This window comes from Vibrio sp. 811, assembly GCF_033339195.1.
In genome coordinates this window covers 56,745-108,435 of record NZ_JAWOUB010000016.1, presented here as the reverse complement: position 1 = coordinate 108,435, position 51,691 = coordinate 56,745, and the positions used below count along the sequence as shown (strand labels likewise).

The window sequence follows — 51,691 nt, the reverse complement described above, 5'->3', positions numbered from 1 at the left end:
TCAGCGAGGTGGCATTATAGAGATTGCGATCACATTGGCAAGCCCTTTTTCTCGTTTTTTTTGATTTTTTTATCGTTCGGATAAATTTGCATCAAAAGCGGTCAAAAGAGCACGTTATTTCTACAGTTCTCTAAATTTATCTGCGAAAAGAGCCACTTTTTCCCAATTGGTGTACTCCACCTCTTTGGTCGTATCGGTTTCGCCACCCGTCATCGACATAATGAACCTAATCATAGTTCTGTCGAACCAGCTATAACGTGGGTAATAAAGTGCACCAGCAAAAACACCGATTAGCGTTGGTTTCCAAGGCGACTTAATTAGGAACTTGCGAATGTAGGCACTACCTTCAGGTGTATCCTTTCCTTGGTCCTCTTTACGAGCGGTTAGGTTTACGCAGAAAAATGCCACTTTATTTTGCTCCAATTGATTGAGGTTTCGCTCAATAAACTGGTATAGCTTTTTATTAAGATGGCCATAGCGAATAGAGGCGCCTATCAATACTCTGTCGTATTGGCTGAAGTCAATCGTCTCGACATTATGTAAATCCACCAGCTCACAATCGAAATCTGGAAGTTGTTCATCTATATAGTGGAGAATTTTTTTAGTCTGCCCTTCGCGGGAAGAGTATAGAAATAATGCTTTTGCCACGATTTCCCCTTAGCTACGCCAAAACGTCGGCGTAAGTAGAATAAGTAAGGTAAAGATTTCCAAACGACCAAACAGCATAGAAACTATTAATACCCATTTTGCTTTGTCGTTAACATCACCAAAGTGAAGCGCCACTTCTCCCAAGCCAGGACCGAGGTTGTTCAGAGTCGCAGCCACCGCCGAGAACGCACTGAGCTCATCCATTCCTGTTGCAATCAACCCCAACATACAAACCACAAATACCAATGCGTATGCGGAGAAGAAACCCCAAACCGCATCGACAACACGTTGCGGTAGGGCACTGCCACCTACTTTGATGGTGTAAACCGCGCGTGGATGGACTAAACGTTTTAGTTCACGCGCACCTTGTAAGGTAAGAAGCAGGATACGGATCACTTTCATGCCGCCGCCTGTTGAACCAGCACAACCACCTATAAAGGAAGAGAACAATAACAGCACAGGTAAGAAGAGCGGCCAATCCGCAAAACCTGTTGTCGTAAAGCCCGCTGTTGTGGATATTGATACGGTTTGGAACAGAGCCTGATCGAAAGCATCGTATGTCGATGTGTAAGAGTGATGTTTCAGTAATAATAGAAAGCAAATGATAAATAGCAGCACTTGAATAAACAAGAAGGCGCGAAACTCAGGATCTTTCCAGTAATACTTGGGATGTACGCCACCTGATGCAAATGCAGCAAAGTGCAGTGTGTAATTACATGCAGATATAAGCAGAAAAACCACCGTAATCAGGTTAATCGCGTAACTATCAAAGTATCCGATGCTGGCATCGTGGGTAGAGAAGCCACCAATGGCAATGGTGGAAAAGCTGTGACTGATGGCATCAAATGGCGTCATACCAGCTAACCAAAAAGCCGAAGCACAGGCGATAGTCAGGCTCAAATAGATGTACCAAAGCGCCTTAGCAGTTTCTGCTATGCGCGGCGTCACTTTAGTATCCTTGACTGGACCTGGGATCTCGGCGCGGTAAAGCTGCATACCACCGATGCCAAGTACTGGCAAAATCGCCACCGCTAATACGATGATTCCCATACCGCCGAACCACTGCAGTAACTGTCGATAGAATAGAATCGCTTTAGGTAACTCATCCAAACCAACAATAACGGTCGCCCCGGTCGTCGTGAGAGCAGAAAACGATTCAAAAAACGCATCTGTCACTGAGACGTTCGGATTGTCAGCAATGAGAAAGGGGATCGAGCCTGCACTGCCAAGTACTGTCCAGAATAAGACGACAATAAGAAAGCCATCTCGAGCTTTAAGCTCGTGCTTATACCTGCGGTTTGGGTACCAACAAACGGCCCCACAAAACAGCAGAACAAAAAATGTCGTGACAAAAGGCACACCAGCACCATCTCGATAGATCAGCGCAACGAGTGCTGGCGCAAGCATAGTGACACTAAAGAGTGCGAGCAGTAGCCCGACGATTCGAATAATTGAACGAAATTGCATGGATAAATTGACTAGCGAAGCTGTCCCTGTTGCTTCCTGTTTTTCATTATTGTCCGTCTAGCGGAGTGACAATTGCCTTTGCCCCGCTTTTATTGATGATTGCTTGGGTAAACGCGCTCACTTCTCGAAGCTCAATTTCCACCACTAATACGACCTGATCGCTGTATTCAGCCTCGACTTCTATCGCACCAAATTGCGGCATGATTGATTGTGCGATAGGCATAAACCCATAGTCTAACGTTAGTCTGAGCTTTGTGGTTATTTTTTTCTCAATAGTTTGAAGCAGCTTGAGCGCTTGTTGAACCCCACCCCCATACGCTTTAACCAAGCCGCCTGTACCTAACTTGATTCCACCAGAGTATCGCGTGACCACAGCCGCGATCTCCCCCACCCCAGATCCAGACAGCTGCGCCAGGATTGGTTTGCCTGCTGTTCCGGACGGCTCCCCATCATCACTAAAGCCCCATTTCATTGAATCTTCCGGGCGACCAGCAACAAAGCCCCAACAGTTATGTCTAGCATCAGCGTGTTTAGCTTTGATTTGATCAACAAATGCTTTTGCAGCTTCGATACTTGGCGTGTGCGCTAAATAAGTAATGAATACGCTCTTTTTAATTTCTTCTTCAAATTGAGCGGGCTCTGCTGGAATCAGATAAGGCTTGTCATTCATAGGATTATGGATTCAGGTCTATTTGCCTGAAGTCTATCACGAGTGTGATTTACCCGTCGCATAAGATCTGCCACAGCGCACAATGTTAAACACTTGTTTAAAAAATGTATTGAAATTAAACAATCCACGATCCAAACTAACTTTACTGGTCAAACCAGAACAAAAATAAAACGACTTCCTCGATACCTATTTGCCGAGGTACACGGCGTCGTTGAAATAGGTATACAGACAATCCACGATTGTATGTCATGGAGATAGACAATGATTTACCAAGCCGAAACCCTACAGGTAAAGGAAATACAAGATGGTATTGCAGAGCTAAGCTTCTGCTCTCCAAAATCCGTCAACAAACTCGACCTAGCGACATTAGAATCGCTAGATAAAGCTCTTGATGCGCTCATTGCCCATCAAGGCCTCAAGGGGTTGTTGCTCACTTCAGATAAAGACGCATTCATTGTAGGCGCAGACATTACCGAGTTTTTAGGTCTGTTTGCTAAAACGGATGCCGAGCTCGACCAATGGCTGCAATTTGCTAATAGCATCTTTAACAAATTAGAAGACTTACCCGTTCCGACCATCTCAGTGATCAAAGGCCACGCTCTTGGTGGCGGTTGTGAATGTGTGCTAGCAACAGACATGCGTATTGGTGACAAAACCACCAGCATCGGCCTACCAGAAACGAAACTGGGAATCATGCCGGGCTTTGGTGGTTGTGTACGCTTACCTCGCGTTATTGGCGCAGACAGCGCAATGGAAATCATCACCCAAGGTAAAGCATGCCGAGCTGATGAAGCATTGAAAATTGGCTTACTCGATGCAGTTGTAGAGACTGATGCTTTATACGAATCAGCACTACAAACTCTTAACTCTGCAATTAACGAGAAACTTGACTGGCAAGCACGCCGAGCACAGAAAACATCTCCGCTAACGCTGAGTAAGCTTGAATCAATGATGAGCTTCACCATGGCGAAGGGTCTGGTGGCACAAAAAGCAGGCCCTCACTACCCTGCCCCAATGACAGCCGTTATCACGATTGAAGAAGGTGCTCGCTTTGCACGTAATGAAGCGTTAGACATTGAACGTAAGCACTTCGTGAAATTGGCTAAATCGGAAGAAGCAAAATCACTCGTTGGCCTATTCCTTAATGATCAATACATCAAAGGCATTGCGAAAAAAGCAGCGAAGTCAGCAAGTAAAGACACGCAACGTGCAGCCGTATTAGGTGCAGGTATCATGGGTGGCGGCATTGCTTACCAATCAGCGCTAAAAGGTGTGCCAGTCTTGATGAAAGACATCGCACAAGCGTCGCTCGACCTAGGCATGACTGAAGCATCTAAGCTGCTGAATAAACGCTTATCTCGCGGTCGCATTGATGGCTTTAAGATGGCGGGTATTTTAGCGTCAATCACACCGAGCTTACATTACGCAGGTATTGAAAACTCTGATGTGATTGTTGAAGCTGTCGTTGAAAACCCGAAAGTAAAAGCAGCAGTTTTAAGTGAAGTTGAATCCCATGTCGGTGACGACACCGTTATCACCTCAAACACCTCGACGATTCCTATCAACCTATTGGCAAAATCACTAAAACGCCCAGAAAACTTCTGTGGTATGCACTTCTTCAACCCAGTGCATCGTATGCCTCTTGTTGAGATCATCCGTGGTGAGCACACCTCTGATGAAACCATCAATCGTGTTGTGGCGTATGCTGCGAAAATGGGCAAATCACCAATTGTCGTTAATGACTGCCCAGGGTTCTTCGTTAACCGCGTATTGTTCCCATACTTTGGCGGCTTCAGCATGCTACTTCGTGATGGTGCTGACTTTACGAAAATCGACAAAGTCATGGAGCGTAAGTTTGGCTGGCCGATGGGACCGGCGTACTTGCTTGACGTAGTCGGCATTGATACCGCGCACCACGCACAAGCTGTGGTGGCTGACGGTTTCCCTGAGCGTATGGGTAAACAAGGTCGTGATGCGATTGATGCACTGTTCGAAGCAGACAAATATGGTCAGAAAAATGGTAATGGCTTCTACAGCTACACCATAGATAAAAAAGGTAAGCCGAAGAAAACCTTCTCCGAAGCGATCTTACCGGTACTTGCTGACGTTTGTGCCGATAAGCAGGACTTTGACGATCAGACCATCATTCAACGTATGATGATTCCAATGATTAACGAAGTGGTGCTGTGCCTACAAGAAGGCATCATCGCGACTCCGCAGGAAGCAGATATGGCATTGGTTTATGGTCTTGGTTTCCCTCCATTCCGCGGTGGCGTATTCCGCTATCTAGACAGCGTGGGTATTGCTGAATACGTTGAAATGGCAAAACAACACGCCGAGCTAGGTGCGATGTACCAAGTACCGCAAATGCTGATTGATATGGCGGCGAAAGGTGAAAGCTTTTACGGTGCACAACAGCAAGGTTCTATCTAAGGAGGGATTCTAAAATGACTAATCAAACAAGAAATGTTGTCGTAGTCGATTGTCTACGTACTCCAATGGGTCGCTCTAAAGGTGGTGCTTTCCGTCATACACGAGCAGAAGATCTATCTGCGCGCCTAATGAAAGGCATTCTTGCGCGTAACCCACAAGTGAACCCAAGCGAGATTGAAGACATCTACTGGGGCTGTGTACAGCAAACACTAGAGCAAGGCTTTAACGTTGCACGTAATGCGGCGCTGCTTGCTGGTCTGCCGATTGAAATTGGCGCCGTGACGGTGAACCGCTTGTGTGGCTCATCAATGCAAGCGCTTCACGATGGTACACGTGCCATCATGACTGGCGATGCTGAAATCTGCCTAATTGGTGGTGTTGAGCACATGGGGCATGTGCCAATGAACCACGGTGTAGACTTTCACCCAGGTATGTCAAAGAACGTAGCAAAAGCTGCGGGCATGATGGGCTTAACGGCTGAAATGCTGGGTAAATTACATGGCATTAGCCGTGAGCAACAAGACGAGTTTGCCGCTCGCTCTCACGCTCGTGCGCACGCAGCAACCGTAGAGGGTCGTTTTAAAAACGAAATTCTACCAATTGAAGGCCACGCAGCAGACGGCACACTGTTCACTCTGGATTACGACGAAGTGATTCGCCCTGAAACATCCGTTGAAGGTCTATCTCAACTTCGCCCAGTGTTCGACCCTGCAAACGGTACAGTAACAGCCGGTACATCATCGGCTCTGTCCGATGGTGCATCAGCGATGTTGATCATGAGCGAAGAGAAAGCCAATGAGCTTGGCTTGAATATTCGTGCACGTATTAAAGGCATGGCCATTGCGGGCTGCGATCCTTCTATTATGGGTTACGGTCCTGTACCTGCGACGAAAAAAGCGCTCAAGCGTGCCGGTCTTTCAATTGAAGACATGGATGTGGTTGAGCTAAACGAAGCATTTGCCGCGCAGTCTCTGCCGTGTGCTAAAGACTTAGGCCTGCTTGATGTTATGGATGAGAAGGTCAACCTTAACGGTGGTGCGATAGCATTGGGTCATCCACTAGGCTGTTCTGGTTCACGTATCTCAACAACGTTAATCAACCTAATGGAAGCGAAAGACGCGAAATACGGTCTGGCCACCATGTGTATCGGTTTGGGTCAGGGCATTGCGACAGTATTTGAACGACCATAACAGTTCAAGACGTTGTTGTAGTGATCGAGCCAACAATCATAAGCAAATGAACTAGTACTAAAATTTTTAGTATTACACTTAAGGGCGACAATTGATGTCGCCCTTTGTTTTACATCAAACATGCATGAAGAGCATACATTAAATGCTCAAGTTTCATTTTATTCATAGACAAAGAAGACATACACTTAGACCAGTTGATATCTTGCTGCATGTGACCCAGAGTCATGCTACCGCACAATCGGAGAACCTTATGTTTAATGCTCTAGTTCTAAATCAAGAAGACAAACGTACTATCGCTAACATCGAGCAAATCGATGAAACACAACTGCCTGAAGGCGACGTTCTGATTGACGTTGATTACTCATCGTTAAACTACAAAGACGGTCTTGCGATCACAGGTAAAGGTAAAATCATCCGTAACTTCCCGATGGTGCCAGGTATTGACCTAGCAGGTACGGTAGTAAGCTCAGAAGACGGCCGCTACCAAGCTGGTGACAAAGTTGTTCTTACTGGTTGGGGTGTAGGTGAAAACCATTGGGGCGGTATGTCTCAGCGTGCTCGTCTAAAAGCGGATTGGCTAGTACCACTACCAAAAGGTCTAGACAGCAAGAAAGCAATGATGGTTGGTACTGCTGGTTTCACAGGCATGCTATGTGTTCAAGCACTGCTTGATGCAGGCATCAAACCTGAAAATGGTGAAATCCTTGTAACTGGCGCAAGTGGCGGTGTAGGCTCAGTCGCAGTAACGCTTCTAGCACAGCTTGGCTACAAAGTTGCTGCAGTGACAGGTCGTGTAGAGAAAAATGGCCCGCTACTTGAAAAACTAGGTGCTAGCCGCATCATCGACCGTACTGAATTTGAAGAACCAGCACGTCCGCTTGAAAAACAAGTATGGGCAGGTGCGGTTGATACTGTAGGCAGCAAAGTACTAGCAAAAGTATTGGCGCAAATGGATTACAACAGTGCAGTTGCAGCTTGTGGTCTTGCAGGTGGTTTTGATCTACCAACCACAGTGATGCCGTTCATCCTACGTAATGTTCGCCTACAAGGTGTGGACTCAGTAATGTGCCCAACAGAGAAACGTATCGCTGCATGGGAAAAGCTGGTAGAGCTACTACCAGACAGCTACTTCGAGCAAGCGTGTACTGAAGTTGCTCTTGCTGAAGCACCGAAATATGCAGAAGACATCACCAACGGTCAAGTAACGGGTCGTGTGGTTATCAAGCTATAAACACTGACTCAGTGTAAACAGACGAAGAGCCGGCATTGCTGGCTCTTTTTTGTTAGCAGTTCAGTCCCATATCTTCGATACGTTTAGCTATCAGACGACTACACTCTTCACGCACAATCGTTCTTAACCATTCTTGAGCGGGAGAATGCTCGCAACGCGCATGCCAAATCATCGAGTATTCAAACGGCGTGAATTGGAATGGTAACGGTTTCACCACCAAGTCATAACGCTCGGCAACCAGATACGCCAAATCCGCTGGCACTGTGATGATAATTGGCAAGGTATCCATGATCGCCAATGCGGCTTCTAAATGGTACGCCCGCAGGACCATTTTACGCTTAGGTTTCTCCATCAAAGCTTGTTCGATCAGTGCCTTAACACCATCACTGATGGCGATCATGGCATGTGGATGACTCAGATAATCATCCAAGCTCATTTCTTTATTCGCTAATGGATGCTGTTTTGAAAGCATACACAGCACCCCCACTCGCCCCAACACTTCACTGCGTAGAGGCTCCACCGGGCCTGTCGGGCGACAAATCGCTAAGTCTGCACCTTCATAAGTGAGCTGATCTGATAAACGGTCGTGTTGCAGTGGTAAGAAGTTGAAAGACACGTTTGGCGCTTCTTGGTAAATTCTCGGCAAAGCGAACGGTAAGATCGTTTGCATGGCATAGTCGGTGGTCACGATGTTGAAAGTCTGTACGCATTGCAATGGGTCAAACTCAACCGGAGATAACAACTGACGTAAAGACTCTAATGGTTCGCCCAATGAGCGATCGATCTCTAACGCTTTCTGAGTTGGGATCAAATGCTGTCCCTGACGAGTAAACAGCGGGTCTCCCAATAAGTCGCGTAGACGACCAAGCACACGACTCATTGCCGATTGACTCAAGTTCAGACGTGTTGCCGCCTTACTGACACTGTTTTCTTCTATCAGTACTCGCAACGCAACCAGTAAATTTAAATCTCGGCGATAGATGTCTTCCAGTTCCACGAATTAGCCACTTATTTTGTATGTGTTTGGGTAAATTGTACTCTTTAGGCAAAAAAAATCCCGCCTTTCAGCGGGGAAGCCCAAGAAAAATGGGGATAGTGTCGGAATGAAGTGTCGGTAAAAAATAGGTGAGCGTTATTAAAAGCATTCTGATCCAAGCAAGAAGCGCTAATTTTCTTGCTCAGATGCGCCAGACCATCTGCGCATCTCGATCCAAATCCCAATAATAGTGGCAACCATGCCTACAAGAGGCGTCAAAGAGGTGTCAGCTGGCGTCCTGAGTACCAATGCACAAAACGAGATAAAACACAGCACTGAGTAAATCGTAAGTCTGTCTAACGCTGTTAACATTGCCTCTCCCTTGCCAGTTGTTACCAAATTGTTAATTTAAGGTAAAACAAAAAATTCGGTTTGCCAAGTGGTTATTGAATATTTTTTCAACGAAAGTAAAATTCAACGCTCAGTTAGTTACGAGAATCACACTATGAGCTTTAATCCTGAACTGGCAAACAAGACATTAGAGGCGGAAGGACTGCGCTGCCCAGAGCCAGTGATGATGGTCAGGAAGACAATTCGCAACATGCAGGATGGTGAGATTTTGCTGGTCAAAGCAGACGATCCATCCACGACTCGAGACATTCCGAGTTTCTGCCGCTTTATGGACCACCAATTAGTTGCGGCACAAACGGAGCAAGTTCCGTATCAGTACCTGATCAAGAAAGGATTGGAATAATCTGGTCGAACTAAAAACGGCAGCCAATATTGGCTGCCGTTTGTTTATTCGTCGTATTCGAGTGTGCGAACTTCTGATTGGAGCTTGTTAAGTTGTTTCTTCATTGCCCGCATCTCTTCATGCATAGGAATGATGTGAGCGACACGAATCCACGCTTCTACTGTCAATCCAGTAAGAACGAACGATCCTGCTACAATCGGTAACCACATATCAGTCAGCACCATCGCTAGTAAACACAGCGCTAAACCAAAAGTGAATAAATAACTCTGACTCTTCGGGGACATCCCCATGTAACGTGTAAGCATAAACTTGCCCTCTCGCTATCATTCACACCATTAAACTACCATGACAAGTATGACACTTATATGTCATCCGTCACGCAACGGAACGATTTAGAGTCAGAGTTTGAACTCGCGCAGCACACCACTAATGATTGATAACTCACATCATTTCACGTGCAAAAAATCAGAACAGTACAGCCCCTATTGCCAGAGCAATAAACAAAAATGCGGTGATTTTACGGATCAGCCCTAAAGGCATCTTGTCGGCCGACAATTTACCAATCAGGACCACAGGAACATTCGCCAGCAGCATACCGATTGTGGTACCGATAATCACCAAACTTAACGCATCCGCGTATTGCGCCCCTAAGATGGAAGTGGCGATCTGAGTTTTATCGCCTATCTCCGCAACGAAGAACGCGATAAAGCTGGCAATAAATGGGCCTCGATTAGAAATCTGTTCGTCATCATCCAGTTTGTCCGGGATCAGAACCCAAGCCGCCATCGCGACAAAACTGACCACCAGCACCCACTTTAAAATCTCAGGTGATAGATAGTCTGCGACAACCACACCTAACCATGCAGCCAAAGCGTGGTTGGCGATAGTTGCCAAAAAGATTGCTGCAATAATTGGGATTGGTTTTCGGTAACGACTTGCGAGTAATAGAGATAGCAATTGGGTCTTATCGCCAATTTCTGCTAACGCTACAGTAGTAATTGAAATAGCTAAAACGCTCACGACATGCTCATTGGGGCAGGGATTATTATTTTTAACCGAAGACAAACCTCACGCCCCTACCCCGGTTCGTGATGATTTGTCTAAGGTCTTGCTAAACTTGAAAGGCTTCAAGTCTCGAACGCCATGGTGATTTTGCACCAATTATGTTGACGGACGAACCAGATGAAACAGAAACTTCATCAGGTAAGCTACTCCCCAAAGACAGGCGCAATTCTAGCCACCTTTGTTGCGCTTCTCAAGAGCCAAAGCAGGCAAAAACTCCCTTTTAGGAAAAATACAGCAGATAACGCGGTAAAAATTCATTAAAGGAGAAAATCGCCCACGAATTAATCAAGATTAGCTCTACTCCCATGCTCAATATCTGGTTATACTAGATTGTTAATTTATTCAACCGTAATTACTCTTTATCGCCGTTGTTAGAGTTGAAAAACTCGGCATAGATGACGAATTAACGAGTAACAAGAGAATCGCGCGAACCTGACTTATGCAAAAATACGATATCAAAACCTTCCAGGGAATGATCCTCGCGCTGCAGGATTATTGGGCTCAAAATGGTTGTACCATTGTTCAACCGCTAGATATGGAAGTGGGTGCGGGTACCTCTCACCCAATGACCTGTCTACGAGCGCTTGGCCCAGAGCCAATGTCGACAGCTTACGTACAACCTTCACGTCGTCCTACTGATGGCCGTTACGGTGAAAACCCTAACCGTCTTCAGCACTACTACCAATTCCAAGTAGCGCTAAAACCATCGCCTGACAATATTCAAGAGTTGTACCTTGGCTCCCTTGAAGTTCTTGGTATTGACCCTCTTGTACACGACATCCGTTTCGTAGAAGACAACTGGGAAAACCCAACACTAGGCGCATGGGGTCTGGGCTGGGAAGTTTGGCTAAACGGCATGGAAGTGACCCAGTTTACTTACTTCCAGCAAGTTGGTGGTCTTGAGTGTAAGCCAGTAACTGGTGAAATCACTTACGGTATCGAACGTCTAGCAATGTACATCCAAGAAGTAGACTCTGTTTACGACCTAGTTTGGAACATCGCACCAGACGGCAGCAAAGTGACTTACGGTGATATCTTCCACCAAAACGAAGTAGAGCAATCAACTTACAACTTCGAGCACGCAGACGTTGAATTCCTATTTGGTTTCTTCGAACAGTGTGAAAAAGAGTGTAAAGAACTACTTGAGCTTGAAAAGCCACTGCCACTGCCTGCTTACGAACGCATTCTAAAAGCTGGCCACGCATTCAACCTACTAGATGCGCGTAAAGCGATCTCAGTAACTGAACGCCAACGTTACATCCTACGCATCCGCAACCTGACGAAAGCAGTTGCAGAAGCATACTACGCATCGCGTGAAGCTCTTGGCTTCCCAATGTGTAAGAAAGAACAAGCGTAAGGGGTAGAGTAACATGGCAAAAGAATTTCTAATCGAGCTAGGTACAGAAGAGCTACCACCAACGCAACTTCGCACACTAGCTGAAGCATTCGCAGCAAACTTCGAAGCAGAACTAAAAGGCGCTGAGCTTGCTCACGAAGGCGTGAAATGGTTCGCGGCACCTCGTCGTCTTGCACTTAAAGTCGCAGCACTAGCAGACAGCCAGTCTGACAAAGTTGTTGAAAAACGTGGTCCTGCGGTTTCTGCAGCGTTTGACGCGGAAGGCAACCCAACAAAAGCGGCTCAAGGCTGGGCACGCGGTTGTGGCATCACGGTTGACCAAGCAGAGCGCATGGTTACAAACAAAGGCGAATGGCTACTGTTCAAACAAGAAGTGAAAGGTCAGCCAACGTCTGAGATCGTCGTTGAACTTGCAGCGAAAGCACTAGCAAACCTACCTATCGCAAAACCAATGCGCTGGGGTAACAAAACAACTCAGTTCATCCGTCCAGTTAAGACGCTAACCATGCTAATGGGCAGCGACCTAATCGAAGGCGAGATCCTTGGTGTTGCTTCTGACCGCACTATCCGTGGTCACCGCTTCATGGGTGAGCAAGAGTTTACTATCGATTCTGCTGAGCAATACCCTGCGATCCTAGAAGAGCGCGGTAAAGTAATGGCAGATTACGAGGCGCGTAAAGCAATCATCCTAGCTGACGCACAAAAAGCGGCAGCAGCGGTTGGCGGTATCGCTGACCTAGAAGATGACTTAGTAGAAGAAGTAACGTCTCTGGTTGAATGGCCAGTAGTACTAACAGCGAAGTTTGAAGAAGAGTTCCTAAAAGTGCCTTCTGAAGCGTTGGTTTACACCATGAAGGGTGACCAGAAGTACTTCCCTGTTTACGATGAAAACAAGAAGCTACTACCTAACTTCATCTTCGTATCGAACATCGAATCAAAAGAGCCTCGTTACGTAATCGAAGGTAACGAGAAAGTGGTTCGTCCTCGTCTTGCTGACGCAGAATTCTTCTTCAACACAGACCGTAAGCGTCCGCTTATCGACCGTCTGCCTGAACTAGAGCAAGCGATCTTCCAAAAGCAACTGGGTACGATCAAAGACAAAACAGACCGCATCACAGAGCTTGCTGGCTACATTGCTGAGCAAATCGGTGCTGACGTTGAGAAATCAAAGCGTGCAGGTCTACTAGCAAAATGTGACCTAATGACCTCAATGGTATTCGAATTCACGGATACTCAAGGTGTTATGGGTATGCACTATGCTCGCCACGACGGTGAAGCAGAAGAAGTTGCAGTAGCACTGAACGAGCAATACATGCCTCGTTTCGCAGGTGATGAACTGCCATCTAACGGTGTTTCAACTGCAGTTGCAATGGCAGACAAGCTAGACACTATCGTAGGTATCTTCGGTATTGGTCAAGCGCCTAAAGGCAGCGATCCATTCGCACTACGCCGCGCATCTCTAGGTGTACTACGTATCATCGTTGAATACGGCTACAACCTAGATCTTGTTGACCTAGTAGCGAAAGCGAAGTCACTGTTCGGCGACCGCCTAACCAACGACAACGTTGAACAAGACGTTATCGAGTTTATGCTTGGTCGTTTCCGTGCTTGGTACCAAGACGAAGGCTTCAGTGTAGACATCATTCAAGCAGTTCTAGCTCGTCGTCCGACGAAACCAGCAGACTTCGACCAACGAGTTAAAGCGGTTTCTCACTTCCGTGAACTAGAAGCAGCAGAGTCTCTAGCAGCAGCGAACAAACGTGTAGGTAATATCCTAGCGAAATTCGACGGCGAACTAGCAGCAGACATCGACCTAGCACTTCTACAAGAAGACGCAGAGAAAGCACTAGCAGAAAGCGTTGAAGTAATGACGGAAGCGCTAGAGCCAGCATTTGCTACAGGTAACTACCAAGAAGCCCTAAGCAAGCTAGCTGACCTACGTGAACCAGTTGATGCATTCTTTGATAACGTAATGGTAATGGCAGACGACGAAGCACTTAAGAAGAACCGTCTGACACTACTGAACAACCTGCGTAACCTGTTCCTACAGATCGCAGACATTTCTTTGCTTCAAAAGTAATTCATTACTCTTCGAAGTGATTAAGAAATAAGTAAAAGGGAAGCAGATGCTTCCCTTTTTTGTTGCCTTCAAACCGATGAAGGTGACGCTTATTATTCATTTTGTGAACAAGACTAAAATTTGTAGGGTGAGACGCGTTTAACTTGTTGGTGTAGAGCTCGGATTGTAGAGGCACAGTTTTGCTATAACTGGACTGTTTATTCGGGGGAAGGACACAATGAAAAAAACAATTCTCGCACTCTCTATCGGTCTACTGAGCGCCTGCAGCCAGATACCAGAAAATGCCATCGTATTAAACGTTGGTGATGACACTGCTGTTTTTGAGGAAAACTCACAAGGCTTACTTGTCGCTGAGCAAAAACTCGAAAAAGGCAGTTATACCTTTACCATTGCTGACAGCAAGCAAAGCTGTGGCAGTAGCTTTGCCCTAGCAGAAGAAGATCGCATCAAATTCAATCGTCCATTAAAAATGGATAATTGCGCCACTGATGCACAAATGCCGCTGCGCATCTTCAAAGCCAATACCTATCAATTTACGCTCAATCCAACCACCAACGAACTGACGGTAAAAATTAAACCAAAACAAAGTCAGGACATCACCTACTCTTGCCCTGTCGCAACTGACGCGCCAAAAACCATCAACGTTGCTCAAACCTTTAATGATGGCACTGTCGTTCGTGATGCCTTAACCGGACAAGAAGCCACAGTCACCAATGGCACCGTCACCATGCAACCGGGTCCTATGAGCCAAGGTCTATTGCTGCTAGAAGAAGTTGAACAGCAAGCCGATAAACCTTTCAGCTGGGATAACGCGACGGTGTACTTCGTCATGACCGACCGCTTCTACAATGGCAACCCAGACAACGACAACAGCTACGGTCGCAGCAAAGATGGAAAATACGAGATTGGCACCTTCCACGGTGGTGACTTGGCGGGTCTGACGAAAAAACTCGATTACATCGAATCACTTGGTGTGAATGCTATCTGGATAACCTCACCACTGGAACAAATCCACGGCTGGGTTGGCGGCGGCGATAAAGGCGACTTTAAGCACTACGGCTACCACGGCTACTACCATCAAGACTGGACCAAGCTTGATGCCAACATGGGTACCGAAGATGAACTCAGAACCTTCGTCGATACCGCCCACAAGAAAGGTATCCGCGTGATTTGGGATGTAGTCATGAACCACACAGGTTATGCGACATTAGCAGACATGCAGGAATTCGGCTTTGGTCAGCTTTACCTTGATGACCAAGAAGCCAAAGAAGTCCTCGGTGAAAAATGGACCGACTGGCAGCCAAAATCAGGACAAAGCTGGCACAGCTTCAACGACTACATCAAATACGGTGATAGCGAAGCGTGGGATAAATGGTGGGGCAAAGACTGGATTCGCACCGACATTGGCGACTACGATGCTCCGGGCTACAACGACATCACCATGTCTTTGAACTACCTACCGGATCTAAAAACCGAATCGACTCAGAAAACCGGATTACCAAACTTCTTCCGCAATAAAGACACCAATGCGCAAGATGAGCTGCAAACCCCACGTGAACACCTGATTACCTGGTTATCCGATTGGGTGCGCGACTACGGCATTGATGGCTTCCGTGTCGACACCGCTAAACACGTTGAAATGGAAGCGTGGGCAGAGTTGAAAGCCAGCACCACCCAAGCGCTTGCTCAATGGAAACAAAACAACCCGGACAAAGCCTTGGATGACCTACCTTTCTGGATGACAGGTGAAGTATGGGCACACAGCGTGGTGAAAAGCCCGTATTTCGATAACGGCTTCGACTCCATCATCAACTTCGAGTTCCAATCTGATGTAGCACCAAAAGCGCTGAAGTGTTTCGCTCAACTTGATAATGATTACCGCCGTTATGCAGAACGCATCAATACCGATCCTGAGTTCAACGTGTTGAGCTACCTGTCTTCACACGATACACAACTGTTTTGGTCAGCTCGCAGCCGCAGCTTTGATGACCAAGCACGTGCGGCAAATGCTCTGATGCTGGCTCCGGGTGCAGTACAGATCTATTACGGTGATGAGATAGCTCGTGATTTTGGCATTACTGGTTCAGACGCCCACCAAGGCACACGCTCAGATATGCCATGGGATAAGATTCATGGCGAGCGTGAAGATCTGCTGCAACATTGGCAAAAATTGGGTGAATTCCGTAAACGCCACCCAGCGGTTGCTCAAGGTAAGCACATCACTCGCAATCAAGAAGGTTACTACGCGTTCGAACGCCAATACCAAGACGACAAGGTACTGATTGTTTACACCGGTGAGTAAATCACACTCTCTCCACCAGCAAGGGAAGCATAAGCTTCCCTTTTTTATTGTTCTTTTTGCCATTTAGTCTCGTCCCTCTGGTCTGATGACGCACTTTTTTCTTTTTCGGCTTAATTCACACTTTGCGTTAATTACACATTGAGGTAAGGTCAAGGATTACTCGATAAGCCGATAAAACATCGGCATAAACATACACAAAGCAATCACAATGAATTAGGTATAAGTCAGCATGCAGTTCTCAAAGTTTGGTGAAAAATTTAATCAGTATTCAGGTATTACGCAGTTAATGGACGATTTGAATGATGGTCTGCGCACACCAGGTGCCATCATGCTCGGTGGAGGTAATCCTGCCGCCATTCCTGCCATGCTCGATTACTTTCACCAAGCCAGTGAGGAAATGCTCGCCAGTGGGGAGCTCGTCGCCGCCCTCGCCAACTACGATGGCCCGCAGGGTAAAGACGCGTTCGTCAAAGCGCTAGCTCAGTTATTCCGTGAAACTTACGGCTGGGATATTTCCGAAAAAAACATCAGCCTAACTAACGGTAGCCAAAGTGGCTTTTTCTACTTGTTCAACTTGTTGGCAGGTAAACAGCCAGACGGTTCGCACAAGAAAGTGCTACTGCCTATCGCGCCTGAATACATCGGTTATGGTGATGCTGGCATTGATGAAGATATCTTTATCTCTTACCACCCAGAAATCGAGCTGTTAGATAACGGCCTGTTTAAATACCACGTCGATTTTGAGCAACTCGCCGTCGACGACTCTGTTGCGGCAATCTGCGCGTCTCGCCCAACTAACCCAACGGGTAATGTACTGACAGATGAAGAAGTACGTAAGCTGGACAAGCTAGCACGTGAGAACAACATCCCACTGATCATCGATAACGCCTACGGTCTACCTTTCCCGAACATCATCTTTGAAGATGTCGAACCGTTCTGGAATGAAAACACCATCCTATGCATGAGCCTATCTAAGCTTGGTTTACCGGGCGTGCGTTGTGGCATTGTGATTGCGAGTGAAGAAATCACTCAAGCGTTAACCAATATGAACGGCATCATCAGCCTAGCGCCGGGCAGTGTTGGTCCAGCGCTGGCAAACCATATAATTGGCAAAGGTGATCTGCTTAAACTGAGTTCAGAGGTGATTAAGCCGTTCTACAAGCAAAAATCACAACGTGCGGTTGAACTGCTCCAACAAGCAATTACCGATGAGCGATTCCGCATCCACAAGCCGGAAGGCGCTATCTTCTTGTGGTTATGGTTTGATGAACTGCCAATCACAACAATGGAACTGTACCAACGCTTGAAAGCGCGTGGCGTATTGATTGTCCCTGGTGAATATTTCTTTATTGGTCAGCAAGACGAGTGGGATCACGCGCACCAATGCCTGCGTATGAACTACGTTCAAGATGATGAGATGATGCAAAAAGGCATTGCGATTATCGCTGAAGAAGTGGAAAAGGCTTACCGCGAAGGTAAATAGACGGATTGAACTCAGCCGTTCTTCTCTTTGAAATTACGGCTTTGAAATAGCGGATTTGAAAACCCCCAAACTAAAAAGAGCGCCCATATGGCGCTCTTTCTCATTCTATAACCGGGTGGTTAACTGATTAGTTGTTCTCAATCAGGTTGTTGACACCGATAGCAATCTTACGTGGTTGCATGGCTTCAGGGATTTCACGAACTAAATCGATATGAAGCAGACCGTTTTCCATTGATGCACCCACGACTTTTACGTAATCCGCTAGCTGGAATTTACGTTCAAAATCACGTTCTGCAATACCTTGGTAAACGTAGTTTTTACCTTCTTCTGCTTTACGTTCGCCCTTCACAATCAACATGTTTTCGTTTTGAGTCAGATCGAGCTGTTCTTCAGCAAAGCCAGCAACGGCCATAGTAATACGGTAGTTGTGCTCGTCTTTTTGCTCAATGTTGTATGGAGGGTAACCGCCAGAAGTATTTTTCGCTGTATTCGCTTCCATCAGGTTTAGCAGACGATCAAAGCCAATTGCATTACGGTATAGTGGTGAGAAATCTACATTACGCATAAATCTATCCTCTTAATTAAGCAATAGTCTTAGTTCAGATGAGTTTCATCCTACTGGCGTGTTTATGCAAAAACCAACGCCGAACTAAGAGATTCTTATCATTCCACTGGCCTTGGTTTAGCTCGGAGACATGATATTGAATCTAAAGGTTTAAGTTGTGTGCTAAAACGCCATATCCTCTTCTGAGCGATCTCGTTTTAGCGATTTAAGAGGGCTGGTCTTCTAGTCTCTAGCAAGCCAGTCACCCTCTTCACAACTAGATATAAGGTCGTCAAAAATGACTTTCAAGGGAAAAAATAAAAAATTTTTAAAGCATCCACTATCCCCTTGAACAGCTTAGTTTCTCATCACTTCGCGATCAGTGATAAACAGCCCGCCGTTCTGGAGGGCTCAATCTACACTTTACTTGCGGGAGGATTTACGCGCTTTTACAACGCCCTTTTCTGCCGCCTTTTCCTGCTTTAGTTTGCGCTTTTCTTTTAGACTCAACTGCGGTTGTTTCTTTTCTTTCTTACTCATGACTTCACCTCTATTTATTGGCACAACAGACAACCACACAGCATTTTCTGAGCTGGTGGTTGCGATTGATGAACAATTTCAGTAATCACAAAGCAGCGTCGCTGATTAAAAATTTCCACTTCGAGCGCATCATTTTTAGCTCGACCTAATAGTCGAGACCCCAAATAAGAATCGACCGCGAGCATACCTGTCATGGGTTGCCCCTTGCGCGAGCTGACCAATGTCATGCGATATTGATAGGCGCGTTCAACATCCACTAAGCGAACCGTGTCCCCAACCGCAATACGAGTTCGGTTACGGCAATGGGCTTGTTGCTCGCAGGTTTCAAATAGCGATAACAACCTTAGTGGTGATTGATAGGTTAAAAAGCGACTGGTTAACCACCAAGTTCGCAGCGCCAAGCAGTACGCTGAGAACCAGCGTTCAAACATGATTATTTCCTTCTTAATGCCTTGTCTTACAAATAAATTCAGTGCATTGAACCGGAAGTGCATCACTTCCGGCTTAGTTCAGGAAAGTCATCACCATTTTCTTAGTCTCCTTATTCATCAGCTCTTCAGCACTATAGCGAGCAGAAAAAAGAAAGCAAAAACGCTCAAGCGAACAAAATGGCGAGAAAAAAAGAAAACAGAAATAAAATGGCAGGCTTGATCGGGTTGTTGGCAGTTAGTACCAGAAAAACATCCGCTTTAGCAGAAAGTGGCGATTTTAGCTGGTGGTAAAACAAAAAAAGCAGCGATTTCTCGCTGCTTTTTACTATCACGAACAGTGTCGTTATACGTCTAGGTTCGCTACTTTCAGTGCGTTCTCTTCGATGAAGTTACGACGAGGTTCTACTTGGTCACCCATTAGCGTAGTGAACAGTTGATCTGCGCCTACCGCATCTTCAATCGTTACCTGCATCATACGACGAGTTTCTGGGTCCATGGTGGTTTCCCAAAGTTGGTCTGGGTTCATCTCACCTAGACCTTTGTAGCGCTGACGGCTTAAGCCACGCATTGACTCTTTCACTAACCAGTCAAGCGCTTCTGCAAAGTTTGCCACTGGCATAGTACGCTCACCACGTTTGATGTACGCGCCTTCTTCCAGAAGTCCATCAAGTGCTTCTGATAGATCAGCCAACTTGCCGTACTCTTTCGAGTTTAGGAAGTCGATGCTAATTGCATGTTCGTGCGTCACGCCGTGAGTACGAACCACAATCTTAGGCAAGTTTAAGCCTAGCTCTTCGTGCTGCTCAACTTCGTAGCTGTACTGGCTTGCACCCACTTCTTTCGCATTCAGCTGTTCAATAAGCTGCTTCGTCCACGCTTCCACAACTGATGCGTCATGGCATTGCTCTGGCGTTAGGCGAGGAGTGTAAATCAACTCGTTTACCAAAGCACTTGGGTAACGACGGCTCATACGTTCCGCCAGTTTAATACCCGCATTGTACTGTTGAACAAGCTTCTCTAGTGCTTCACCAGCCAATGCTGGTGCTTCTGCGTTTACGTGTAGCGATGCATTGTCCAGAGCCAATGATACTTGGTATTGGTTCATCGCTTCTTCATCTTTGATGTACTGCTCTTGTTTGCCTTTTTTCACTTTGTATAGTGGTGGCTGAGCGATGTACACATAGCCACGCTCGATAAGCTCTGGCATTTGACGGTAGAAGAAGGTCAACAGTAGCGTACGGATGTGCGAACCATCGACATCGGCATCGGTCATGATGATGATGTTGTGGTAACGAAGCTTGTCCGGGTTGTACTCGTCACGACCGATACCACAACCTAGTGCGGTGATCAGTGTTGCTACTTCTTGAGAAGATAGCATCTTGTCGAAACGTGCTTTTTCTACGTTAAGAATCTTACCTTTTAGCGGTAGGATTGCTTGGTTCTTACGGTTACGGCCTTGTTTTGCGGAGCCGCCTGCCGAATCACCCTCCACTATGTATAGTTCAGAGAGTGCCGGATCTTTTTCCTGACAGTCTGCAAGTTTACCTGGAAGGCCAGCTAGGTCTAGTGCACCTTTACGGCGCGTCATTTCACGAGCTTTACGCGCTGCTTCACGAGCACGTGCTGCATCGATGATTTTCGAACAAACCATCTTCGCTTCTGTCGGGTTCTCAATCAAGAACTCAGACAGTTTTTCACCCATTGCAGACTCAACAGCTGATTTCACTTCAGAAGAAACCAGTTTGTCTTTTGTTTGGCTTGAGAACTTAGGATCAGGCACTTTCACCGAAACAACCGCAGTTAGACCTTCACGCGCATCGTCGCCTGAAGTCGCTGTTTTCGCTTTCTTCGAGAAACCTTCTTTATCCATAAAGCTGTTCAATGTACGTGTTAGCGCAGCACGGAAACCAGCAAGGTGAGTACCACCATCACGCTGTGGGATATTGTTGGTAAAGCAGAAGATGTTCTCTTGGAAACCATCGTTCCATTGCATCGCCACTTCAACTGAAATGCCGTCTTCACGCTCAGAGTTAAAGTGGAAGATTTTTTCGATGATTGGCGTTTTGTTGGTGTTTAGGTGATCAACGAACGCTTGAATACCACCTTCATACATGAAGTGATCATGTTTGTCCGCTTCACGTTCATCAACCAATTTGATCGACACACCAGAGTTCAGGAATGACAGTTCACGCAGGCGTTTCGCCAGAATGTCATAGTGGAACTCAGTGTTAGAGAACGTTTCGGCACTTGGCCAGAAACGAATTTGTGTACCGGTTTTATCCGTATCACCCACAACGGCTAGTGGCGCTTGAGGCTCACCATGGCGGTAGGTTTGCGTATGGATATGGCCACCACGATGAATCGTTAGCTCAACTTTCTCTGATAGTGCGTTTACTACTGAAACACCTACCCCGTGAAGACCACCCGATACTTTGTATGAGTTATCGTCGAACTTACCACCCGCGTGAAGAACCGTCATGATTACTTCTGCTGCAGAGACATTTTCCTCTGAGTGGATTTCTGTTGGAATGCCACGACCATCATCGCTAACGGAAACCGAGTTATCCTCATGAATTGTCACAACGATGTCTTTACAGTGACCTGCCAACGCTTCATCAATTGAGTTATCCACCACCTCGAAAACCATGTGGTGAAGGCCGGTGCCGTCGTCCGTATCGCCGATGTACATTCCTGGACGCTTACGTACCGCATCCAGACCCTTCAGTACCTTAATACTCGATGAATCGTAATTTTCAGACATGAGTTTCTCTCTTCTAGTTTGACTCTATCCTGCCATGTTCCACATGAAACAATTTACCGTTATCGTCCAACATATCGGCGATTTGGCTTTCAGTGATAGAGCTTACAAATACTTGTGCGCCCGTCTCTTTTAAGCAGTCAGCAAGACGCTTGCGACGTTGGCTATCTAATTCCGACGCGAAGTCATCAATTAGGTAAATGCATTGTTTACCGGCCATCTCTGTCAGGTGTTGCCCTTGCGCTACACGCAATGCACACACCATGAGTTTTAATTGACCGCGTGACAGAACATCTTCAACGGGCGTTCCGTTCACTTTAATGCGCAAATCAGCTTTGTTTGGGCCACTAAAGGTGTATCCCAATGCCTGATCACGCTCAAAATTCTTTTCTAGTATCTCGTGGTATGGAGTGTCTTTATCCCAGCCACGATAATACTTCAATTGGATCTCAAATTCTGGCAAAAATGTCTGACAGATAGTTTCTGCGACAGTTTTCATCTGCTCGATGTAACTTGCTCGCCATTGGCTGATGTTTTCAGCCAATCCTGCCATTTCCTGATCCCAATAACTGAGCTCACGATAACTATTGGCGGTTTTCAACAACGCGTTGCGCTGCTTGTTCAGGCGCTTGAACCTTCCCCATGCTTGATAAAAAGCGGGCTCGGTATGAAACACGCCCCAATCAATAAACGCACGACGATGTTTAGGGCCATCTGTCAGTAAATCAAACCCTTCTGGGTGTATCAACTGCAGAGGCAGAACTTGTGCCAACTGCGCTAATTTTTGTCCAGATTGACCGCCTATTTTAACCTCTGTTGAACCATCACGCTGCTTATTAATGCCGATCGGTAGCTCAAATTGATCCGAGTTCAAAAAACGACCATGAACAAACAATTCATCACAGTCATTTTGAATCACTCGGCCAGTCAATGAACTTTTGAACGACCGACCATGTCCTAACAAATACACGGCTTCTAAGACACTGGTTTTGCCACTGCCATTAGGACCAATAAGAAAGTTAAAGCCTGCTGATAATTTAATATCACAGGCTTTAATATTGCGAAATTGCTGAATAATAAGGCGAGAAAGAGGCATTCGTTCGCTTACAGACGAATTGGCATCACCACATACATGGCACTGTCGTCATCGGCATTTTCAATCAAAGCACTGGCATTAGCATCCGACATCGACACGCGTACATTTTCACAACGTAAAGTGTTCAGCACATCAAGAACGTAACTGACGTTAAAGCCAATTTCGATGGCATCACCTTCAAAGCTGACATCGAGCATTTCTTCTGCTTCTTCTTGCTCTGGGTTGTTAGCGGTAATGCGCATTTCCGTATCCGCCAGATTAACGCGCACACCACGGAATTTTTCATTGGATAGAATCGCAGCACGTGAGAAGGCTTGGCGCAACTCGTCACAACTTGCTATCAGTGTCTTATTGGTGCTCTGAGGCAATACACGGCGGTAGTCAGGGAAACGACCATCAACCAACTTAGAGGTAAAAGTAAAGTTATTCACCTCAGCACGAACATTGGAGCTACCGATCTGAAGTACTACAGGCTGCTCTGGCGCATCCATCAACTTTACTAATTCTTGCACACCTTTGCGTGGCACGATGATTTGCTTCTGCGCAAAGTCTGCACCTAGCTGAGTTTGCGATACCGCCATACGGTGGCCGTCCGTCGCCACGCTGCGTAACGTGGTGCCGTCAATTTCAAACAACATGCCGTTGAGGTAGTAACGAACGTCTTGATTCGCCATCGAGAACTGAGTTTTGTCGATCAGCGTACGTAGATCGGCTTGGCTCAGTGATACTTCCACTTCGCTTTGCCAGTCTTCAATATTAGGGAAATCGTTCGCAGGAAGCGTTGCCAATGAGAAACGGCTGCGACCAGAGCGAACTTGTACGCGATCACCTTCTAATACAAATGTGATGATCGCATCGTCCGGTAAACCACGGCAGATATCGAGAAACTTACGCGAAGGAACGGTAATGCTGCCCGCTTCAAAATCACCTTCTAGCGTCACTTTGCTTACTAACTCTACTTCAAGATCGGTTGCCGTCATCGACAATACGTTCTCTTCTACTTTAAGAAGTAGGTTACCCAGGATTGGCAGAGTTGGTCGGCCACCTAAAGCGCCCGAAACCTGCTGTAGCGGTTTGATTAAATGACTACGTTCAATGGTAAATTTCATGCTTGGCTCTTTACGCTGTCAGCTCAATAAATGATTTGCTTAGAATACCGTTATTCTAACCGATTACGAAGACAGGGTGCGAATCAAGTTAGAGTAATCTTCTTTAATGTCGTGGCTCTCTTCACGCAGCTGCTCAATCTTGCGACAAGCATGAAGTACGGTCGTATGATCTCGGCCCCCAAACGCATCGCCAATTTCAGGCAAGCTATGGTTGGTTAGTTCTTTTGCTAACGCCATAGCCAGCTGACGAGGACGCGCTACAGAACGAGAACGACGCTTAGACAGCAAGTCCGCTACTTTAATCTTGTAGTATTCCGCCACGGTCTTTTGAATGTTATCGATCGTCACCAGCTTCTCTTGTAGAGCAAGCAGATCGCGCAGCGCTTCACGAACAAAATCAATCGTAATTGGACGGCCAGTAAAGTTCGCGTTCGCAATAACACGGTTCAGTGCACCTTCTAGCTCACGAACGTTCGAACGCAGACGCTTGGCAATGAAGAATGCCACTTCATCAGCAAGGTGGATTTGGTGATCTTCAGCTTTTTTCATCAAGATCGCCACACGCGTTTCAAGCTCAGGCGGCTCGATCGCAACAGTAAGACCCCAACCAAAGCGAGATTTAAGACGATCTTCAACGCCATTAATTTCTTTAGGATAACGGTCAGACGTTAGAATGATCTGCTGATTACCTTCCAATAGTGCGTTGAAGGTATGGAAGAATTCTTCTTGTGAACGTTCTTTATTAGCAAAGAATTGGATGTCATCGATAAGGAGCGCATCCACGCTGCGGTAGTAGCGTTTGAATTCTTCAATCGCATTGTTTTGCAGCGCTTTCACCATGTCTTGCACAAAACGTTCTGAGTGCATGTAGACCACTTTTGCGTTCGGGTTGTTATCCACAATCGCGTTACCCACCGCATGCAATAAGTGGGTTTTACCCAAACCCGTGCCGCCGTATAGGAATAGTGGGTTGTAAGCTGCACCTGGGTTATCCGATACCTGACGCGCCGCAGCCAAACCCAGTTGGTTCGACTTACCTTCAACAAAGTTATCGAACTTGTGTTTTGGGTTCATGTTTGAGCGGTGATTGATAGCCGCAATCGCTTGAGCGTCGTCATCCCAGGTTTTGTGTACTGGCTTACGCGCCTGTAATTGCGCAGGTGCAGATGACTCGGCAGCCACATCTGCAGGCGTACGTGTCGGCGCTGGTTTTGGTGCAGAGACAGGTCGGCTCCCCACTTCAAAACGTAAGTTAGGAATATCGCCACCGCAGTATTCCTGCAGTAAGCGAGTAATATTGTTCAGATACTTATCACGCACCCAGTCCAACACAAAGCGGTTTGGCGCGAATAGAGTGAGAGTATTGTCATTGAGCTCCGCTTGTAGCGGACGAACCCACATGCTGAATTCTGTAGCTGGTAGCTCTTCTTGAAGCTGCTGCAAACATTGCAGCCAAAGCGAAGATGACACGGTGCCCCCACTGAGTAATTGAATTATCGGAAAAGACTGGCAATTTTACCTGTTGATAACCAAGATCGCCAGCGATTGCTCGACGATCCAGTGAATAAGATCCAAGTTATTCACAATTATTTCTGCAAACTTGATGAGATCAACACACCTTGCCCCAAATTTGCCCACATAACGATCCACAATTGGGCAAAATTCACAAGATCGAGCGATTGGTGATAAGTCTGTGTATTATTTTATTCCCAATGCTGATTTTGTCGATCATTTCGCTAGGTTCAGTTCGCATTTTCGTCACATTTAACATTCTTCTTCTATTATCTAATAACTCACAGGTCTAGGTTATTGCTCTTGGTTATTTATTTAATTGAGCTAACTAACAGTAGTATTTCCAACCATAAAATTATGGAGATGTATTATGAAAAACTGGATTAAGGTTGCCGTTGCAGCCATTGCACTGTCGGCAGCAACCGTACAAGCCGCTACTGAAGTCAAAGTTGGTATGTCAGGTCGCTACTTCCCGTTTACTTTTGTAAAGCAAGACAAGCTACAAGGCTTTGAAGTCGACATGTGGGATGAAATCGGTAAACGTAACGATTACAAAATCGAATACGTAACAGCCAACTTCTCTGGTTTATTTGGTCTTTTAGAAACCGGTCGTATCGATACGATCTCCAACCAAATCACCATGACTGATGAGCGTAAAGCTAAATACCTATTTGCTGACCCTTACGTTGTAGATGGCGCACAAATTACCGTGCGTAAAGGCAACGACAGCATCAAAGGTGTTGACGATCTTGCGGGCAAAACCGTTGCGGTCAACCTAGGCTCTAACTTTGAGCAACTACTGCGTCAATACGACAAAGACGGCAAGATCAACATTAAAACGTACGACACAGGTATCGAACATGACGTGGCGCTCGGTCGTGCAGACGCGTTTGTAATGGATCGTCTTTCTGCGTTAGAGCTGATTAAGAAAACTGGCCTTCCTCTGGAATTGGCAGGTGAACCGTTTGAGACCATTCAAAACGCATGGCCTTTCGTTGACAACGAGAAAGGTCGTAAGCTGCAAGAAGAAGTAAACAAAGCACTGGCTGAGATGCGCGCAGATGGTACAGTAGAGAAAATTTCCGTGAAGTGGTTTGGCGCTGACATCACGAAATAAGAACTCTTTGTACTTTAGGCCGCAAAGTGGTATCACTCTCGGACTAAAATAAACTTACGTAAAGGTGGAACTTGTTTTCCACCTTTTCTTTTCTCTAGCCTTTAGGTAAGCCGTATGGGATTTGACTTTAATTACATGTTGGAACTGTTGCCGATATTGCTGAAATATCTTGGCACAACCATGGAAATGGCGACATGGGGATTGGTGTTTTCGCTGATTTTATCCGTCATTTTAGCCAATATTCGCGTATTTAAACTGCCAGTTCTGGATCAATTAAGCCAACTGTACATCAGCTTCTTCCGTGGCACCCCACTGTTGGTTCAGCTTTTCCTGCTTTACTACGGCTTACCGCAAATTTTTCCATTGATGGTCGGTATCGACGCCTTTTCAGCAGCGGTTATCGGTTTAACGCTGCACTTTGCCGCTTATATGGCGGAAAGTATTCGTGCCGCCATTATTGGTATTGATCGCAGCCAAATGGAAGCGAGCTTATCGGTCGGTATGACGACATCCCAAGCAATGCGCCGAGTGATTTTACCTCAAGCAACGCGTGTCGCACTGCCTTCATTGATGAACTATTTCATCGATATGATCAAGTCAACGTCTCTCGCTTTCACGCTTGGTGTGGCCGAAATCATGGCGAAAGCACAGATGGAAGCCTCATCAAGTTTCCGTTTCTTTGAAGCTTTCCTTGCGGTTGCTCTTATTTACTGGGGAGTGGTGGTGATTCTGACTCGCGTACAAATCTGGGCAGAAGCAAAACTGAATAAGGCGTACGTACGATGATTAAGTTAGAAAATATTCACAAACGTTTTGGTGAGACTGAAGTGCTGAAAGGCATCGACCTCGATATTAAGCAAGGTGAGATCATCGTGATTATCGGCTCAAGTGGCACGGGTAAATCAACCTTGCTGCGTACGGTGAACTTTCTAGAACAAGCAGATGAAGGTCGTATCACGATAGATGACATCTCCGTTGATACTCAAAAACACACTAAAGCCGAAGTATTAGCGCTGCGTCGTCGAACTGGCTTTGTGTTCCAAAACTATGCCCTGTTTGCCCACATGAATGCGCGCCAGAACATTGCCGAAGGTCTAGTGACCGTTCGAGGCTGGAAAAAAGCCGATGCTCTCAAACGAGCGCAACAAATTCTGGATGACATCGGCCTTGGGGATAAAGGCGATAGTTATCCAGCGGCATTATCTGGCGGCCAACAACAACGCGTGGGTATCGGCCGAGCGATGGCGCTGCAACCAGAACTGCTGTTGTTTGACGAACCAACTTCTGCGCTGGATCCTGAATGGGTCGGTGAAGTTCTCTCATTAATGAAGAAGTTAGCTAATCAGCATCAAACCATGCTGGTGGTGACGCACGAGATGCAATTCGCGAAAGAAGTAGCTGATAGAGTGATCTTCATGGCGGAAGGCAATATCGTTGAGCAAGGTTCTCCACAGGATATCTTCGATAATCCACAAGATCCTCGTTTGAAAAAATTCCTTAACCAAGTAGGAATAGAGTAACGATCAAGCATCAGGATCGATTGATCCTTGAGATTTTACTCACACTACGTATAATCGCCCGGCCGGAATTTCGTACTCATTGAGTCATTGACACATTATGTGAGTGTGATTACAATTCCGCCTCTTTGTTGAGAGGCGTCGGTTGTCCTTCTCTATATAAAGAGCTTCTTTATATAAGAAAGCAAATACCCACGCCGGGTTTAACAAGAACCTAAAACTACTGATCAGTAAAGGTAATTATCATGAAACGCACTTTTCAACCTACAGTTCTAAAGCGCAAGCGTACTCACGGCTTCCGTGCTCGCATGGCAACTAAGAACGGTCGTAAAGTTATCAACGCACGTCGTGCAAAAGGCCGTGCGCGCCTATCAAAATAATCGCTAGTTTATTTTGAACACGTACGCGTTTAATCGGGAGTTACGTTTGTTAACTCCCGAGCATTATCAAAACGTCTTCCAGCAAGCTCATCGAGCTGGCTCGCCTCATTTCACCATCATTGCTCGCAATAACAAACTTTCTCACCCACGATTAGGTTTAGCGGTTCCCAAAAAGCAAATCAAAACGGCTGTCGGTCGTAACCGATTTAAGCGTTTGGCTCGTGAAAGCTTTCGTAACAATCAACATCAGCTTCCAAACAAAGATTTTGTTGTGATTGCGAAGAAAAGCGCGCAAGATTTAAGCAATGAGGAAATTTTTAAGTTGTTTGATAAGCTATGGCAACGCCTGTCTCGCCCTTCACGTGGATAGCCATTGGGCTCGTTTATCTGTATCGCTGGTTTATCAGCCCTTTGATTGGTCCTCGTTGCCGGTTCACACCAACCTGTTCCACTTACGCGCTAGAAGCTTTGAGAGCTCACGGTTTTGTAAAAGGATGTTGGTTATCAGGCAAACGTCTATTAAAATGCCACCCTTTGAATGAAGGGGGGTATGACCCCGTTCCACCAGTCCAAAAACAAGACAGAGATAACTAACGATGGATTCTCAACGTAATATCCTGCTCATCGGTTTGGCCCTGGTTTCTTTTTTGCTGTTTCAACAATGGCAAGTTGCAAAGAATCCAGAACCTCAAGCAGTTGAACAGGCTCAATCAAGCAGCACTCTACCTGCACCATCTTTTGCTGATGAACTTGACCCAGTTCCTGGTCAACAGCAAGCTTCTGCAAAAACTATCACAGTAACGACTGATGTTTTAACTCTGTCGATCGACACCGTTGGTGGCGATGTGGTACATGCCAACCTTAACGAATACTCTGCTGAGTTAGATTCATCAGATTCCTTTGTTCTGCTTAAAGACGCTCAAGGTCACCAATTTATCGCTCAAAGCGGTCTAGTGGGTCCTCAAGGTATCGACTTGAGCAGCACAAATCGCCCTCACTACAACGTAAGTGCAGACAGCTTCACAATGGCTGACGGTCAAGATGAACTTCGCGTTCCGATGACATTCACTGCAAACGGCATCGAATACACCAAAACTTACATCTTTAAACGCGGCAGCTACGCGCTTAATGTTGAATACGATGTAGTGAACAACTCAGGCAACAACGCAACATTTGGTATGTACGCTCACCTACGTCAAAACCTAATGGACGATGGTGGTAGCATCACAATGCCTACTTACCGTGGTGGCGCATACTCAACAGAAGATACGCGTTACAAGAAGTACAGCTTTGATGATATGCAGGATCGCAACCTGTCTCTTAACCTAGCCGATGGCCAAGGTTGGGCAGCAATGATTCAGCACTACTTTGCCGCAGCTTGGATTCCACGTAACGAACCAGGTACTAACCTATACACTCGTGTAATTGGCAACCTAGGAGACATCGGCGTTCGTATGCCAAACAAAACTATCGCAACAGGCGATCAGGCTAAGTTTGAAGCAACACTTTGGGTTGGTCCAAAACTGCAAGATGAAATGGCAGAAGTGGCACCTAACCTAGACCTAGTAGTGGACTACGGCTGGTTATGGTTCATTGCGAAGCCTCTTCATATGTTGCTTTCATTCATCCAGAGCTTTGTTGGTAACTGGGGTGTGGCAATCATCTGTCTGACCTTCATCGTTCGTGGTGCAATGTACCCACTAACAAAAGCGCAATACACGTCTATGGCGAAAATGCGCATGCTACAGCCTAAGATGCAAGCAATGCGTGAGCGTATCGGTGATGACCGTCAGCGCATGAGCCAAGAAATGATGGAACTGTACAAGAAAGAGAAAGTGAACCCACTAGGTGGTTGTCTACCTCTTATCCTACAGATGCCTATTTTCATCGCACTATACTGGGCGCTAATGGAATCGGTAGAGCTACGTCACTCACCATTCTTCGGTTGGATTCATGACCTTTCAGCGCAGGACCCTTACTACATCCTGCCGCTATTGATGGGTGCGTCTATGTTCCTAATCCAGAAGATGAGCCCGACAACGGTAACGGATCCAATGCAGCAGAAGATCATGACCTTTATGCCGGTTATGTTTACCTTCTTCTTCTTGTTCTTCCCATCAGGTCTCGTTCTGTACTGGTTGGTGTCGAACATCGTAACGCTTATCCAGCAAACTCTGATCTACAAAGGATTAGAGAAAAAAGGCTTACACAGCAAGTAACCTTTTAGGAAATGATTGAGAAAGGCGGCCAAAAGGTCGCCTTTTTGTTTTTGGCTGATTACAATTCAGCTAATTAATTGTGATGGCTCCCTAGGTATCTTCCCTATAGCCCAGCTCAAAAGGCAAAATTATGACTACAGATACGATTGTCGCTCAAGCGACCGCGCCTGGTCGTGGCGGTGTCGGTATTATTCGAGTTTCTGGCCCTAAAGCCAACCAAGTGGCGTTAGAAGTCACTGGCAAAACACTAAAGCCCCGCTACGCAGAGTACCTGCCGTTTAAGTCAGAAGATGGCACTGTGCTTGATCAGGGCATCGCACTGTACTTCCCTAACCCGCACTCATTTACAGGTGAAGACGTACTTGAGCTGCAAGGCCATGGCGGCCCTGTCGTGATGGATATGCTGATAAAACGCATTCTAGGTATAGATGGTATTCGAGCTGCTCGCCCTGGTGAGTTCTCTGAACGCGCATTTCTGAACGATAAACTCGACCTCGCTCAAGCCGAAGCGATTGCAGACCTCATTGATGCCAGTTCTGAAGAAGCAGCAAAATCGGCGCTGCAATCCTTACAGGGCGCATTTTCAGGCCGTATTAATACCTTAGTTGAGTCGCTGATTCATTTGCGTATCTATGTTGAAGCAGCCATCGACTTCCCTGAAGAAGAGATCGACTTTTTGGCCGACGGTAAAGTGGCTGGTGACCTACAAGCCATCATCGACAACCTAGATGCGGTGCGCAAAGAAGCTAACCAAGGCGCTATTATGCGTGAAGGGATGAAAGTCGTGATTGCGGGTCGTCCAAATGCGGGCAAATCAAGCCTGCTGAACGCACTATCGGGTAAAGAATCTGCAATCGTAACCGACATCGCAGGAACCACGCGTGATGTACTGCGTGAGCACATCCATATTGATGGCATGCCACTACACATCATTGATACAGCAGGTTTGCGTGATGCTTCCGATGAAGTAGAGAAAATCGGTATCGAACGTGCGTGGGATGAAATAGCCCAAGCAGACCGCGTGTTGTTCATGGTGGATGGCACAACAACCGATGCCACCGATCCGAAAGATATCTGGCCAGATTTTGTGGATCGCCTACCAGACAACATTGGTATAACTGTGATCCGTAATAAAGCGGATCAAACGGGTGAAGATATGGGGATCTGCCACGTCAATAACCCTACCCTTATCCGTTTGTCAGCGAAGACTGGTGCAGGGGTTGAAGCTCTGCGAGATCATCTCAAGGAGTGTATGGGCTTCTCTGGCAACAGTGAAGGTGGGTTTATGGCTCGTCGTCGTCATCTCGATGCATTAGAACGTGCCGCACAGCACCTTCAAATAGGCCAGGAGCAGCTTGAAGGCTATATGGCAGGTGAAATATTGGCTGAAGAGCTACGCATCACCCAACAACATCTCAATGAGATTACCGGTGAGTTCAGTTCTGACGACTTACTGGGACGAATCTTCTCTTCATTCTGTATCGGGAAGTAAAGTGGGCAAATAACGGAAAACAACAGCAAGCAACGGTAGATAATACACTGATTTTATTAGATCGTCATTTGCCGTTTGTTTCCATCCGTTGCCGTTAATTGCCAAATCTAGTCCCCAGTTGGTCCCCAATGACATGATAAATGCCGTATTGGGGACCAATTGGGGACAAACATGAAAATTTTCATTGAAAAACGGACACTTAAAGCAGATGGAACGCGAACATTGCGTCTCATTTATGACCACGGTTATACCAGTAAATCAAACGGATCTCGTCAGAGAAAACGTGAATACGAAGTGCTAGATCTGTTTATCTATGACAAACCCAAAACACCAGCTCAGCGAAAACATAACAAAGAGCACCTTCTCCTAGCCGAAACTATTAAGAGTAAACGACTGGTTGAGTGGCAATCTCAGAAGCATGGTTTTGAGGATCGAACCAAGCGCTCAGCTAGCTTCATTGATTACTTTCAACGGCAAATTGACATAAAAGAACAAACCACCTCAACCTCCAACCATTCGATCTGGCTTTCAGCTCGTAAGCATCTGCTGCTCTACTGCGGAAATCATGATCTTAGTTTTGATGAGCTGGATAAAGACTGGTTAGACGGGTTTAAGTATTACCTAACCAATGAAGCGAAAACCAAAAGTGATACACCGCTATCTCGCAACACACAAAGCTCCTACTTCAATAAAGTTCGAGCGGCGATCAACGAAGCACATCGAGAAGGTATTATTCGCGATAACCCGCTTTCACAAGTGACCAGTATCAAAGCGAAAACGACTAAGCGGGTTTATTTAACACTGGATGAGGTCAACGCGTTAGCTCACACAGAATGTCGCTACCCAGTCCTTAAACGTGCGTTTTTGTTCTCATGTGCAACGGGGATGCGTTGGTGCGATATCCATCGACTTACTTGGTCAGAAATAGAGACATTCAATAATCACAAACGAATTATCTTCGACCAGGTCAAACTCTCTCACGGCGATGCTAAGAGCCTTCAGTATTTAGACATACCAAAGTCAGCAGAATCACTTTTGGGTAGCCCCAAAGCCTCTCACGAGCGCGTATTCAAGGGATTAAAATACTCTTCTTATATAAATGTAGAACTGCTTAGATGGGCTCTGGCTGCTGGAATAAGTAAGCACGTTACATTCCATGCAGGTCGTCATACCTTTGCTGTAATTCAGCTTAGCCGAGGAATCGATATATACGCAGTATCGAAGCTGCTCGGTCATAGCGAACTTAAGACAACAGAGATCTACGCTGACATCATTGAACAACGCAGGATGGAAGCCATGCTGACATTCCCTGATATTTTTGCTTCTGGAAAGGATTCAGCGGCCTGATGAGGCCGCTGCGATAACGGTATTACTTACGAGAAGTGGTGGCGATATAGTTTGCTGCCCTTTTTTCTATCTCATGGCGAGATGAAACACGCTGCTCCTCAACCCAACTAATGATGGCTTGGCGCTCAAATCGGAGGTGTTTGCCAAGCTTAAAGTAAGGGATCTCTGCCGAGCTCGTTAGCTTATAAAGCTGGTTGGTTGATAAACCCAGCAAGGCTGCACATTCATCAACGGTTAGAATGTCCTTTCCAAGGAGCTCCACCTTTTGTTGCTGCAAACGCTGCTCCAGAACAGCGCGCTCAACACGATCTATTTTGGCGAGAATGGATTGAAGAAGAACTTGCTCGTTGGTTGTCATCTTATCCCCTCCTCACCCATTGGAATGTCTCTGGGAAGAGTGGGAAAACTGGGAAGTACACTATTCATCAATACCCATCTCCTTCAACTCAGAGAGGATCTTTTCCGGCCAGAAGGCGAAAAAACGATGATCAAACTCAGTACCGTTTCTCTTCTCGATAATCCGAAGTGTTCCTCTACGATCTTCATTGGTTTCAAACCACCCTTTGTGAATCAAAGGGCTCAATTGACTCTTGTATTGACGCCGCAGTCGTAGCTGCTTAACAAACTCTTGTTTGTGGATAAGCCACTGGACGTCATCACCATCCTGCCGCCAATAACCAAACTTTGAAGATCTGCTCGTACAGAATTCAGGAAGCTTATTTTCCCAATGGCTAATGGCTTGTTTCAAAGCACTTAACACCTCATACGTTTCTTGATTATGCTGGTGCCCTCTGTGAGATAACCAGCGGCTAAAAACGCTATATACGGAATACAGCGACTCTTCTTCAGACCATGGCACTAACTGGTTTCGTGATGCAACAGACAACGCAACACCAACCAGGACAAAGCGCTTCAAGACCCGATGAACCTGGCCGGAATAATTGCTTTTAGACCAATGCTGCCTCAGCGTTTCGATTTCACGCTGTAAAACGACTTCCAGATCGGGCTTATCTGAAATAAGCGTCATCCAAGCCGTGAACAAAGTGCCAAAGTACTTTTGAGTCTGCTTTTCTAAGTGCTCGGCAAACTGAGATGGTGAGGAAAAGCGGTGTAGATCCGCAAAACAGCCAAAGCGCTCTTCGGCAGGAATTTCGATTACTCGAATGAGCTGACCTGCTTTCACTTGATAACCTGAGGACTCCATCAGCTCTGTCAGGCCAATCTCTCCATTACTCAAGGTCAACGTCCGCCAGTTGGCAATATTCGCCAAGCCGCCTGTCTCCGTTGCTCGCAACTTCCCACATCCGTTGACGATTTGATAAGCCGCAGAACTGGCTTCTTCCGCAGAGCACAACCCTAGCTCATCTAACACAAGCAGCATGTCATGATGTTCCGATGCAACCGCCTCAATACCGTTAGCGGTTGTTTTCCAAGACTTGATATAAGACTTATCAGCATAAACAGACGCCGCAACAAACGATGTGACAGATTTCCCCGACGAAGACGGCCCCATGATATGGAATGCCGCACTTTCCATCCCTACTGGCTTGAGAAGCGGTGCGGCCAACGCAACTCCAATAGAAAATATGAGCAAGGGGTTACCGACCAACAATGAACCGACTTCACTTTGCCATTCCGCTAAGCTGCCTTCTGCCAAACAGAGTGAATCAGCCATACCACCAGAAAAGTAGTAAGACTCATCTGACCGTCCGAAACTTTTCTCCGGAGTAACGAACACCTTGTCATGCCAACCTGTTCTTGTGACACAAAAGGCCGTTTCCGCCGCTCTGAGCTCTTCCCGCAAATAGCGCTGGACCACACTCCATGCAGTTTGCTCAGGCTCCAGCCAAAAACCGGTATCGAACAATTCATCTCTTAACTGATAGTTAGTACCTCCCATGATCTTTCTGGCTGGCACTATCATTCTGATCATCTGCCTGTCCATATTGATGATTTCAATACAAGCACTGAACCCTGACTTCCGATCAGGTGAACGCGTTCTAGCAAGAACCTTGACCGAAGAGCTCAACGAACGCCAGCCTCGCTCACGGCAAAAATGCTGTAGTTGATCATGGTGATGACGAAACTTCATATGACCTCCCTATCACAGGCTCAACAGCCACTTCTGCACATCTTCAAGGCGAAATCTCACACTTCGAGCGCCAGGTGATAGTGTGACTGGTGTAGGAAAGGAACCGTTTTTTACATAGCGGCGAATCGTCGCTTGGGATAGTTGCGTTAGTTTGCAAACTTCTTGATAGCTTAATAGCTGATTTGATTGTTTTTGTTCGGTCATAACTACTCCTGACAGTTAATGGATCATCAAGACATAGTTTGCAGGGTGAGCAACACAAAGGCGCGCGGTGCTCAGGCCCAAAATGGGCAGATTTAGCAGAAAATATACCTATAAAATTTTTATTTAGGGTTACAGAAGCAGATAATGGTGCGGTAATGTGATTAGGCATTGCTTCATCGCTATTCTTCAAGCCACAAAGCGCTATGCGTTAAGCTATTCACCATAGTTAACACATAGTGACTAGAGGCTCACTTTCGCATGTGAAAGTGGAGTTTTTTATAACTAATGTCAAACATATCTGATTAGTTGGGCAAACCCGTTAGCGATAAAGCTAAAATATCTATTGGCTCTACAAACTGGAATCACGACTAAAAGATGGATTTTCAACTATTTAAGCAACTTGTCAATCAGGTTCATATAGGGAAGCAACTTCCCGACGCGGTATACCTGCATAGAGATGCAATAAGCGAGCTTCCAGACGCACTAAAAAAGTTCGTACCGGCGGTTGCTCAAGCGGTCAACTTACCGGACAACCAATGGAACCTCATTAAGCTGTTTAAAAAGGAATTCCGTTTATCGCTGTTGAACTACCCGACCTTTTATACCGACTCCTACCCAGCGTTAGAGCAGAGCCTGAATGTAGATCTGAGCAAACTTAGTCATAAAGTGACTTGCTATCGCTCTTCAGAAAATCCACCGATCCTGCATCGAAAAGAGACGATGATTCTACCAGGCAGCGACCATTTTGAGCTCTTCACCGCGCTAACTAAAGAAGGGGAGATGGCGGGCCTATACGAGAACACCCGCACTATTGGCTTCAAACAGTCGTGGTTAAATTTGATCCAAAAAAAGGGATACCAGTTAGTCGATGGGAGGCTACTGAAAGCCGAACCGGATGCATTGAGTGATACTCAACAAGAGCCTGGGATAGATCGCCACAAAACCGCTATTGTACGCCATGAGCTATCAAGCCCAATGAAGACATTGGCGAAGCAAGGTTACCTAGATGGACGGTTTTCTATTTTCGATTACGGATGTGGTCGAGGGGATGACCTGAGAGAGCTTGAAGCACACGGGCTTGATGCGTTGGGCTGGGACCCGGTTTTCTCGCCTGATAACGATAAAGTCAATTCGGACATTGTGAACTTGGGGTTTGTCCTAAATGTTATCGAAGACCAAGATGAACGTCTTGAAGCACTATTGAGCGCTTGGGAGCTCGCCAACAAAATTCTGGTCGTCTCTGTCATGCTGGCTAATGATTCGTACATTGCGCAGTTTCAGCCCTATAAAGATGGGGTGATTACGACAAGAAATACATTCCAAAAATACTACGCACAATCAGAATTCAAAGGGTACCTAGAACGTTCTTTGCAAGAAGACGCGATTGCCGTTGCACCGGGCATCTTCTACATATTCAAAGATAAGCTAGAAGAACAACGTTACCTCCAAAGTAAGTACCAGCGGCACCATACTTGGCATCAACTGACATCGCCTCAGCCTATAGAGAGTAAAGATAAAGCCAAGTTGGTCATTAGCCAAAACAGCACTCTGTTTGATGATTTTTGGAACGTCTGTCTGGCACTTGGCCGGGTACCGGCGAATGACGAATTTAACCGTTCTGAAGAAGTGAGAAGTCTAATTGGTTCGCATAAAAAAGTGTTTGGTTTACTTCAGGAAATGTTCGATACCCGGGAATTTGCCAATGCAGAGAAATCCCGAAAAGAGGACCTACTTGTCTATTTCTCTATGGGGTTATTTGACAAGCGGAAACCCTACACACAACAGCCTGAAAGCCTAAAGCGTGATATTAAAGCCTTGTTTGATGATTATCGTACGGCCAATAATCTCGCGACCGATCTGCTTTTTGCGATCGCAGATACGGAGCTTATTGGAGAGCAGTGTGTCAAAGCTCACCATCAATTACCAGCAAGCATCCTCAACGAAGGACACTCTCTAATTTTCCACAAGAGCTATATAGAAAAGTTACCGCTTCTTTTACGCGTTTATGTTGGTGCAGCATTGCAGATGTACGGTGAGCTCGATGACGCCATTGACTTGATCAAAATACATATCAACTCTGGAAAGCTTACCTTGACTCAATACGATGATTTCGAAAAATCAGTCCCGTATTTAGTCGAAAGAACAAAAATAAAGATGGCAGATCAAGATATCGATTTTTTTGACTATGTAGATGAACAGCGCCGCCCACCCTTACTCAATAAACACTTGTTGCTTGATAAACAGAGTGAGCAGTATGAAAAGCAAAAGAGCTTCGATCTTCGACTATCAAAGCTCTTAGGGACAACGCCAACAATTGAAGTCATTTTGCACCGACAAATGTACGAAGAGCGCTTGCTTCAAGCAGGAAAAACTGTCTCTGGCTTTAGGCTCAACTCTCGCTGAGCTGGTATGGTGGAAGGCTGATGCGATAAGTGCGTCGTGCAATATCTTCGGGCATACCTATCGCAGTCAGGACATGTGAAGCCACATTTGAGAGCGCATTACACGCAGAACCTTGAGAAATCAGCCAAGGGTACTCGCTCGTAAAGCGCTTCACTTCTTCATCAGAGTGGAATGTAACACTCCACGTCGACGGTACTACGGACGGTCCGCCGTTCCTTGTAAAATCAAACTGCGCCATGACATCGAGAAATTGCTTTTCAAAAGAGCCTGATTTGGTTGGATACGATTCTACCGCCGCTGCGAGCCCGACTATCAACGGAGTAGGGGAGGTGCCGCCTCGTAACCCTGCTTCTTGGCCGCCGCCGTGGATCAGTGGGACGAGCTCAGAGTCTCTAGCATCTCGTACGTAAAGAGCGCCTATGCCTTTCGGGCCGTAGATTTTGTGGCCTGATAACGAGAGCATGTCGATATCCATATCGTCTACGTCGATAGCACACTTGCAAAAGCTCTGTGCTGCGTCAGTGTGAAAGGGGATATTGTGCTCAAAAGCTATAGTACCAAACTCTTCAATGGGTTGAATAGTCCCAAGCTCATTGTTGACGTGATGGATAGAAATCAGAATTGTGTTACTTCGTATTTTTTCTTCGAGAGACGACGACGATATGCGGCCATTCTTATCTGGCGCTAGATAAGTCACTTCGAAACCGATTGACTCGAGAAAAGCACAAGTATTGAGAATACACTTGTGCTCAATCTCTGAAGTAATGATGTGGCCTTTGCTCTCTAGATGTTTGAATGCGACCCCTTTCAGAGCAAGGTTGTTCGCTTCGCTCGCTCCACTGGTAAAAATAATCTCGCTCGGGAGCGCACCTATCTTCTCAGCAATAGACTCTCTTGCTTCTTGGATTGCCTGAGCGCTGGCCCGCCCCGCTTGGTGAGCCGATGAGGCGTTCGCAAACTTTTCGTTCTGCCAAGGTTTCATGGCATCTAAAACACGCTGAGACACTGGTGTAGAAGCGGCGTAGTCATAGTAATTATCCATTTTCAACCAAGTACTCTAATGTCTGGTTAAATAAAATATTAGTCACTAACGATTCACCAATATTATTCATAATCCAACTATCAATGTGCTTCAAACCACTATTGCAATATCCTTCAAAAATACCAATAGCATCTCTTAAGTTCTCATTTTTGAGTATATCCAGAGACGGTTCTTTAGCTAGCGCAATAAGATATATATAAGCGTCATGACCTGTCGTTGCATAGGTATCGAGCAGAATTGGAGTTGTGTTTACTTTAGACCCAAGTGGTTGAAAGTCATCTAATTGATAACCAACTAATGCCGCAAAAACCATCAGTTCTTTTACTGTACTAAAGACTCGAGTATCACTTTTCGCCCCTTTTGTTGAGCAAAACCGCTCTTCCAACGCTTCAAAGCGAACATCCCGGCGTACCGATAACTTACGCCAATCAATTATTTCAGCCATGAACAGGGATCTCCTCAATGGTTACCTTATCAAAATCACTACCAAAGCGTACAACGTCATAGTCATTACCTTTTACAGTAAGTTTTGTAGGATACTGCCCTTTAAACTCTTCTTCAGTCAACACTGTATGCTGAACGAGGTTATATTCCTTACCAATTTTATGACGAATTCCCTTGTCAGTATGTGCTTCTGTCCACTGAGCCTGAGAGAACATAAAGATTGATTGCTCTACTTTGTTCGCAATGTAACTGACAAGCTCTCGACCATTATCAGGACCAATAAACGCTAGAATGGAGTCTGCAATAAAAGGAGCCACAGTACCTGGAGTAAGCAAGTGCTGCTTGTTATTCGCACGATCTTTCGAGAATTCAATCAACGCAACAATAAACGAAATAGATAACATCGCTTGATAACCATTACCCGCAGCCACTCGCTTACCTTCTCTATCCACGATAGCCCATGTAAAGCTTCCTCCCTTGACGCTAGTATCTTTTTTAACTGTATAACCATTAAAAGCAACTTGGCTAAATAAAGATTGCATCTTGTTCAAGAGGATCTGGTCAACACCTTGCTGCGAAGAGCTAATAGCCTCCTCATATAACTCTATTATCTTGTCTGTTGCGAGAATCAAGTTACGAACTTTATGAGCTTTAGGTTGAGTTGCTGACAGGCTAGTTACTCTGCGATCAATATCTTTAATATCAATCTCTTTTTTACGAACGCTCTGCTCCATTTGTAGGATCTGACGGTTTAGTTGATCGCACCTTGATTTAGCTAAATCTTTACCACGTTCGATAACCTTAATGTCATCAATGTCAGAATCAACAATAGTATGACTTAAGTCCTTTATACTATTTTCAAGCTCCTGTATGACGTCTTCGCGGTCATCAATATCCGCTAATAACTTTTCCATACTAACTTTCGGCAATTGCTGGTTACAAAGCGTGTCTTGTAGCTTGACAGCTAATTCCCAGCGACGCTTAAGCTCAGGATCGACGGCGTGTTTACCAAGCTCTTCTAAAAGCCGAGCTGCCGAACTATCCTCTCCAACGTGCGTACCACAGATACATTCGTTATTATCCATAATTTCACGTAGCAGTTGCTTATCCACCGTATAACGAAGTGACTTATTTAGTTCTGCTGTATTAATGCTTGAAAGGTCTATCGAGGCAAGTTTTTTGCCAAATGTAGATAATGCCCAATCAGGTGTGTTGGTTATTTTCTCTGTTAATAGTTGCTTATATTGTCGTTGGTAATCATTCAACAATCTTTCTTGTTTTTCGCGCAATTTAATTTTTTCTTCAATAGATGTCTTATCAAAGCGAGTAAGTTTAGATAGCTGAATCTCATACTCTTTTTCTGCACTTTCTAACTCTCTTTGCTTCTGTGCAAGCAGAGTATTCTCTCGGTCTAAGTTTGAAATTAAAGTATCTTTGTTTGATAACAATATTTCTATTTCATTATTTGTATCATACTGCTTTAATTCTCTTTGATAACTTGTCTTTACTGCACTTAAGTGTTTTAAAGTTGTTTGCGCAACCGTTAAACCCAACACTTTATCAATAGCATCTTTGATGTGAGAGAAATCATTTTGACTACTTAAAGTACCAGTACCTTCACCTTGATAGAAAAAATACTGAGACATCTCTTTTGGTAAGACCGTATTTATTAGCGTATTCGGGTTATCCTCAGCTTTTTCCGCATAGCAGCCATTTTCAATTTCGTACACATGCAAGTTACTACTAGTACTATTTTTCACTCTAACTCTTCGAACTTCAAATAAGCGATTCTGGTGTTCGAGTTGCACAGAAACACTAAAGGTATTTTTACCTTGTTCCGCAGCATGTTTGTTCAGAAGGTTTTTAGAATCGAGTAAGTTTTCAGTGGTTTCTTCATAAAGACACCAGCGAAGAGCATTTAGCAACGCTGTTTTCCCACCATTATTTTCACCATGAATTAGCGTAACTCCGCGCTCTGGATCTACAGCAAAGTCGATAGATTGCTTACCATAGAATTGACGGAAGTTATTAATCTCTAGTTTTATTAGTTTCATTTACGATATCTTCTGCATTGACGTCAATTATGTCTTTGATCTTTTGAATGTGACGAGATTGCACTAAGTCTCCATAGTACAGCTCCTTCTCAAACTGCATTATCTGGAGTGCGGCTTTATGAACCGCTGACTTATTTGAATAATCCTGATGAGCAATCTGTGTATCCTTATCAACTTCTTTTAATAAAGCTTTAAATGCATTAAGGTCCATCAATAGATTCCTAATTCAATGATTCTTTTATCAATTTCTTTCGAGTTAATAGCTGTTAATTTAAAGTCTTCTACTCTTTCCAACTCCGCCCGACGTAGATTCTGACTAAAGTTATTTACTACACCTGGTAACGGGAGAACAACAAAGTCCACAATCAAGGCTTCATGCTTACCTGCTGCTTTTCGAAGAACACGGCCTCTTCTCTGGACATATTGTCTTGGATTGCGCGTACTAGCTAAGATAAACGCGCTTTGACACACCGGAACATCGATACCTTCATCCAATACTTTCATGGCCACTAAAGCATCAATCCTTTGCTCTTTGAAGCTATTCATAATCCTACTTCGCTCTGACGCTGTCTCTTGAGAAGTGAATTTGGAAACCTTACAGCCATATTCATGTAGACAATTGGTGACCTTAGTTATATAGGGCGTACTATCTCCTGGTGCTGAACCTTCTCCCACATAGATTAAAGAGTGTATTAATGATAGCTCTGGATGTTTTTTCAAATAGGAGATTAATGCTGGCAGTTTACCTGAGCTAGTTGCTAGAATCCTTGCTCTTGCTCCACACATATTAGTTAACATCGACTGCTCATCAATGGATAACCTTGTAGACTTTGCCCTCAAAATTAACTTTTGAATTTTAGCTGAATACTCTTCGTACTGCTGTTGCTCTTCTTCATTAAGATACACAGGAACAAGCTCATAACGGTAGGGGGCGAGTATACCGTCCTTAATAGCATCACTTAGCGAGTACTCACTAATGATACCTTTAAAGTATGAAAGTAAATTCTGTCTGATTGTATCAGGGAATGGCGCTCCTTCGATCTCATCATCATCGGTGCGAAAGGGGGTGGCCGATAACCCTATTCGATAACGCGCTGGAGGCAAGGCATCAAAATAGTTTTGACTACCGAGATGATGGCATTCATCACCAATTAACAAAATATCTTCAGGTGATACTTTAGCGATTTTTGACTGAAACAATTCCGATGAGAGGGTCTTGTTGACGACAATAACACAGATAAAATCTAAAGTTCCGGTTCGAAAACGCAGAAGTTTTTTATCCAATGCAGAAGTCCACTTATCAGAGCCATCGTAACATTGAACGGGAGCAATGTTGAAAGGCGCTAATTCTTTTACCCATTGATTGGCTAGTTCAATGTACGGGACGCTAATTATTGCAAAAGTTGCATCACCATTCTTGTGACGCTCTTCATACAACTCTACCAGTGCAGATATGGATGTGAATGTCTTACCTGAGCCAGTGGCCAATTTGAACAAGCCATTAAAGTCTGCTTTACGCCAACTATTTATAGCCTCGATTTGATGAGGAAATAACTCAAATGCTCTCCCCTTAACCATCAATGGCTTACGTGGGGTCTTAGCTTCAATATTTAACTTAGCTAACTTCTGTTCCGACTTAGGGAAACTATAGGAGAAGAAAGGCTTAGTAGTTTTGGCTCGATAAGAGACTGGAAACAGCTCCCTACTTAATGCGTCAAGGTCAACACCAGATTGAATTTTTTGATAAGCCTCTGAATCAATAGAAACAACTTTTGCTCGCTTCTTGGTATCACTCCACAGCGCATTAAAATTATCCACTTCAACTTTGCCATAATCAGCAAAAGATTCACGCCAACTGAAAAAAAGTGAAACTTCCTCAGAGTTATATTTAGACAATCCAGCCAGGGTTTCATTTGCTGATCCACTGAATACAACAATTTCATCCTGCTGATAAAAGATCCCTATTTTTTTGTGGAACATGCCTTGATGAGTGAAGGCAAACTTAATCTCAAGTAGCCCTTTCGCCACCATATATGTCAATAGCTTCAGATTCATTTCGTCACTACTAAGCAATAAGTCAGCTAATTGAAGAGACTTTGTTTTACAAGGATTTGATACTCCCTCCATCACTGCCTCATACTCATTGTCAGACAATGGGTCACCAATGATAAGGCGCATCTTACCTTCAGAATGAATAAACTGCTCCAGTCCTTGTGCTGCTGAAACTAGAACATCAGCTGAAAAATAACCTACAGCTCTATCATAGCGATTTGCACAAGAGAGCAAGGGAATATGTACACACTCCAGTATACTTTCTTCATCGGTGTCATACTTAGCTTGAAGTCCAAGAGCTGAAAACTGCATGATTACTCCCAATCAAGCCATTGAGTAAGATTTCGCCATGCGTTAGTCAGCAGTAATACACCTCGTTCATCAATATGTTGCTTCGTCCATTCATCCGCAAACGTAATATCTGCAAATTTTTTTTCTAGCATTAATATTGAAGCATTACGCTTAGATTCATTAGAAATTTGGCTCTCTGCCAATAAGATATCATCAATATTGTCGATCGAATCATTGGATAAAGATTGGAGTAGATGTTGTTTGAGATTGTACCAAGACGGTGGATTCGTGCTGGAAACCCCATTGCGAGCATCAATTAATACGTTACCGATCTTGTTGTACTCTTCTGGGTTAGCAATTTCATCATCACCCCACCCTTCAGTAGAACCACCGTTAAATACCTTCTTAATAGCGTCTTTACCAGAAAGTAGCTCCCACATTATAGTGGTCAGAAAGTCAGTACTCGGTTTATTTGAAATCTCATGATGGATACCGTTAAGCTCGATGCCATGCATACCAGCTAAGAGCAACATTTTAATACTCTTCGGCTTGGTTAGAATCTGTTGTTTAGAACAGATATCAAGCCACTTTTCATCAACATCCTCTTTCGGAGAGCCTTTTGAACTGATCTTTGCTTCTAGCTCTTCCCGAAAAAAACGCTTAATAATATCGGCATTAAATCGATCAGACGTCAGAGGCCCGCTACCCAATTGATACCCTTTTTGGTCTAGACTCACACCGCGTTCATGTAACTTTTTATAAACAGCATCAATTCCATCAGCTCCACCACTCATCGCACGCCAAAGTACGCTAAATGCAGTTACAGCCTTAAGCACTTTTGCAAAGTCGGAATACTCTGTACCGGTTACTCCAAACTTTTCATCAGCTAATATAAATTGTACCAATAGGCTTTGAACAATGTCATGTTTCATATCTACGAGGTAACGTAAACATAGATTTGAAATATCCTGCTCGTTAGACTCTACTAGATTTCCGACACTAGGTACCGCAGCCTGCCAATGATCGAATAGGAAATCAGCAGTTGTTGCAAGTTGGGTTAAATACTCGTCTTTAAAATGACAGTTTTCATAGCTTTTCAGCATTGCATCACGTTGATCTCTTAAGCTCGTAACTTTTACTTTTCCTTGATATGCGCGAACAAAGGCAAGTATCAGAGCTTTAGTTTTAAGGTTTTTTTCTTTACTTTTGATGATGCCTTCAAAGCGCTCCGTGATGGAGTTGAGAATATCCATTGACGCTTCAATTTCTTCTTCGGGTGTCCCATTTTTTCGCTGGGCTCCGATGTGTTCAATTACCTTAGGAACAAACGTTTCAATAGCAGTAAGAGGTTCCCCTGTTGTATTCAAAGCCTCAAACATATCGAATGCATAAGATTCATTATTAACTTCAACATAAGTAAGGCAAACGCGGTGAAGCAAAAACTTTGCAAACGCAGCTATGTAAATAACTTCTGCGACTTTAGCGTGCGAATCAGATGCCCTTGCTAAATCCTTATCAATAGGAAAGTCTAAACATATATCTAACGTTTCAATATCGACCAACTCGCTGATGTTGATTTTCTCTTCTGTTTCGCCCTCTGGAGACTTAAATTGAAAGCCCTTTTGTACGCAGTCAAGCTGCTTTCTTATCTCCTCGACGTTTTTCACTACACGTTTAGCAGAGGTACTCATCAATGACAGGTTTAAAGGCTCAAACACCGAGCTATCGCGTTGTTCAACGATATGACGCTGATAAGCTGACAATAATTCAGATATAGGGCTCTCATATTGAGCCTTCTTCTCACTTCGGCCCCAACAATCGACCTGTGAACGAATAATTTTAGGAAGGTATTTATATACTTCGTGTTCCGCTGTCGTCTCTACAACCGTATTTGAGGTATCAATTTCCAGCTGAGAGACTACCTGCCGTAATTCATCGAGAACATCTTTGATTTCTTCATCTTGTTCCAAATGTATCGCTTTCTTCAAACTCGGTAAAAGCATTCTCAATCTTTCATTCAGACAAAGAATAATAAGAATCAGAGTAGAAAGGCGCTGTTGACCATCAATGATAAGTTTGATGTGAGTAGGTTTATCCCTTTTGACTAAGGGATAAATAGTCAGAGCAGAACTATCGTCCACACTCAAGATAGACCCAAGGAAAATAATCGCATCAGGCGACTCTAGAAGGTTTCTAAATACATTCTCACAATCAGAAAACAAATCTCTAATGTGGCTCTCTTCCCATGAGTATGGTCTCTGATAAGCAGGCATATAAAAGCCCGTATTTTTGCGTTCACAGATGACATCAAAAACTGATTGAGGCTCTGCTTTAAAAATGTCTAGAGACTTTTGCATAGATGCTTTTCCTAGGTAACTGATATACTGAACAAATATGCTACTTATAGCACTAAAACTAAGTAAATTCTATGGTTCTAGTATTGTACACTTACCATTCGGTTGCATATAAAGATCACGTATTATATCTATTCGATACTATAACCTTCTGATACAATAATTTCTCCGCTTGGATAAAATCTCCAATTCAGCAGCAAGGTAAGTACATTGAACATCGAATCTACGACACTGAAATTCTCCGGACATCAAACTTTCCCTATCCGTTACGGGTGGATTTACAAGATTATTCAAGAAGTTGTAAAAGGTGAATCCCTTTCTAGTAAGTCGAACATCGAACAACAGATGCAATCGATGGGCATGGGGAAAAATATGGTGCTGTCTGTTCGACACTGGATCCGTGCGCTGAACTTGGTGGTTTGTATCGATAGCAAAGAACAGATTTTTCAACTGACACCGCTTGCAGAGCAGCTGTTTACGGACAAAAACGGTCATACCGCGTATGATGAATACCTCGATAAAATAGGCACAACTTGGCTCCTGCATTGGTTGCTACAATCGATTGAACCTACTAAAGCTGAGCTTAACGCTTCTAGATTTTTATTTAATTATTTCAATGGAATAAAAGTAAAGAAAGACTCCTTAGCGACTGAAATCAAAGACGCACTGGCGAATCACGAAAAAGAACTCACAGAAGCAACACTGAATAAAGACATTGATTGTCTTTTACAAATGTATGCACACAAATCGTTGCAGGCCAACAAAGTCAACGAAGACAGCTTTGCCTCTCCGTTTACGGAACTCGGTCTATTAAAACAAGAAGACGCTAAAAGCTACATTGCGGAGCTTAATCGACGTCCATCTTTGCCCGTCGAAATTTTTACCTTTGCACTGATTGATTACATGCAGAAAAAACATAAGGGTAGCAAGGTCAACACCTTATCTTTTGACGCATTGTTAAATGACGTAGGATCCCCAGGCCGGGTATTCCGTCTATCTTCCGCAGGGCTGAGTGATAAACTGGATCAAGTAGAAACACTCACTGACGGCAAAATTGCTTGGACCGATACTCAAGGCTTAAGACAAGTGCAGCACTCTTTTAACAGCATCGATAACATAGACCCAAGCCAGTACCTTAAACACTACTACCAATCAGAGGAAAAATAAGCGTGACTCTCAGTAAACAATACTCTATCGCTACACGCCACCAACGTTCTACCCGTATCGATAGTGACTTGAGCGCCGATTTCTTTCCTGGCTTGGTTTACCACGGAACAGCACAAGCTTCCTTAGAGACGCTCTTTCGCCAATACGGCCAAACCGGACAAAGCGCTTACACATTAACAGGCGCTTACGGTTCAGGTAAATCAACGGTGGCGCTGCTCATGGCTGGTCTATTGCATTCTGACTCGGATATCCGAAGTGCTGCTATCAACACCATAAATGCAGAGTCAAAATCGCTATTAGAAGAGAGCGCACCATACCAAAAAGGGTGGTTACAAATACGTGCAGTCGGCGGCGTCAGTGGCCCTGTCGAATCTTTTTGGAATGCAACACTGAGAGCGCTTGAGGAGCACCCTAATACACACAACGCAAAGGTGCTAAACAAGTACCGTAAAGCCAGTGTTGAGAGTGATAGTGAACTGATTAGCTCTTGGAAAGCCCTCTTTGATGATGTCGCGCCTCATGTTGATGGCGTACTGATCATTGCCGATGAGATGGGGAAAAGCTTAGAGTTTATCAACCGAAACGGTGGTGATTTACACTTATTTCAAGACATTGCTGAAGAGCTCTCTCGCATTGATACTCCGGTCATTTTCTTAGGCTTGCTACATCAAGCATTCAGTGAGTATGCAAAAGAGCGCGGTACTAAGCTACAGGATGAATGGGCCAAAATTCAAGGCCGCTTCAGCGATATTCTGTACAATGTATCGACCGATGAAACGGTCGCGCTGATCAGTAACTCGATCAAAACAACGTCACCACACCGTAGTGGTGATGAGCTCGTCCAACGCGTACTCTCAGCACTTGAAGACAAACAGCAGCGTAAAGAGTTACTACTCACGCGCCTAGAGCAATGTGTCCCACTTCACCCATTAACGGCATTGTTACTAGGGCCTATAGCTAAGAGGCGCTTTAGTCAAAACGAACGCAGTACATTCGGCTTCTTGAATTCGCACGAGCAATTCAGCTTTCAACTTTTTTTACAACAAACAAGTGACCAAAACGCTCGATACGATCTTAGCAATCTATGGGATTATCTTGAAGCTAACATGGAACACGCCATATTGGGTTCACCCGATGGACATGGGTGGGCAACCGCGGCGGACGCGCTAAGAAAAGCTTTCAAACAAGATTTTTCTCCACGATGCATTGCATTACTTAAAGCGATATCTTTAATTACTCTGTTTGGTAAATCTGCCAACCTCACGGCAACGGAGAGCGTACTCCTTACAGCAACAGAGATCATCGATAAAAAGCAGCTAAAAGAATGCTTACAACAGCTCAAAGAAGCCTCATGCATCGTCTTTAGAAAGCACTTATCATCTTGGGTCGTGTTTGAAGGTTCAGATCTCGATATTGCAGGCTTAGTGGAAGAGAAAATAGAACAACTGCATAACAGCCACGAAGCTGTTGAGCGCATTAACTTTAGTTCCCAAGTAATTGCAAAAGGCCACTATCACGAATTTGGTACATTGAGATGGGCGGCTCAAACCGTAGCGATGCAACTCAATTATATCGATATGCCGACCCTTATTGGATCTCGAAGTGGCGAGTTTGCGAACTTCTTGTTATTGCTCAAAGAAGAGCCAGAAGATCGTCTACTTGAACTGACACGCAATGATAAATCATTAATGATCGCATGTGCACCTAACGCGAATGAAATAATAAATTTAGCCAATGAAAAGTACGTCCTGGAGCTCATCAAAAGTGACAAGAGCACTGGTGCAGCGCTGACGCACGACAAGGTTGCTCGAGAAGAACATAGAGCACGCTTGTTTAACGCTCAGTCGGCTTTAGATGCGGCATTGACTACCGCCTTCAATAACGCGCGATGGATACACAATGGCGAGATCTACGGTAAGGAAACGATGAGTGAAATCGCCACATTTGCCGCTGACAGAATATTCCATAAAACCCCGAGAATTCTTAACGAGCTGGTTAACCGTAACAAACTCTCTGGTACGGCGGTTTCCGCTTTGAAAAAACTGCTTGAAGCGATGCTTGACGAAGAAGATCGAGAGGATTTAGGCATTGAGGGGTTCCCACCAGAGAAATCCATGTATATCAGCTGCTTAAAAAATACTAACATTCACTCAGCTGAAGGGGAAAAGGGGCAGCATTGGTTTAGAGATCACCTAGACAAAAATTTAAATGCTGTGTTCGCCGCTGCGGAAAAACGCCTAAAAGATCGCAAGGGCAACGAGGTCGATTTATCTGAAATCGCGGAGCTTTGGGCAAATGCGCCTTTTGGTTTAACAAAGGGTGTCATCCCGATCTTTTTGCTAGCGTTCTTGAAATCGATGGGTGAACAAATCGCCTTTTACGAGAAAGATATGTCTGGTGAATTTGCCTTTATTGCAGAACCAGATAGTGACTATGTCCATAAACTGATTAAGAACCCGGGCGATCTCGCCGTCAAATACATCGTATTGGCGAAGGATGAGAAAGAATGGTTGCAGCATCTCGCAATTTTCGCGGCGTCTGAAACAAACCGTGATGTATCCAATAACATCCTTTCTGTCGCGAAGCCTTTAGTAACGACTATGCACAACCTTCCGCACTGGGTAAAAAACGCTCACCATATTGTCCCAGACAACGATGAGCGCAACAAAACCTACTTGAGGATCCGGGATCTATTTTTACAGGCAAATGACCCTCATACACTACTCATCAAAGACTTGCGTAAAGAACTAATTGCCTTTGGCGCTGATGAGTTTACGAGTCAAATAGATCTGTTAGAAGACTGCTTTAAAACGTTAAGACAGAAGCACGAGCAGATGCTTGCTGCCATTAAAACCAAGGTGAAAACCATTTTCCCAGAAAGCGGTGAAGAGCTTGCTGATATGTGCCAGTACGTCGAGCAAAACTCCGGCGACTTACGTTTAAAGGCATTCGCACGCGAACTCGCGAAAAGTGACACTGGATTATTACAATGGCTGGAAAGCATGATTCAGATTGTCATCGGACGCGGAAAACAAAACTGGAACGAAGGCATCCTTCAGACTGCATCAAACAAAATCAGTGATTATGCCCAAGATTTTTTGAGTGTAGTTAAGTCCCAACGTAATGGCGGCGATGCGGCCGCCCAGTCAGGTAAAACAAAACTGGTCTCCCTCGTTTTAGAAGGGGATGATGGCAAACTGACATCGTTTAAACGAGAAATCAGGGCAATAGAAACAGAAGAGTTGAAAAATACCATGAGCACGATCGAACACCAGCTCTCAGAACTCGATGATTTCCATAAAATCAATCTATTACAACAACTACTAAGAAAATCGCTCGAAGCGCAAAGTTAACGCACGTAGGTATTATTCATGAGTGATCAACGCAAGGTGAAACATGTCCTTGGCTTGTCAGGAGGCAAGGACAGTGCTGCTCTCGCAGTGTACATGGCTAGAAACTATCCTGAACTCGATATCGAGTATTTTTTTACTGATACAGGCAAAGAACTACCCGAAGTGTATGAATACCTAGAACAACTTGAAATTGTACTGGGTAAGCCAATTTTGCACATCAATGACAAGAAAGGTTTCGATTATTGGTTAGAGCAACACAATAATTTTCTACCAGCTGGTCAACAACGGTGGTGTACGATCCGCATGAAGCTCGAACCCTTTGAAAAATGGATTCGACCTTTTCTTAATGATGGTTATGAAGTCATCTCTTATGTCGGTATTCGCGCAGATGAACCTTGGCGAGACGGTTACCGCCCTAATGAAAATCAAAAATACCTCACTATTAAAATGCCATTTGCAGAAGACGGCATCAAAAAACAGGGAGTCCTAGACATCCTCGATAGTGCTGGGCTAGGTT

The 51,691-nt window shown here is 45.0% G+C and carries 43 protein-coding genes (1 of these 43 running past the window's edge); 21 read left to right on the top strand and 22 right to left on the bottom strand.

The window, feature by feature from the left end; all coding sequences use genetic code 11:
- Positions 1-120 precede the first annotated feature (120 nt).
- The 3 genes from hemG to R7Q46_RS19665 are packed head-to-tail and all read right to left on the bottom strand — an operon-like array spanning position 121 to position 2,785.
- Entirely contained in the window at positions 121-648 is a 528-nt protein-coding gene (gene hemG, locus R7Q46_RS19675) for a menaquinone-dependent protoporphyrinogen IX dehydrogenase (RefSeq protein ID WP_005378894.1), read from the bottom strand.
- 9 nt (positions 649-657) lie between these two features.
- Complete coding sequence (locus R7Q46_RS19670; RefSeq protein ID WP_005378893.1) at positions 658-2,115, bottom strand: TrkH family potassium uptake protein; 1,458 nt, start codon at positions 2,113-2,115, stop codon at positions 658-660.
- A 46-nt stretch (positions 2,116-2,161) separates the two neighbouring features.
- Complete coding sequence (locus R7Q46_RS19665; protein ID WP_213872070.1) at positions 2,162-2,785, bottom strand: YigZ family protein; 624 nt, start codon at positions 2,783-2,785, stop codon at positions 2,162-2,164.
- A gap of 261 nt (positions 2,786-3,046) precedes the next feature.
- On the opposite strand from R7Q46_RS19665, the gene fadB reads away from it, so the two are divergent.
- The 3 genes from fadB (at position 3,047) to R7Q46_RS19650 (ending at position 7,639) form a co-directional block, all read left to right on the top strand.
- Positions 3,047-5,218 carry a fatty acid oxidation complex subunit alpha FadB gene (fadB, locus tag R7Q46_RS19660; RefSeq protein ID WP_213872071.1) on the top strand — a complete coding sequence of 724 codons (2,172 nt, stop codon included), beginning with the start codon at positions 3,047-3,049 and terminating at the stop codon, positions 5,216-5,218.
- Between the two features lie 14 nt (positions 5,219-5,232).
- Positions 5,233-6,408: an acetyl-CoA C-acyltransferase FadA gene (gene fadA / locus R7Q46_RS19655; protein ID WP_169643941.1), complete on the top strand. Its 1,176-nt coding sequence runs from the start codon at positions 5,233-5,235 to the stop codon at positions 6,406-6,408.
- A 250-nt stretch (positions 6,409-6,658) separates the two neighbouring features.
- Positions 6,659-7,639 carry an MDR family oxidoreductase gene (locus R7Q46_RS19650; protein ID WP_033906594.1) on the top strand — a complete coding sequence of 327 codons (981 nt, stop codon included), beginning with the start codon at positions 6,659-6,661 and terminating at the stop codon, positions 7,637-7,639.
- A 52-nt stretch (positions 7,640-7,691) separates the two neighbouring features.
- Here R7Q46_RS19650 and R7Q46_RS19645 read toward each other — a convergent pair whose 3' ends face one another.
- A complete protein-coding gene (locus R7Q46_RS19645; protein ID WP_017821924.1) occupies positions 7,692-8,636 on the bottom strand; it encodes a LysR family transcriptional regulator in 945 nt (314 codons plus the stop codon).
- 168 nt (positions 8,637-8,804) lie between these two features.
- Positions 8,805-8,987 (bottom strand): hypothetical protein, encoded by a 183-nt coding sequence (locus R7Q46_RS19640; RefSeq protein ID WP_005378880.1) that lies wholly within the window; start codon positions 8,985-8,987, stop codon positions 8,805-8,807.
- Between the two features lie 133 nt (positions 8,988-9,120).
- Here R7Q46_RS19640 and tusA point away from each other — a divergent pair, with 133 nt between their 5' ends.
- Positions 9,121-9,369 carry a sulfurtransferase TusA gene (gene tusA / locus R7Q46_RS19635; protein ID WP_005378879.1) on the top strand — a complete coding sequence of 83 codons (249 nt, stop codon included), beginning with the start codon at positions 9,121-9,123 and terminating at the stop codon, positions 9,367-9,369.
- Positions 9,370-9,413: 44 nt separating this feature from the next.
- Here the strand turns inward: tusA and R7Q46_RS19630 are convergent, their stop codons facing one another.
- Positions 9,414-9,674, bottom strand: a complete 261-nt coding sequence (locus tag R7Q46_RS19630; RefSeq protein WP_005378878.1) for a hypothetical protein — start codon at positions 9,672-9,674, stop codon at positions 9,414-9,416.
- A 160-nt stretch (positions 9,675-9,834) separates the two neighbouring features.
- Complete coding sequence (locus R7Q46_RS19625) at positions 9,835-10,389, bottom strand: TMEM165/GDT1 family protein (RefSeq protein ID WP_213872072.1); 555 nt, start codon at positions 10,387-10,389, stop codon at positions 9,835-9,837.
- Between the two features lie 484 nt (positions 10,390-10,873).
- Here R7Q46_RS19625 and glyQ point away from each other — a divergent pair, with 484 nt between their 5' ends.
- From glyQ to R7Q46_RS19605, 4 genes are all read left to right on the top strand, one after another.
- Entirely contained in the window at positions 10,874-11,791 is a 918-nt protein-coding gene (glyQ, locus tag R7Q46_RS19620; RefSeq protein WP_005383818.1) for a glycine--tRNA ligase subunit alpha, read from the top strand.
- A 13-nt stretch (positions 11,792-11,804) separates the two neighbouring features.
- A complete protein-coding gene (gene glyS, locus R7Q46_RS19615; RefSeq protein ID WP_213872073.1) occupies positions 11,805-13,871 on the top strand; it encodes a glycine--tRNA ligase subunit beta in 2,067 nt (688 codons plus the stop codon).
- A 217-nt stretch (positions 13,872-14,088) separates the two neighbouring features.
- Positions 14,089-16,173, top strand: a complete 2,085-nt coding sequence (locus R7Q46_RS19610; RefSeq protein WP_213872074.1) for an alpha-amylase — start codon at positions 14,089-14,091, stop codon at positions 16,171-16,173.
- Between the two features lie 229 nt (positions 16,174-16,402).
- Positions 16,403-17,656: a valine--pyruvate transaminase gene (locus R7Q46_RS19605; protein ID WP_017635592.1), complete on the top strand. Its 1,254-nt coding sequence runs from the start codon at positions 16,403-16,405 to the stop codon at positions 17,654-17,656.
- 127 nt (positions 17,657-17,783) lie between these two features.
- On the opposite strand, the gene R7Q46_RS19600 is transcribed toward R7Q46_RS19605, so the two are convergent.
- The 6 genes from R7Q46_RS19600 to dnaA all read right to left on the bottom strand — a co-directional run bounded on the left by R7Q46_RS19600 (position 17,784) and on the right by dnaA (position 25,604).
- Positions 17,784-18,221 (bottom strand): Hsp20 family protein, encoded by a 438-nt coding sequence (locus R7Q46_RS19600; RefSeq protein ID WP_318077717.1) that lies wholly within the window; start codon positions 18,219-18,221, stop codon positions 17,784-17,786.
- 533 nt (positions 18,222-18,754) lie between these two features.
- Positions 18,755-19,171, bottom strand: a complete 417-nt coding sequence (locus R7Q46_RS19595; protein ID WP_017821918.1) for a GreA/GreB family elongation factor — start codon at positions 19,169-19,171, stop codon at positions 18,755-18,757.
- A 343-nt stretch (positions 19,172-19,514) separates the two neighbouring features.
- Complete coding sequence (gyrB, locus tag R7Q46_RS19590; RefSeq protein ID WP_005378841.1) at positions 19,515-21,932, bottom strand: DNA topoisomerase (ATP-hydrolyzing) subunit B; 2,418 nt, start codon at positions 21,930-21,932, stop codon at positions 19,515-19,517.
- A 13-nt stretch (positions 21,933-21,945) separates the two neighbouring features.
- Entirely contained in the window at positions 21,946-23,025 is a 1,080-nt protein-coding gene (gene recF / locus R7Q46_RS19585) for a DNA replication/repair protein RecF (protein WP_318077716.1), read from the bottom strand.
- An 8-nt stretch (positions 23,026-23,033) separates the two neighbouring features.
- Entirely contained in the window at positions 23,034-24,134 is a 1,101-nt protein-coding gene (gene dnaN, locus R7Q46_RS19580; RefSeq protein ID WP_005383830.1) for a DNA polymerase III subunit beta, read from the bottom strand.
- A 63-nt stretch (positions 24,135-24,197) separates the two neighbouring features.
- Positions 24,198-25,604 carry a chromosomal replication initiator protein DnaA gene (gene dnaA, locus R7Q46_RS19575; RefSeq protein ID WP_005378835.1) on the bottom strand — a complete coding sequence of 469 codons (1,407 nt, stop codon included), beginning with the start codon at positions 25,602-25,604 and terminating at the stop codon, positions 24,198-24,200.
- Between the two features lie 412 nt (positions 25,605-26,016).
- Here dnaA and R7Q46_RS19570 point away from each other — a divergent pair, with 412 nt between their 5' ends.
- The 9 genes from R7Q46_RS19570 to R7Q46_RS19530 all read left to right on the top strand — a co-directional run bounded on the left by R7Q46_RS19570 (position 26,017) and on the right by R7Q46_RS19530 (position 33,718).
- Positions 26,017-26,763, top strand: a complete 747-nt coding sequence (locus R7Q46_RS19570) for an amino acid ABC transporter substrate-binding protein (protein ID WP_005378831.1) — start codon at positions 26,017-26,019, stop codon at positions 26,761-26,763.
- A 114-nt stretch (positions 26,764-26,877) separates the two neighbouring features.
- Positions 26,878-27,549 carry an amino acid ABC transporter permease gene (locus tag R7Q46_RS19565; RefSeq protein WP_005378829.1) on the top strand — a complete coding sequence of 224 codons (672 nt, stop codon included), beginning with the start codon at positions 26,878-26,880 and terminating at the stop codon, positions 27,547-27,549.
- On the top strand, positions 27,546-28,283 hold the full coding sequence (locus R7Q46_RS19560; protein WP_005378827.1) for an amino acid ABC transporter ATP-binding protein: 738 nt from the start codon (positions 27,546-27,548) through the stop codon (positions 28,281-28,283). The genes R7Q46_RS19565 and R7Q46_RS19560 overlap by 4 nt, the downstream gene beginning before the upstream one ends.
- Before the next feature lie 242 nt (positions 28,284-28,525).
- On the top strand, positions 28,526-28,660 hold the full coding sequence (gene rpmH / locus R7Q46_RS19555; RefSeq protein WP_005378825.1) for a 50S ribosomal protein L34: 135 nt from the start codon (positions 28,526-28,528) through the stop codon (positions 28,658-28,660).
- A gap of 46 nt (positions 28,661-28,706) precedes the next feature.
- On the top strand, positions 28,707-29,030 hold the full coding sequence (gene rnpA, locus R7Q46_RS19550; RefSeq protein ID WP_005394102.1) for a ribonuclease P protein component: 324 nt from the start codon (positions 28,707-28,709) through the stop codon (positions 29,028-29,030).
- Complete coding sequence (yidD, locus tag R7Q46_RS19545; RefSeq protein ID WP_005378822.1) at positions 28,997-29,254, top strand: membrane protein insertion efficiency factor YidD; 258 nt, start codon at positions 28,997-28,999, stop codon at positions 29,252-29,254. Before rnpA ends, yidD begins: the two co-directional genes overlap by 34 nt.
- Positions 29,255-29,256: 2 nt before the next feature.
- Positions 29,257-30,879, top strand: a complete 1,623-nt coding sequence (yidC, locus tag R7Q46_RS19540; protein WP_318077715.1) for a membrane protein insertase YidC — start codon at positions 29,257-29,259, stop codon at positions 30,877-30,879.
- Between the two features lie 130 nt (positions 30,880-31,009).
- Positions 31,010-32,371 (top strand): tRNA uridine-5-carboxymethylaminomethyl(34) synthesis GTPase MnmE, encoded by a 1,362-nt coding sequence (gene mnmE, locus R7Q46_RS19535; RefSeq protein WP_005383836.1) that lies wholly within the window; start codon positions 31,010-31,012, stop codon positions 32,369-32,371.
- A 171-nt stretch (positions 32,372-32,542) separates the two neighbouring features.
- The gene (locus R7Q46_RS19530) at positions 32,543-33,718 is read left to right on the top strand and encodes a site-specific integrase (RefSeq protein WP_053308123.1); all 1,176 of its coding nucleotides are present in this window, start codon (positions 32,543-32,545) and stop codon (positions 33,716-33,718) included.
- 22 nt (positions 33,719-33,740) lie between these two features.
- Here the strand turns inward: R7Q46_RS19530 and R7Q46_RS19525 are convergent, their stop codons facing one another.
- Genes R7Q46_RS19525 through R7Q46_RS19515 form a run of 3 tightly spaced genes read right to left on the bottom strand, consistent with a single transcriptional unit; the run spans position 33,741 to position 36,014 of the window.
- Positions 33,741-34,076 carry a helix-turn-helix domain-containing protein gene (locus R7Q46_RS19525; RefSeq protein ID WP_053308122.1) on the bottom strand — a complete coding sequence of 112 codons (336 nt, stop codon included), beginning with the start codon at positions 34,074-34,076 and terminating at the stop codon, positions 33,741-33,743.
- 60 nt (positions 34,077-34,136) lie between these two features.
- Positions 34,137-35,810: a DUF927 domain-containing protein gene (locus R7Q46_RS19520; protein WP_053308121.1), complete on the bottom strand. Its 1,674-nt coding sequence runs from the start codon at positions 35,808-35,810 to the stop codon at positions 34,137-34,139.
- Between the two features lie 12 nt (positions 35,811-35,822).
- Positions 35,823-36,014: a helix-turn-helix transcriptional regulator gene (locus R7Q46_RS19515; RefSeq protein ID WP_023584707.1), complete on the bottom strand. Its 192-nt coding sequence runs from the start codon at positions 36,012-36,014 to the stop codon at positions 35,823-35,825.
- 375 nt (positions 36,015-36,389) lie between these two features.
- On the opposite strand from R7Q46_RS19515, the gene R7Q46_RS19510 reads away from it, so the two are divergent.
- Positions 36,390-38,417, top strand: coding sequence for a DNA phosphorothioation-associated putative methyltransferase (locus tag R7Q46_RS19510; protein WP_318077714.1), 2,028 nt, complete (start codon positions 36,390-36,392; stop codon positions 38,415-38,417).
- Here R7Q46_RS19510 and R7Q46_RS19505 read toward each other — a convergent pair.
- The 6 genes from R7Q46_RS19505 to R7Q46_RS19480 are packed head-to-tail and all read right to left on the bottom strand — an operon-like array spanning position 38,404 to position 46,657.
- The gene (locus R7Q46_RS19505) at positions 38,404-39,459 is read right to left on the bottom strand and encodes a cysteine desulfurase family protein (protein WP_053308119.1); all 1,056 of its coding nucleotides are present in this window, start codon (positions 39,457-39,459) and stop codon (positions 38,404-38,406) included. The two genes, R7Q46_RS19510 and R7Q46_RS19505, sit on opposite strands and share 14 nt — an antisense overlap.
- Positions 39,452-39,904 (bottom strand): hypothetical protein, encoded by a 453-nt coding sequence (locus R7Q46_RS19500; protein ID WP_053308118.1) that lies wholly within the window; start codon positions 39,902-39,904, stop codon positions 39,452-39,454. Before R7Q46_RS19500 ends, R7Q46_RS19505 begins: the two co-directional genes overlap by 8 nt.
- On the bottom strand, positions 39,897-41,957 hold the full coding sequence (locus R7Q46_RS19495) for an AAA family ATPase (RefSeq protein ID WP_053308117.1): 2,061 nt from the start codon (positions 41,955-41,957) through the stop codon (positions 39,897-39,899). Before R7Q46_RS19495 ends, R7Q46_RS19500 begins: the two co-directional genes overlap by 8 nt.
- Positions 41,932-42,168, bottom strand: coding sequence for a CxC ATPase DNA modification system associated small protein (locus R7Q46_RS19490; RefSeq protein ID WP_053308116.1), 237 nt, complete (start codon positions 42,166-42,168; stop codon positions 41,932-41,934). The genes R7Q46_RS19495 and R7Q46_RS19490 overlap by 26 nt, the downstream gene beginning before the upstream one ends.
- Positions 42,168-44,321 carry a DEAD/DEAH box helicase family protein gene (locus R7Q46_RS19485; protein ID WP_053308115.1) on the bottom strand — a complete coding sequence of 718 codons (2,154 nt, stop codon included), beginning with the start codon at positions 44,319-44,321 and terminating at the stop codon, positions 42,168-42,170. The genes R7Q46_RS19490 and R7Q46_RS19485 overlap by 1 nt, the downstream gene beginning before the upstream one ends.
- 2 nt (positions 44,322-44,323) lie before the next feature.
- Entirely contained in the window at positions 44,324-46,657 is a 2,334-nt protein-coding gene (locus R7Q46_RS19480) for a DUF262 domain-containing protein (RefSeq protein WP_053308114.1), read from the bottom strand.
- A 207-nt stretch (positions 46,658-46,864) separates the two neighbouring features.
- On the opposite strand from R7Q46_RS19480, the gene R7Q46_RS19475 reads away from it, so the two are divergent.
- The 3 genes in view from R7Q46_RS19475 to R7Q46_RS19465 are tightly spaced (at most 18 nt apart) and all read left to right on the top strand, a layout consistent with a single transcriptional unit that may run on beyond the window.
- The gene (locus R7Q46_RS19475; protein WP_080996227.1) at positions 46,865-47,821 is read left to right on the top strand and encodes a DUF4007 family protein; all 957 of its coding nucleotides are present in this window, start codon (positions 46,865-46,867) and stop codon (positions 47,819-47,821) included.
- Between the two features lie 2 nt (positions 47,822-47,823).
- Positions 47,824-51,174: a hypothetical protein gene (locus tag R7Q46_RS19470; RefSeq protein ID WP_053308113.1), complete on the top strand. Its 3,351-nt coding sequence runs from the start codon at positions 47,824-47,826 to the stop codon at positions 51,172-51,174.
- 18 nt (positions 51,175-51,192) lie between these two features.
- Positions 51,193-51,691, top strand: partial view of a phosphoadenosine phosphosulfate reductase family protein gene (locus tag R7Q46_RS19465; RefSeq protein ID WP_031850114.1) — the 5' portion only. Its footprint extends 401 nt past the window's final position; only the first 499 of its 900 coding nucleotides appear in the window; the start codon lies at positions 51,193-51,195; its stop codon lies off the right edge, out of view.

Excerpts from the sequence above, each read along its gene's own strand:
- R7Q46_RS19495 (WP_053308117.1), bottom strand. The coding sequence starts at position 41,957 with ATGAAACTAATAAAACTAGAGATTAATAACTTCCGTCAATTCTATGGT.
- R7Q46_RS19510 (WP_318077714.1), top strand. The coding sequence starts at position 36,390 with ATGGATTTTCAACTATTTAAGCAACTTGTCAATCAGGTTCATATAGGG.
- R7Q46_RS19530 (WP_053308123.1), top strand. The coding sequence starts at position 32,543 with ATGAAAATTTTCATTGAAAAACGGACACTTAAAGCAGATGGAACGCGA.
- R7Q46_RS19570 (WP_005378831.1), top strand. The coding sequence starts at position 26,017 with ATGAAAAACTGGATTAAGGTTGCCGTTGCAGCCATTGCACTGTCGGCA.
- R7Q46_RS19610 (WP_213872074.1), top strand. The coding sequence starts at position 14,089 with ATGAAAAAAACAATTCTCGCACTCTCTATCGGTCTACTGAGCGCCTGC.
- gyrB (WP_005378841.1), bottom strand. The coding sequence starts at position 21,932 with ATGTCTGAAAATTACGATTCATCGAGTATTAAGGTACTGAAGGGTCTG.
- R7Q46_RS19520 (WP_053308121.1), bottom strand. The coding sequence starts at position 35,810 with ATGAAGTTTCGTCATCACCATGATCAACTACAGCATTTTTGCCGTGAG.
- R7Q46_RS19505 (WP_053308119.1), bottom strand. The coding sequence starts at position 39,459 with ATGGATAATTACTATGACTACGCCGCTTCTACACCAGTGTCTCAGCGT.
- glyS (WP_213872073.1), top strand. The coding sequence starts at position 11,805 with ATGGCAAAAGAATTTCTAATCGAGCTAGGTACAGAAGAGCTACCACCA.
- R7Q46_RS19500 (WP_053308118.1), bottom strand. The coding sequence starts at position 39,904 with ATGGCTGAAATAATTGATTGGCGTAAGTTATCGGTACGCCGGGATGTT.
- R7Q46_RS19525 (WP_053308122.1), bottom strand. The coding sequence starts at position 34,076 with ATGACAACCAACGAGCAAGTTCTTCTTCAATCCATTCTCGCCAAAATA.
- R7Q46_RS19605 (WP_017635592.1), top strand. The coding sequence starts at position 16,403 with ATGCAGTTCTCAAAGTTTGGTGAAAAATTTAATCAGTATTCAGGTATT.
- R7Q46_RS19485 (WP_053308115.1), bottom strand. The coding sequence starts at position 44,321 with ATGCAGTTTTCAGCTCTTGGACTTCAAGCTAAGTATGACACCGATGAA.
- yidC (WP_318077715.1), top strand. The coding sequence starts at position 29,257 with ATGGATTCTCAACGTAATATCCTGCTCATCGGTTTGGCCCTGGTTTCT.
- mnmE (WP_005383836.1), top strand. The coding sequence starts at position 31,010 with ATGACTACAGATACGATTGTCGCTCAAGCGACCGCGCCTGGTCGTGGC.
- R7Q46_RS19665 (WP_213872070.1), bottom strand. The coding sequence starts at position 2,785 with ATGAATGACAAGCCTTATCTGATTCCAGCAGAGCCCGCTCAATTTGAA.
- R7Q46_RS19600 (WP_318077717.1), bottom strand. The coding sequence starts at position 18,221 with ATGCGTAATGTAGATTTCTCACCACTATACCGTAATGCAATTGGCTTT.
- R7Q46_RS19640 (WP_005378880.1), bottom strand. The coding sequence starts at position 8,987 with ATGTTAACAGCGTTAGACAGACTTACGATTTACTCAGTGCTGTGTTTT.
- R7Q46_RS19595 (WP_017821918.1), bottom strand. The coding sequence starts at position 19,171 with ATGTTTGAACGCTGGTTCTCAGCGTACTGCTTGGCGCTGCGAACTTGG.
- R7Q46_RS19560 (WP_005378827.1), top strand. The coding sequence starts at position 27,546 with ATGATTAAGTTAGAAAATATTCACAAACGTTTTGGTGAGACTGAAGTG.
- fadB (WP_213872071.1), top strand. The coding sequence starts at position 3,047 with ATGATTTACCAAGCCGAAACCCTACAGGTAAAGGAAATACAAGATGGT.
- glyQ (WP_005383818.1), top strand. The coding sequence starts at position 10,874 with ATGCAAAAATACGATATCAAAACCTTCCAGGGAATGATCCTCGCGCTG.
- R7Q46_RS19565 (WP_005378829.1), top strand. The coding sequence starts at position 26,878 with ATGGGATTTGACTTTAATTACATGTTGGAACTGTTGCCGATATTGCTG.
- fadA (WP_169643941.1), top strand. The coding sequence starts at position 5,233 with ATGACTAATCAAACAAGAAATGTTGTCGTAGTCGATTGTCTACGTACT.
- R7Q46_RS19490 (WP_053308116.1), bottom strand. The coding sequence starts at position 42,168 with ATGGACCTTAATGCATTTAAAGCTTTATTAAAAGAAGTTGATAAGGAT.
- yidD (WP_005378822.1), top strand. The coding sequence starts at position 28,997 with ATGGCAACGCCTGTCTCGCCCTTCACGTGGATAGCCATTGGGCTCGTT.
- R7Q46_RS19480 (WP_053308114.1), bottom strand. The coding sequence starts at position 46,657 with ATGCAAAAGTCTCTAGACATTTTTAAAGCAGAGCCTCAATCAGTTTTT.
- R7Q46_RS19670 (WP_005378893.1), bottom strand. The coding sequence starts at position 2,115 with ATGCAATTTCGTTCAATTATTCGAATCGTCGGGCTACTGCTCGCACTC.
- recF (WP_318077716.1), bottom strand. The coding sequence starts at position 23,025 with ATGCCTCTTTCTCGCCTTATTATTCAGCAATTTCGCAATATTAAAGCC.
- R7Q46_RS19515 (WP_023584707.1), bottom strand. The coding sequence starts at position 36,014 with ATGACCGAACAAAAACAATCAAATCAGCTATTAAGCTATCAAGAAGTT.
- R7Q46_RS19630 (WP_005378878.1), bottom strand. The coding sequence starts at position 9,674 with ATGCTTACACGTTACATGGGGATGTCCCCGAAGAGTCAGAGTTATTTA.
- R7Q46_RS19650 (WP_033906594.1), top strand. The coding sequence starts at position 6,659 with ATGTTTAATGCTCTAGTTCTAAATCAAGAAGACAAACGTACTATCGCT.
- tusA (WP_005378879.1), top strand. The coding sequence starts at position 9,121 with ATGAGCTTTAATCCTGAACTGGCAAACAAGACATTAGAGGCGGAAGGA.
- rpmH (WP_005378825.1), top strand. The coding sequence starts at position 28,526 with ATGAAACGCACTTTTCAACCTACAGTTCTAAAGCGCAAGCGTACTCAC.
- dnaN (WP_005383830.1), bottom strand. The coding sequence starts at position 24,134 with ATGAAATTTACCATTGAACGTAGTCATTTAATCAAACCGCTACAGCAG.